The sequence below is a fragment of the Aeromicrobium sp. 636 genome (assembly GCF_024433585.1).
GTDB classification, from domain to species: Bacteria; Actinomycetota; Actinomycetes; order Propionibacteriales; family Nocardioidaceae; genus Aeromicrobium; species Aeromicrobium senzhongii.
This window is the reverse complement of the sequence record NZ_WNJU01000001.1, coordinates 1187373-1241514: the sequence shown is the minus strand read 5'-3', so window position 1 is coordinate 1241514 and position 54142 is coordinate 1187373. Positions and strand designations below refer to the sequence as shown.

Here is a 54142-nt window from a genome sequence, read left to right as displayed (position 1 = left end):
GCTCTGCCAGTTGTTGGGCGGCAGCTCGCCGTTCTCGCCCTGACCGTCGCGGAAGATGTAGCGGGCGCGCTCGGGGCTGCCCGGTTCGGACGCCAGCGCGGCCTTGAACCACTCGTGCTCGCTGGAGGAGTGGTTGGGCACGAGGTCGACGATGACGCGCAGTCCCAGCTCATGGGCGCGGGCGACGAGCGCGTCGAAGTCGGCCAGCGTGCCGAAGAGCGGATCCACGTCGCGGTAGTCGGCGACGTCGTAGCCCGCGTCGTTCTGCGGGCTGGTGTAGAACGGCGAGAGCCACACGGCGTCGACGCCGAGCTTGGCCAGGTAGTCCAGGTGGGACGTGATGCCCGGCAGGTCGCCGATGCCGTCGCCGTCGGAGTCGGCCCAGGAGCGGGGATAGACCTGATAGATGACGGCGTCGCGCCACCAGTCGTCGTGGGTGGTGTCGTTGCGATCGACCATGGGAACTCCTTGATCAGCGCGCGGGATAGATTGACCTCATGACACAGCGCACGCTTGTTCTCATCAAACCCGATGCTGTGGCTCGCGGCTTGGTGGGGGCGGTGACCACGAGGTACGAGCGCAAGGGTCTGCGCATCGTTGCGATGCAGCTGCGGACGATCGACGGTGCGATGGCCGACGCTCACTACGCGGACCACGTCGAGCAGCCCTGGTACCCGCCGCTGCGCGAGTTCGCGACGTCCGGCCCCCTGGTGGCGTTGGTGCTCGAGGGAGACCACGCGATCGAGGTCGTTCGGGGGATCAACGGCGCCACGGACGGCCGCAAGGCCGCTCCGGGGACCATCCGGGGCGACTTCTCGCTGTCGAACCGCGAGAACCTCGTCCACGCCTCCGACTCCGAGGAGTCCGCCGCGCGCGAGATCGCGCTCTGGTTCCCGGAGGCCTGACGTCGTGGGCGGGCCGATCCTGATCCAGGCCTGCATCAACGGCGCGCTCCCGCCCGCAGCGCACCCGGCTCTGCCGGTCACGCCGGCGCGGATCGCCCAGGACGTCGCGGCGGTCGTCTCGGCCGGTGCCGACGCCGTGCACCTGCACGCGAAGGGTAACGACGGACTCGACACCCTCGACCCGGACACGGTCGACGCGGCCATCACCGCCGTGCGGGTGGCGGTTCCCGCACTTCCCGTCAGCGTCACCACCGGGGCGTGGGCGCTGCCCGACCCGGTGGCCCGCCTCGAGGCGATCTCCGCCTGGAGCGTGCTGCCGGACGTCGCGTCGGTCAACTGGCACGAGCCCGGCTCGGTCGCGATCGTCGAGGCGCTGTTCGAGCGCGCCGTCGGCGTCGAGGCCGGACTGTGGACGATGGACGACGTGCGCGCGTGGGCCGACTCGCCGGTGCGCGACTCGGTCAGCCGGGTGCTGCTCGAGCTGCCGGACCGTCTCGAGCCCGGCCAGGCCGTCGCCCTCGCGGACGAGATGATCGCCCACGTGCGCAAGGTCTCGGTGGACGTGCCGATCCTGTTGCACGGCGAGGGCGCCTCGGCCTGGCCCGCGCTGCGTCACGCGCTGGTCCTGGGTCTCGAGACCCGGATCGGTCTGGAGGACACCCTGCTGCTGCCCGACGGCTCACCGGCGGCCGACAACGCTGCCCTGGTGGGGGCGGCCCGCGAACTGGTCGACCGCCTCGCCTGAGCGGTCGTCAGTCCAGGAACTCGCCGTCGAGCCAGCCGACGCGGCGCTCCAGCCATTGTCGCAACAGGTCGACCTCGTTCTGCCAGCCCTCGCGGGGCTCGACCGCCGGATCGTCGTTGGCGTAGACGTGGCTCGTCGGGTCGTTGTCGAACTCGCTCGCCGTCACCGGCAGACCCGGGCCGTCGACATCGGGTGAGCTGAAGTTGTCGGCGGCATCGTCGGCGATGACGGCGGCGCGGTCGTCGATGAAGTCGCCCATCGTGGCCAGGCTGTCCGAGACCTCGGTCCAGCGGTCGGCGACCCGGGCGGCGAACCACGGATCGGACATCAGGACGTTGAAGTAGTGACCCCGGCGTTGGTTCCACAGCTGAGTGGGGGAGAAGGCCTCGCGCCATCCCGGGTCGTCGCTGATCGAGTACCAGGACCGCTGCAGCCACCAGCCCTTCGGATGCTCGAGACGCCACGAGCCGTTCGCCCGGTTGCCCTGCGAGGCGTCGAAGGCCCACGGGGCGCCCATCGCGACCGTGTCGTCCCCGCGCAGGACCAGGTGGACGTCGTCGTCGAACGGGCTGCCGATGTTCTTGGTCAGCTCGTTCAGGAGGTACCAGTCGACGAAGGAGGCGACGTCGATGCGGTCGCGGTAGCCGTTGGTCGGGAAGTCCCGGGCGTAGAGCAGGTCCTCGACCTGCTGGAACCGCACCGCCGCGTCCGAGGCGTCGCCGGCCTCGTCGTCCGGCAGGTAGAGCTGCAGGCCGCGATCGGTCCGGAAGCGCGGGTGGTCGAGGTCGCGGCTGTCCGCCAGCAGCGCGATGTCGTCGTCCTCGAGCTCGGCGCGTCCGTCCTGCACCGTGGGGCCCTCGCCGAACGAGTACAGGCCGCACGGGGTGCCGTTGACCTCCAGCCAGGCCGGCACGAGCCGCGGGACCCAGTCGAAGCCGAGCCGGCGGGCGATCTCCATCGCGCTGGCGGTGCGCAGCAGCGACCGGTCGGAGAAGTGGTCCAGCAGCACCCAGTCGCGCGAGGCGGGGAGGCCCAGGACGGAGGCGGGCTCAGCCAGCTCGACGGTGTACGGCCGCTTCAGGCCCTGCCACGGGTTGGCCGTCTGCGGGACCGACACCTCCGCGTCGAGCTCCTGCTTCGGGTCGGCGGGTCCTCGGACGGTCATCTCGACCGAGGTCGGGTCTTCGGTGCTCGTGATGAGCTCGCGGCAGGGCGCGGCGGGCTCCTCCGCGAGGTCGTCGACGGGCACCTCGAGCCGGACCGTCGCGACGCCGTCGATCTTCACGGGAGGCTGGCGTTCCGAGGGGGAGGCGGCGCCCGGCTCGGCGTCGCTCTTCGGCGCCGCGTCGACGTTGACCACGATCAGGAGGGCGAGCAGGGCCAGGGCCAGCAGAGCGGCCACGGCCACCCCGATCACGCGTGTCCGGCTCATGGTCGAACCCTACGTCGGGCGATGCGCGCGCACTGTGGGAACGCCGCTCTTCGCGAGACAGCCCGCCGACAAACGGCAACTACGGGTTACCGACCGGTACGGTGTCGAGCGTGAAGCGATGGATGCCGTGGGCCTGGGCCCTGATCGTCGGGGTGCTCTACAGCCTGGTCTCCCTGTTGTCGTGGCGACGGCTGACCGTGAACTCGTGGGACAACGCGATCTTCGAGCAGGCCGTCAAGGCGTACTCGCGGTTCGAGGCGCCGATCGTGCCGGTGAAGGGGCCCGGGTACAACATCCTGGGCGACCACTTCTCGCCGATCGACGCGCTGCTGGCCCCGGCGTACTGGGTCTTCCCGTACGGACAGACCCTGTTGGTCGCCCAAGGGGCGCTGATCGCGCTGTCCGTCGTGCCGATCACCCGCCTGGCCGTGGACCGCCTCGGCGTACGGGTCGGCTGGACGATCGCGCTCATGTACGGCCTGGCCTTCGGGTTCGGCAACGCGGTGGTGGCCGACTTCCATGAGGTCGCGTTCGCGGTGCCGATCCTGGCGATGGCCGGCGTCGCGTTCGTCGAGCAGCGCTGGTCCGCCGTCGTGTGGTGGTCGCTGCCGCTGCTGCTGGTCAAGGAGGACATGGGCGTCACCGTCGCGGCCGTCGGCGTGGCGCTGTGGCTCGCCGGCGAGCGGCGCCGAGGCCTGCTGCTGGCGGTGGGCGGGGCGATCGCCCTCGTGCTCGTGGTCTGGGTGATCATCCCGGCCTTCAACACCGGCGGCGGTTACGACTACACCAGCAACCTCGGCGGGGACGTGGGGATGTGGGAGACCCTGACCACCCAGGCCGACCGCAAGCTGCTCACGCTGCTGCTGACCTTCGGCGTCACGGGCTTCGCGGCCCTGTGGTCGCCGTGGGCCGTCGTCGCGGCGCCCACGTTCCTGTGGCGCTTCCTCGGCGACGTCGAGTACTACTGGGGCACCGAGTGGCACTACTCGATCGTCATCATGCCGATCGTGTTCGTGGCGATGATCGACGCGATCGGCAGGCGACGGTGGCTCGAATGGCCCGGCGTCGTGCTGGGCGCGGCGGTCGGCGGCTACCTGCTGGCCGGCGGCCCGGTCGTGAAACTGCTCGAGCCCGAGACCTGGGACGCCGCGCCGCGCCGCGAGGCCCTGCAGGAGGCGATCGACACGATCCCCGAGGACGCCGTGGTCGAGACCGACATCTCGGTGCTGAAGTACCTCACCGGCAGCCACGACGACGTCTACTGGATCGGCACGATCGGCGACGTGGTGCCGGACTACATCATCTTCGACCGCAACCTGACCCAGACCGATCCGATCCAGCACGGCGCCGAGCACGGCGCGGCCTACGAGGTCGTGTTCGACCGTGACAACTACGTGGTCGCCGAGCGCGTCGACGACTGACGAGAAAGACGCCGCCCGCTCCCCGGAGGGAGCGAGCGGCGTCTCGTGGCGTCTCGTCAGGGGTGCGTCATGCTCATGACGTCGAGTGCCTGGTCGAGGTCGGCCTCGCTGATGTCGCCGCGCTCGACGTAGCCCTCCTCGATGACGACCTGGCGGATCGTCTTGCGCTCCTTGACCGACTTCTTGGCGATCGCGGCCGCGTTCTCGTAGCCGATGTGGCGGTTGAGCGGCGTCACGACGGACGGGCTCGACTCGGCCAGCTCGCGGCAGCGGTCGACGTCGGCGGTGATGCCGTCGATGCAGCGGTCGGCCAGCGTCGTCGAGGCGTTCGCCAGCAGGCGCATCGACTCGAGGATGTTGCGGCCGATGACCGGCAGCATGACGTTGAGCTCGAACGAGCCGGAGGCGCCGGCGAAGGCGATCGCGGCGTCGTTGCCGATGACCTGGGCGCACACCATGAGCGTCGCCTCGGGCAGGACCGGGTTGACCTTGCCGGGCATGATGCTCGAGCCGGGCTGCAGGTCGGGCAGGTGGATCTCGCCCAGGCCCGTGCGGGGGCCCGAGCCCATCCAGCGCAGGTCGTTGTTGATCTTGACCAGGCTGACGGCGATGGTGCGCAGCTGGCCCGACATCTCGACCAGGCCGTCGCGGGCGCCCTGCGCCTCGAAGTGGTCGCGCGCCTCGGTCAGCGGCAGGCCCGTGCGCTCGGCGAGGATCTCGATGACGCGCTGGGGGAAGCCCTTCGGCGTGTTGATGCCCGTGCCGACGGCGGTGCCGCCCAGGGGGACCTCGGCCGTGCGCGGCAGCGACGCCTCGATGCGCTCGATGCCGCGGCGGATCTGCGCCGCGTAGCCGTTGAACTCCTGGCCCAGGGTGACGGGCGTGGCGTCCATGAGGTGCGTGCGGCCGGACTTCACGACGTCGGCGAACTCGGCGCCCTTGGCCTCGAGGCTCTTCGCGAGGTGGTCCAGGGCCGGGATCAGCGTGTTGAGGGCCGAGTCCGTGGCAGCGACGTGGATCGAGGTCGGGAACACGTCGTTGCTGGACTGCGAGGCGTTGACGTGGTCGTTCGGGTGCACCTCGATGCCCGAGTTCCGGGTGGCGAGGGTCGCGATGACCTCGTTCGTGTTCATGTTGCTCGACGTGCCGGAGCCCGTCTGGAACACGTCGATGGGGAAGTGGCCGTCGTGGCCGCCGGCGGCGACCTCGTCAGCGGCGGCGACGATCGCGTCGGCCATGTCCTGGTCGAGGATGCCCAGCTCGGCGTTCGCGGTCGCGCAGGCCGCCTTGATCTGCGCCAGCGCGCGGATCTGGGAGGACTCGATCGGCGTGCCGGAGATCGGGAAGTTCTCGACGGCGCGCTGGGTCTGGGCCCGGTAGAGGGCGTCGGCGGGGACCTTGACCTCGCCCATGGTGTCGCGCTCGATGCGCCATTCCTTGTTGTTCTCGGTCATGCCTCGCACCCTAGTGGGCGCGGCGCGGATCGTCCGTTTCGGGTCGAGGCGCGCGCGTGTGTGAGGGGTCAGCGGGCGCGCTCGGCGTTCGCGACGATCGCGTCGACGAACGTGCCGTACAGCTGCGCGGGGAGGTCGTGGCCCATGCCGGCGATCTCGAGCAGCGCGGCACCGGGGATCGCCGCGGCGGTGGCGCGACCGCCGGAGCGGTGCACCAGCAGGTCCTGGGAGCCGTGGATCACCTGGGTGGGCACCGAGACGGCGCGGAGCCGCTCGGTGCGATCGCTCTGGGTCAGGACCGCCAGCATGTGGCGCGAGACGCCGCTGGCGATCCAACCGCGGTCGTAGGTCTCGAGGGCGCGGGCGTGGGCGACGTCGTCGGGAGTGGGGAAGGCCGGCGACGCCATGACCTTGCCGTTGCGGACCGAGGTCTCGGCGAACTCGGGGCGGGTGCGACCGGCCGGGGCCAGCATCGTGCGGATCACGAGCGGATGGATCCAGCCCGCCGTGCGCCGGCCCGTGGTGGACATGATCGAGGTCAGGGAGCGCACCCGGGAGGGATGCTCCACGGCCATCGTCTGGGCGATCATCCCGCCCATCGAGACCCCCACGACGTGGGCGGCGTCGATGCCCAGGTGGTCCAGGAGGCCGACGGCGTCGTCGGCCAGGTCGTCGATCCCGTACGGCGCCGTGCCGCGGCCGAGGAACGCCTTGACGACGTCGGTGCGCGACACCTGGTGGTGCCGCAGCTTCGTCGAGCGCCCGGTGTCGCGGTTGTCGTAACGGATGACGTGGAACCCGCGTCCGGCCAGCAGCCGGCAGAACTCCTCGGGCCACCACGTCATCGGGCCGCCGAGTCCCATGATCAGCAGGACGGGCTGGTCCTGCGGGTCACCGAAGGTCTGGTGGCACAGGTCCAGGCCGCTGGGCAGGTGCGCGAAGAGCTCGCCGGAGACGGCGATGTCCTCCTCGCGTGCCTGCCCGGCGTCCATCGGATCAGTGCTCGTAGTCGATGGTGGAGAACGCCGCGAGCTTGTGCAGCTGGTGCTCGCTGCGGATCGTGCGGATCGTGCCCGAGCGCGAGCGCATGACGATCGACTCCGTCGTGGCGCTGCCGGCGCCGTATCGGACGCCGCGCATGAGGTTGCCCGTCGTGATGCCGGTGGCCACGAAGAAGCAGTCGTCCCCGGTGACGAGGTCCTCGGTGTGCAGGATCCGGTCGAGGTCGTGGCCGGCGTCGATGGCGCGCTGACGCTCGTCGTCGTCGACGGGCGTGAGGCGGGCCTGGATGACGCCGCCGAGGCATTTCATGGCGACGGCGGTGATGATGCCCTCGGGCGTGCCGCCGATGCCCAGCAGCAGGTCGACGCCGGAGCCGGGGCGGGCCGCGGTGATGCCGCCGGCCACGTCGCCGTCCTGGATGAACTTGATGCGAGCGCCGGTCTGGCGGATCTCCTGGACCAGCGCGTCGTGGCGCGGTCGGTCGAGCACGCACACGGTGACGTCCTCGACGTCCAGGCCCTTGGCCTTGGCGACGATCGAGATGTTCTCGGCGGCGGGCAGCCGGATGTCGACCTTGTCGGCGGCCTCGGGGCCGGTGATGAGCTTCTCCATGTAGTAGACCGCGGACGGGTCGTACATCGAGCCGCGCGGCGAGACCGCCATGACCGAGATCGCGTTGGGCAGGCTCTTGGCCGTCAGCGTCGTTCCGTCGATCGGGTCGACGGCCACGTCGCACTCCGGTCCGGTGCCGTCGCCGACGTTCTCGCCGTTGTAGAGCATCGGGGCGTCGTCCTTCTCGCCCTCGCCGATCACGACGACACCGTTCATCGCGACGGTGTTGATCATCGAGCGCATGGCGTTGACGGCGACGCCGTCCGCACCGTTCTTGTCGCCTCGTCCGACCCAGCGGCCGGCGGCCATGGCGCCGGCTTCGGTCACGCGGACGAGGTCCAGGGCGAGGTTGCGGTCGGGGGCGGCCTCGGCGGGCTTCAGGTGGTCCACGCGGTCATCCTACTGGTAGCGCCGGTTACGCTGGCTGATGCGACCAGACGGTCTCACACCTCACGAAAAGGAGCACGATGAGCGGCTACTCCCGGGGCGTTCCCGCGATGGGCGACGTGCTGCGCTCGGTGCTCGTGCTGGGTGCGGTCGTCGTCGGGCTGTTCCTCTTCGGCCGGTTGCTGACGGTGACGCCCGACAACCCCACCTCCGAGGTCGATTGGCGCACCGCCGCCTCCGGCGTCGAGAGCCGGGCGGGCTTCGTCCCGCTGGTGCCCGCCGAGGTGCCCGACCGGTGGCGGGTGACGCGCGCCGAGCTGATCGACGACCGGTGGCAGCTGAACGTGATCACCGAGAAGGACAAGTACGTCGGCCTGAGCCAGCGCCGCGGGGATGCCAAGGCGCTGAGCGCGCTGGTCGAGGACCGCGCCCCCGGTGCGAAGCCGGCCGGCGACGTGCGGATCGACGGACAGTCCTGGCAGGTGGGCACCGGGCCGAAGGGCGCGGTGACACTGTCCCGGCTCGTCGGCGGTGACGCCGTCGTGGTCACCGGCAACGCCGGTCGGTCCGTGATCGAGGACTACGTGGCGTCGTTGGAGCCCTTCTCGTCCTGAGCCCCGTCCAGCCGGGCGCGCGCGCCGTCGAGCCAGCGCTGGCATGCCTCGGCGAGGGCCTCGCCGCGCTCCCACAGGGCCAGTGACTCCTCGAGCGTGGTGCCGCCGGTCTCGAGTCGCTGCACGATCGTGACCAGCTCGTCGCGGGCCTGCTCGTAGGTCAGCTCGGAAGGGTCCGGCTGGGTCGGCTCACTCATGTGGGTGCTCCTGCAGTTCGGTGACGCGGACGGTGGCCCGTCCGTCGGTCAGGTGGAGGACGAGCTCGTCGCCGGCGGCGAGCGGCTCGATGGAGGTCACGGCATGCCCGGCGGGGTCGAGCGCCACGGCGTATCCCCGGCGCATGGTGGCCAGCGGTGACAGGGCGCGGACGCGGGCCAGGTGATGGCCGATCTCGTCGTGCGCGCGGTCGAGACGGCTGCGCATGGCTCGGCGGGCACGCTCGCGCTGGGCCATGACGAGGTCCTGCTGGGAGTCGACGAACGCCGAGGGTGAGCGCAGGACCGGGCGGCTGCGCAGGGCGGCCAGGCCGGCCAGCTCTCGGTGGACCTGGGCCGCGACGGCCTGGCGGGCCCGTTCGCGGGCGGCGGCGAGTCCGGCCAGCTCGTCGCCGACGTGCGGCACCACGCGCTTGGCCGCGTCGGTGGGGGTGGAGGCGCGCAGGTCCGCGACGAGGTCGAGCAGGGGCACGTCCGGCTCGTGGCCGATCGCACTGACGACCGGCGTGGTGGCGGCGTACACGGCCCGCACGAGGGCCTCGTCGGAGAACGGCAGCAGGTCCTCGAGAGCACCGCCGCCGCGCGCGATGACGATCACGTCCACGTGAGCCGCGGCGTCCAGCTCGCGCAGGGCCGCGATGACCGCGGTGGCGGACTGCGATCCCTGCATCAGGGCGTGGCGCACCTCGAGGGTGGCTCCGGGCCAGCGGTCGCGGACGTTCTGGATCACGTCGCGCTCGGCCGCCGAGCCCTTGCCGGTGACCAGGCCGATCGCGGTCGGCAGGACCGGCAGCGGCCGCTTCCAGCGCGCCTCGAACAGTCCTTCGGCGGCCAGCAGCTGGCGGCGGCGCTCGAGCTGGGCCAGCAGCTCGCCCTCGCCGGTGGGACGGATCTCGAGCAGTTTCAGCGAGAGCCGGCCGTTGGGGGAGTAGAACTCGGGCTTGGCGTGGACGATGACGCGCGTGCCGTCGGTGATGGGGCTGGCACTGGACTCGACCACGGCGCGGAAGGCGATGGCGCTGATGCTCATGGTGGCGGCCAGGTCGCGCAGCGTGAGGTAGTAGGTGTTGCCGCTGAGCTTCGGCTGGACGACCTCGGCCTCGACCCAGACCGCGCCGAGCTTGCCGATCCACCCCTGCAGAGCGAGCGAGATGCTGCGCAGCGGCGCGGGGGAGTCCGCGCTCGTCTCGAGGGCCATGGGGCCCACCCTATGAGTCCGGTGCGACGGTGTGCCCGGGGCTCGGCCCGGTCGGTACGCTGGGGGCCATGTCCACACAGGTCGAACTCGGCATGCCCGCAACCTCGGGCCAGGTCCTCCTGGCCGACCCGCGCGGATACTGCGCGGGAGTCGACCGCGCGGTCATCACCGTGGAGAAGGCGCTCGACCTGTACGGGGCTCCCGTCTACGTGCGCAAGCAGATCGTCCACAACAAGCACGTCGTGAACGATCTGGCCGCCCGAGGCGCGATCTTCGTCGAGGAGCTCGACGAGGTCCCGCCGGGCGCGACCGTCGTCTTCAGTGCCCACGGCGTGTCCCCGGCCGTGCACGCGCAGGCCGCCGAGCGCAGCCTCAAGACGATCGACGCCACCTGCCCGCTGGTCACCAAGGTGCACCACGAGGCGCGCCGCTTCGCCCAGGAGGACTACCGCATCCTGTTGATCGGCCATGCCGGTCACGAGGAGGTCGAGGGCACCGCAGGTGAGGCTCCCGAGCACATCACCTTGGTCGAGCACCCCGACGACGTCGCGGCGCTGGAGTTCCCCGAGGGCACCCGGCTCAGCTGGCTGAGCCAGACCACCCTCAGCGTCGACGAGACGATGGAGACGGTCCGCCGCCTGCGCGAGAAGTTCCCGCAGTTGGAGGATCCGCCCAGCGACGACATCTGCTACGCCACCCAGAACCGTCAGGTCGCCGTCAAGGAGATCGCGAAGGACGCCGATCTGGTGATCGTGGTCGGCTCGGCGAACTCGTCGAACTCGGTCCGGCTGGTCGAGGTCGCCCTCGAGGCCGGCGCCAAGGCGTCGTACCGGATCGACGACATCAGCGAGATCGACGACGCGTGGCTCGAGGGCGTCAGCACCGTGGGCGTGACCTCCGGTGCCTCGGTCCCCGACGACCTCGTCCAGGAGGTGCTGGTCTACCTCGGCGAGCGCGGCATCGGCAACGCCAAGGCGATCCGCACGGCGGACGAGTCGCTCATCTTCGCCCTGCCGCCCGAGCTGCGCCGCGACATCAAGGCCGCTTCACAGGCTTGACCACCAGGCCGGTGCCGCCGCCACGACGCTGCGGCTCGGCCGCGGCCGTCATGAGTCCGCGCCGGTCCACCTCGATGGTGGCCGCCGCGCCGATCTCGGCGGCCGACGTGAACGTGTCGCCCGAGGGCACGAGCGTCTGGCCGAACGGCGCCAGGATGGACTGGTAGCGCTCGATGAAGGCCGGCTCCGCGGGCGTGTTCGCGGCGTTGCGCTGCGAGGCGCGAGGCGCGGCCACCGCCTCGGGCAGCGTCATCCCGAGATCGATCCGGTTGATGAGGATCTGCAGCACCGTCGTGATGATGGTGGCGCCGCCGGGGGAGCCCAGGACGAAGCGGACCTTGCCATTCTCCGTGACGATCGTCGGCGCCATGGACGAGCGGGGGCGCTTGCCCGGCTCGATGCGGTTCGGGTCGGCCGGGTCGTACACCGCGGTGAAGTCGGTCAGCTCGTTGTTGAGCAGGAAGCCGCGTCCCGGCACCGTGATGCCCGAGCCGCCGGTCTGCTCGATCGTGAGCGTGTAGGCCACGGCGTTGCCCCAGCGGTCGACGACCGACAGGTGCGTCGTGGAGACGTTCTCCGTGTCGGGCTTCTCCGCCTTGGCCGCGGTCGCACAGCCGGCGCCGTCGAGCGCGCCGGGCGCGACGGGGCGGATGGACGCCTGCGCCGGGTCGATCGTGCAGTCACGCGAGTTCGCGAACCGCTGGCTCAGCAGGGTCTGGGTCGGGACATCGACGAATGCCGGATCGCCGACGTAGGCATTGCGGTCGGCGAACGCGCGGGCGGACGCCTCGAGGTACAGGTGCAGGCTCTGGCCGAGACGGGCTCCGCCGCCGAGGCGGTGGTTCTCGAGGATGTTGAGCGCCTCGCCCACGGTGGTGCCGCCGGACGAGCCGGGCGCCATGCCGTAGACGTCCAGCCCGCGGTAGCGGACGTGGGTGGGCTTCTGCAGTCGCACCGAGTAGTTCTCGAGGTCCCGCGTGGTCATCGTGCCGGGCGGCACGGGCAGGGTGGTGGCCGGATCCTTCGGGGGGTTCTGGACGGTCTGCGCGATCTCGTCGGCCAGGCGACCGGTGTAGAACGCCTTCGGACCCCTGGCGGCGATCAGGGCGTAGGTGCGGGCGAGGTCGGGATTGCGGAAACGCGATCCCACCTGCGGGGCGTCACCGTTCGGCAGGAAGAGCCGGGAGCTCTCGGGGAACGCCGCGAAGCGCTTGGCGTTGTCGAGGGTCTGGTTGCGGAAGGTCTGGTCCACGGTGAAGCCCTGGGCGGCGAGCGAGATCGCGGGCACCAGGTTGCGGGCCAGGGAGCGCTTGCCGAAGCGACGGGTCGCCTCGTTCCACGTCGCGACGGTGCCCGGGACGCCGACCGAGACGCCGGACGTGACGAGCTCGGGCGTGAACCGGTACGGCTGGCCCGTGGCCGGGTCGATGAACGAGTCGGGCTTGATCCCCGCGGGGGCGGTCTCGCGGCCGTCGATCGTGGTGACCTTGCCGGTGCGGCCGTCGCGGAAGACGAAGTATCCGCCGCCGCCGACTCCGGCGCTGTAGGGCTCGGTGACGCCGAGGGCCGCGGCGGTGGCCACGGCAGCGTCGGCCGCGTTGCCGCCGGCCTTGAGGACCGCGAGCCCGGCACGGCTGGCGTCCGCGTCGACGGAGCTGACCGCGCCTCCGTAGCCGTACGAGGTCGGCGTGGCCTGGGTGACGGGCTTCGGTTTCGCGCCGCGGGCCTCGGCGGGCGACTGCAGGGCCACCGCGCCGGCGGCCAGGGTCAGGGCCGACAGGGCGGCGACGGAACGACGGATCAGCATGGATTTCCCCCCGGAGATCGACGTCCTGTCACGGTAGGGCGCCCTGCGCGGGTCGGCAACCAGGCGGCGGTCCGATGGCGCGAGGGCCGATCTCCGCTAGCGTGCAGGTCGGCCGACGATGGAGGACGTCATGAACGCCCACAAGACCCTGCTGTTCACCACGGTGACGTCCGCAGTACTGGCGGTGGCGATCGTTCTCCTCTACCCGGTGCTGATCGAGCCCGGGGACGACTTCGAGGCCGGCCTGCTGTTCTTCCTGCTGCTCGTCCCGGGTCTCGGTGCCGGGGTGCCGATCATCTTCAGCGCCGTGGTGCACGCCCGGTACGGGCGGACTGACCGCTGGGTGCCGGGGGCGGCATCGGTCGCGGTCGTCGTCGCCGTGCTCGTGCTCTTGGGCAAGGACGGCAGTCCGGGGAACCTGCTGCCCACGGGCGCGATCGTGATCGCGATGTTCGTGGGGGCGTCCCTGCTCGCGAACTGGGCAGGTCGCCGGTTCGTGCCGACCGAGGGCGGGGAGGTCAGCGGCGGACGGTGAGGATCCGGCCCACGATCACGGCGATCGCGATGGCATGACCGATCAACAGCGGGACGCCGTGGGCGATCGTGGCCGAGAGGGTGCGGCCGAAGACGCCCGTTCCCTCGGGCATTCCGCTGATGACGATGGCATCGGGTGCCAGCGTCGCCACGACGAGCAGCGCGCCCACCAGCAGGACCGGCGGCATGATGCCGGCGGTGAACATCCCGCGCTCCTGCACCGCGGTGGCCGCGCTGATCACGACGAGGACGAAGGCGACGGAGAACGCCAGGCCGAGTCGGCCGTCGAGGAGGTCCAACGCGGTGACGGTGGCGAGGCCCAGAACGGAGCACACCACTGCGGCTCGCGGCGTCAGGTCGTACCTGGCGGCCGCGGCCGGGGTCCTGGCCAGGGCGATGACGGCGCCGGCTGCCGGCGAACTCATGGTCATGACGTTAGTTCATCGAGCAGCTCTGGCGCCGTCATGACGCGGGGTGTCGCCTCGATCACACGCGGGTGGAACGGCGGCTCGTCGTCGACCTTCAGATCGTGCAGGCGCCGTGCGCTGACCAAGAGTCGCGACTCGACCGACGCGACGGTGTCGTTGTAGGAGCGAACGGCCCGCTCGAGGGAGGACCCGAGCTTGTCGACGTGACCGGCCACGGTGCCGAGGCGCTCGTAGAGCTCGCGTGCCGCGCGGTGGATCTCGCGGGCGTTCTCGGCGACGGACTCCTGGGTCCACGCCAGGGCGACGGTGCGCAGCAGCGCCACGAGGGTGGTGGGCGATGCGAGGACGACCTGGCGCTCGGCGGCGTGCTCCAGCAGGCCGGCGTCGGCCTCGAGCGCGGCCGAGAGGAACGACTCGCCGGGGACGAACAGGACGACGAACTGCGGGGCCGACTCGAACTGGCGCCAGTAGGACTTCGCGGCCAGCTGGTCGACGTGGCTGCGCAGCTGACGGGCGTGACGGTCGAGGTGGGACTCGCGCGCCTCGGGCTCGTCCGTGGCGGTGGCGTCGAGGAACGCGTCCAGCGGCACCTTCGAGTCGACGACGATGTGACGGTCGCCCACGAGGCGCACGACCATGTCGGGGCGCAGACGACCACCGTCGGTGGCGACCTGGAGGTCGAAGTCGCAGTGCTCGACCATGCCGGCGAGCTCGGCGGTGCGTCGCAGGTGCAGCTCGCCCCAGCGGCCGCGGACCTCGGGTCGGCGCAGCGCCGTGGACAACGACGCGGTCTCGCGGCGCAGCGCCTCGCCGGTGACTCGGACGGACTCGACCTGCTCGCGCAGCTGCGCGTGCCACTCGATCCGGCTGGCCTCGAGGTCGCGCAGGCGCGAGTCGAAGCGGTCGAGGCTCTCGCGCACGGGCTCGACCGCCCGCGCGGTGGCGGCGCTGGCGACGTCCACGTCCTGGGCGGAGGCGGGACGGTCGCGGGCACCCAGGACGTAGCCGAGGACTCCGGCCAGGGCGGCGACGAGCAACAGGGCGAACAGCACGGTCAGGCTGGGGAAGGTGGCCATGCGGCCATGGTGTCGGCGCGCACCGACAGTTCTGGCAGTTGACGGCACCGCACGGTGGACAGGCAGCGGCGCCGAGCGGAACCATCGAGGGACCGGCACGTCCAGGAGGCACCATGGCGAAGATGACACTCCAGCTCAGCACGACCCTGGAGTCCCGCGGGCCCGCGGCCGCGGTGATCCTCACGGACGAGCAGGTGGAGGCCTTCGGCGCCGGCCGGGCGTTCCCGGTGCGGGTCACGATCGGCGACGCGTCCCAGCCGGCCCGGCTGGCCCGGATGGGGGACGAGAACCTCATCGGTCTCAGCAAGGCCAAGCGTGAGGCCCTGGGCGTGCAGATCGGCGAGGAGGTGGACGTGCGGATCGAGCTCGACGAGGCGCCGCGCGAGGCGGAGGTCCCCGATGCCCTGGCTCAGGGGCTCGCGGCCGCGGGGCTGCGCGACGTCTTCGACGCACTGGCCCCCTCGCGTCGCAGGGAGCATGCGCGTGCCGTGGCCGAGGCGAAGAAGGACGACACGCGCGAGCGCCGGGTCCAGAAGGTCCTCGACGCCCTGCGCGGGTCGTGAGCGCTCAGCCCTGCGAGAGGTCGGCGACCTCGTAGTTCCACAGTTCGCTGTGGCTCGAGACCGGTTTCGGTGCCTCGCCGCCGGAGCGTTCGGACTCGGAGCGGTGGCCGTGGCCGAAGGCGGGGGAGTTGAGCCAGGCCTGGAACGACTCCTCGTCGCGCCAGCGGGTGACGACGAGCCACTGCTCGCGGTCGTCGGTGGGCTTGAGCAGCTCGAAGCCCTCGAAGCCGTCCTGGCCGTCGACGGCTCCGGCGCGCTTGGCGAAGCGGTGGGCCAGCTCGTCGCCGGCGTCCTTGGGCACGGTGATGGCGTTGATCTTGATGACAGTCACAGTCCCCAGTGTCCCACTGCGGCACCATCGAGCACGATCACCGCGTCCTCGTCGTCGGCCTGCAGGACCCGCCCGGGCACCGAGGCCACCTGCTCGGTCGAGAGCAGGGTCACGAAGACGCCCTCGGAGCTGAGCCACTCGGTCATCGGCGCGGCGACGGCACGGACCTGGTCGAGTCCGCCGGGCCCGCCGTCGACGGTGTGCCGGGGCTCGTGGGCGCGGAAGTCGGGATGGATGCGCTCGACCCGGTCGGTGGGGACGTGGGGCAGGTAGCCGACCGCCAGGTCCACGCGACCCCGCAGCGTGGTGGGCAGTGCGGTCCACCAGGACCCGTGGTGGGCCCTGAACCCGAAGCGCCGGCCATTGGCCCGGGCGACCACGACCGAGGCGGGGTCGATGTCGACGGCGTGGATCTCGGCGCCGGGCAGGTGGGACGCGAGGGCCGCGGCGAGGGCGCCGCACCCGCATCCGAGGTCGACGACCACGCGCGCGTCGGGCCGGTGGGCGACGGCGGCCGAGGCGAGCACCTCGGCGCGACGACGTGGCACGAAGACCCCGTCCGCGACGGCGACGGCCAGCCCGGCGAACTCGGCGACGCCCACGGCGTGCTCGAGCGGCATGCCTCCGGCGCGGGCCTCGACGGCGCGCTCGATGTCGCCCGGGTGGTGCAGGTGGCGGCGGACGAAGGCCGCCTCGGCCTCCGCGAACACGCATCCGGCAGCACGGAGCCGGGCGACGATCGGGTCGCTGTGCGCGACTCGATCATCGCCCGGCTCGATCATCGTGCCCCCGTCAGGGCAGCAGCCACAGCGAGCTGCAGTTCGAGCGCACCGACTTGCCCGCGAGCCGATCGGCGAGCCAGTCGTGGCTCGGGACCAGGCGGGTGATCATCGGGGTGAGGTGGTTGAGTGCGGTGCCGCCGGTGCCGATCGGCTGGATGACCGGGACGTAGGTGACGTTGACGCCCTGGGCGCACCAGTCCTTGGCCAGTTGCTTGGCCTGGGCGTGGTCGACGATGTCGTCCTTCGTGCCGGTGAGCACCTGGACGGGGATCGACGGCTTGAGCGTGCCGATGCGCTGGGCGTCGACGGGAGCGCGCAGGGCCGGATCGTTCTTGACCGTGTCGTAGAGCGACTTGCCGTTGGTGGTCCACTTCGAGGTCTTCTGGAAGCCGTACGACAGCAGCGTGCTGCCGATGCACTGCGTCTTGACCTTCTCGAGCGCCTCCTTGCCGGCGGGGGTGGCCAGCTCGTCGAGGGCGCCCTGCAGCTCGGGGTGGTACGGCGTGATGCCGTTGATCGCGTAGGCGATGACACCCGTCAGGTCGGTGCCGTCGGCCGACTTGAGCACCTCGACGAGGTTCGCCGGGGGAGCGCCCGCGAAGGCGCCCTTGAGGTTCAGCTCGGGGGCGTAGGTCGGAGCCAGCTCGGCGGCCGATCCGGCGGCGCCGCCGCCCTGGGAGTAGCCGTACAGGCCGACCGGCGACGCGGCGGTGACCGACGTGTTGGGCAGCTTCAGTGCGGCGCGGGCGGCATCGAGCAGGGCGTGGCCCATGTCGAGGCGGTTCGTGTAGGTGTGGACGCGATCGGTGGTGCCCAGGCCGATGTAGTCGGTCAGGACGACGGCCATGCCGCGGTTCAGGAAGTCGTGGATGCTCGGGATCTCGTAGCCGATGCCCAGCTCGTTGCCCTGGACGTTGAGGAACGTCTCGAGGGACTTCGACGGGGCGCACGCGTCGCCCTGGCCCTGGGTGCCGGCGGCGACGGCGACGAGCGGGCGGGGGCCCTTGCCGGTCCACTTCTTCGTCGGCTCGATGTAGGCGCCGGTGACGGCGGCGGGAGCGCCGGCTTCGTCGGTGGAGGTGTAGAGCAGGCGGGTCGCGGTGCCCGGCATGTAGAGGCCCTTGAGGGTGAGCGCGAGCTTCATCGGCTCGCTGCGCACGAGGGTGCCGTTGCCCGCGGGCAGATCGGCCGGCGGGTCGTAGAAGCCCTCGGACGGTGCAGCGGTCGCCGAGGGGGCGCTGGCCAGGCCCAGGGCGAGTGCCGCGGCAGCCGCCACGGCGAAGGTCTTGACGGTACGCAACATGGCGACTCCCAGGATGAGTGTGAGGTGGATCACGCGAAATGTATCACGGAGTTACACCTGTCAGATATGGCCCCAGCGGTCCCTTCGGTTCTCGGCAGTAGGCTGGTTCCTCGTGGCCCTCACCATCGGAATCGTCGGACTTCCCAATGCCGGCAAGTCGACCCTGTTCAACGCCCTGACCAAGAACGACGTGCTCGCCGCGAACTACCCGTTCGCGACGATCGAGCCGAACGTCGGCGTGGTCGGTGTGCCCGATCCGCGACTGGAGAAGCTGGCCGAGATCTTCGGCTCCGAGCGGATCCTGCCCGCCACCGTCGAGTTCGTGGACATCGCCGGCATCGTGCGCGGCGCGTCCGAGGGCGAGGGGATGGGCAACAAGTTCCTGTCCCACATCCGCGACTCCGACGCGATCTGCCAGGTCACCCGCGTGTTCCGCGACGAGGACGTCACGCACGTCGACGGCGAGGTCAACCCGAAGAGCGACATCGAGACGATCTCGATCGAGCTGATCCTGGCCGACCTGCAGACCGTCGAGAAGGCGCTGCCGCGACTGGACAAGGAGTCGCGCAAGGACAAGTCCCTCGTGCCGCAGTTCGAGGAGGCCAAGAAGGCCAAGGAGGCGCTCGAGAACGGCACCGGCGTGCTCAACGCCGGACTCGACCTCGAGGCGCTGCGTGACCTGCACCTGCTGACCGCCAAGCGGTTCCTCTACGTGTTCAACTGCGACACCGAGGAGCTGTCCGACGAGGACCTCAAGGCCAAGATGCGCGAGCTCGTCGCCCCGGCCGAGGCCGTCTTCCTCGACGCCAAGAGCGAGGCCGAGCTGGTCGAGCTCGGCGACGACGAGGAGGCCGAGCAGATGCGGGCCGAGATGCTCGCCGAGCTGGGCATCGACGAGCCCGGCCTGGACCAGCTGGCCCGCGTCGGCTTCTCGACCCTCGGCCTGCAGACCTACCTGACCGCCGGGCCCAAGGAGTCGCGCGCCTGGACGATCAAGAAGGGCGCCACCGCCCCCGAGGCCGCCGGCGTCATCCACACCGACTTCCAGAAGGGCTTCATCAAGGCCGAGATCGTGTCGTTCGACGACCTGGTCGCCGCCGGCTCGATGAACGAGGCCAAGGCCGCCGGCAAGGTCCGCATGGAGGGCAAGGACTACGTCATGGCCGACGGCGACGTGGTGGAGTTCCGCTTCAACGTCTGAATTGGCGCGTTTGCGCAGGTCAGAGGGGGGTCAGGGCTCTCCAGTCCGCACATAGTCCGCAAGAATTTCAGTCACACGTGCGTCTGAGCGCCCAAAGAGGCGGGCTTGTATAGGCGGCCGAAGCATTCGGTTCGGAGGATCGCAGGCGGCGGAAATAGGTGCGGCACACGCGGTGGAGGGCTCGAACTCTTATTCCCTCGTTGGTCACGCGTACTCGACGCTAAGTGGCGATCCGACGAGTACGTCGTACCTCGCGCTTTCGATGTCCAAGTTCGAGGCCGTCATGGGCTGAGCCACGAAGGAAACGTGGTGGGCGTGCAAATCGCGAAGGTGGGCCCAGACGTCGACAACCTCCGCATCCCAGGCTCCTGGGAACTGATGCGTCGGAGGTTCCGCCGATTCGCCCCCCGTGCGGACGTCCGGTTGGAACGGAACTTCGACCTGACCGTGGGCGAGGCGGATAGCTTGAAGCACGCCGGATACACCCGAGTTCAGGAACTTGCCGCGTGGCACGCTGGGATCCATGTTGGACGCTGAGCCGCCGAGACATATGAACCTCCCGTTCGAAAGCCTCCCGATCCACACCGCTTGCGTCGGACTTTCCTCTCCCTCGACGACAGGAAGCACCGCGTGTTTCATCAGCATTGAGCCTTGGATCAACACTGGTGAACGGGTACCCAGTTCCAGGAAGCCACGGAAGTAGGCGTCCTCAACGCGCAATCGAGTTCGTAGAACTTCCAGTTTCTGGACTGTCGTGAGCTCCGCAGGGGGCCCGAGGGTGTTGCCGACCTTCGCGATCGAGGATGAGCCCAATTCGGATGTTGTTGTTGCGGCTCGCGCACCGGCCTCGACAGCCTGCTCATACAGGAGATCGATCTTGCGAACTGCTAGATATTGGTATTGCCGCAGGGGGCGCGACCCCCTTGCGGGCGGCACTTGGGAACCTCTGCGATCGTGAAGGATCTCCCGGTCCGAGCGTTGTGGGCCCAAACCCACTGGCTGATGATCACGGTGTTTGCTCGCGCCTCTCATCCGAACGACCGCCACGACCATTGCGGTTAGGAGTGCCACGAACACCAACCCCGCAGTCGCCACTTCGATTTTGCCCATGGGGAATGTTGGCAGGTCGCGCGCCGAAAGTCTGCGTCCGGTGACAGAGGCACGTCATGTAACTGCACGCAAAGCTCTAGGTGGCGGTCACTTCGCGGCCGCGCGGGTGCCCCCGCATTGACTACATGAGCGGCCAACGAACTCCTCTAGTGGTGGACTGGCATGGTCACTCATCAGGCGTGCACACAACTGCTGGGGCGATCAGGCAGGCAGGCGCCCCGCGTCGAAATTCGCGATGTCGCGAATCGTGTTACGCATAGGCGGCGGAACGACGCTGGTCGGCGAGCTGAGCTCTGCGCGGCGCACCGACATTTTGAGTACTCTCGGGCGGATGACAAGCGAAGAGATCACGGATGTCGTGTACCGAGGCGGCCCTTACAACGGAACGACCGGAGCCAATGATCCGTTGACGGAGTACGAAGACCTGTCGTTCGACACGGACGACGTCCACAGGTACAAGCGATCGACGGACCGTCTTGAACGTGTCGACGGCAAGCTTTCTGCGGTATATGAGTACGTCGGAGAAGTGCACGAATAACGCGGTGCAAGCGGCGGTATGACGCTGGGTTGTACCTGGCTGCGTGGCGCAGCGGACTAAGCCAAGCCGCCACGATGGACGAGTGGTGGCCGGCGAGCCGGGTTCTACTTCACAGACTCACGTCGCCTGCCACACTGCGCGCGTGGACCTCCTCGTGCGTCTCAGCGTGCTAATCGTTCTCCTATTGGGCTTCTCGAGGCTCGTCCAGTGGCTCGACGCTCGTTACGCCATGGATCAAGAGCGACCCGAGAAGTCCGAACTGTTGCGCTGGCGCTCGGCATTTGGTGTTGCCTGTTCGGTATTTCTCATCTGACGCATCGACGGCCACTTGCGGCGGATAGACGTAGCGCGCCAATCGAACGAAGATGTCGGCAGATCGGTACGGTTCCTGAATGAAGTCACGGGACGACGAGCCGACCTTGGGCGACGAGACGCCCGACGACATCACGGCGTACGCCGCCGAGCGTCGACGCCTCCTTCACGACTTCGGCGAACTTCCGCACGCCGGGAGTGGCATCGATTGGCAACGCCAACTCGCCGACGCGATCATGCGCGCCGAACGCGACTCTGCTGACCGCGCCAGAACCAAAGGCGAGCGCCTCGACGCGAAGCGACACCGGCATCTGCTTCGGGTTATCGGTGACGGCCTTGTACACACCCTGTTGCCGAGCCACACCATCCGGTCACTGTCTCGCCACCCCGGCAAACCCGCTCACCTCACATCCCAGGGCGACGACTTCGAGTTCGTATTCGACTCAGCCCGAGCAATCGCCAGTCTCGGAGGCATCCCAATCCTGTCCGACCTCACGACTCTGATTGGAATAGGTGACATCGTCACCGTCCTCCACGACGGTGTCGCGGTCATCGAATGTAAGAACCGCCCTGCACCAGATCATCCGCCCACGGGTCGGCCCGCCCGTCAGCAACAACGTGGCGAAAGCGCAGTGGACTACCTGGCCAACAGCTACATCGAGGAGGACGGTGGTCATCGCATCGCGTACGAGAGCCCTCTTCCCGATCCTGACTTCGAACTTGTTGAACGCTTGCTCCACGAGTGCATCGAGCACCCGCAAGGCACAGCCGTGCATGCCTATGCCGACGATGACTTGTTCATCGCTGCAACCGAGGATGCACCTCCTGATGTGGTGATGGCCGAGATTGCGAAGATCATGGACGCTACTGAACCTGGCACCGGTGAGCTAGCCATGGTTGGCATTTCTTTCCTCGGTGAGCTGGTCGAAGCCGCCACCTACAGACGGCTGTCGCCGTCGAACTATCCGATCGCTCCCCAGCTGCGGTGGAGACTGCTTGAACGCGAACTTCACCTCATTCGTATCGTGAACATGGGAGCTCTTGCTGCCGAGGTCGGTCTCGACGATGGACGCATGCTGACCCTCACTCCACGACGCGGTGAGCACGGATTTGAAGTTGCGATTGAAGGAACCGAAGCCGACCAGTCCGTGTTCACTCATGAGGTAGCTGAACTCTGTGTCTGGACTCCAATATCGGTCGAGTCGCTCCGTGGTTCCCTAATCGAACAAGCCAAACAGGCGCTCACGGATCTGGCCGCTATCGCAGGCGGCGACATGTCAACTGTGAGCGCGTACGGCGACAACATCATCTACAACACTCTGTACAGGCCGCTGACCAGTGCGGCACACGACCAAGCAAAAGTGAATGGCTCGGACGGAGCCGCCGACACAAGCGATGCCGGACCGGGCGAAGTGATACCAGGCAAGAACCACGCATAGCCAGACCTGTCGCAGCGGCCAACCCTGTTCGGGCGCAGAATGTCGCGTGATAGGCGGTGAAAGGACGCGCGTCGCTGGGCCTCCCGATACGCTCTTGCTGCAGATGGGCTATTGAGCCCCTATCGGGCAAAGCGATATGAGTCGTGAACCCAGACACCGGACCGGGTATGAACTGGTCGAGGGTCCATATCGAGGGCTCGCAACATGTCCACCTGCACCAAGATCAGTTACGCCACTCGGACCAAGGCGCTCATTGCTCTGAACGCCATTGGCCGCACCATGAAGCGGAAAGGACGTCAGGGCCCACGGGGTACGTACCTGTGCGCGCCCTGTCGAGCTTGGCATCACACCTCGTCCCCGCGCATTCAGTCACCACCATGGCAAAGGCAATCTGCCATGCCCTGATTGCGGGGGAATGACGCACCCTGGCCGACCGCCTCGGATCTAGCGAAGTTCAGGGAGAAGTGAGGTGAGATCAATTACGTCCACCCGTGCCTGTCTTGTGTACTCGGCAACCGTCATGGCTTCGGACAGCCCTCGCGGAGACCGGATCCGGATCGCTGCCTTCGACAAGGTTCTGGCAGCATTGCGCTTGCTCTCCGTCAGGAAACGGACCGGGAGTGTTCCGACGACGTAGACCTCGCGACGTCGGTCAGTTCTATCGAGCGAAAGACCGACAACGTCTGCGAAGAGACCCCTTTGCCTCATCCCGTCTGAACCCTTCCACGACGAGAGCTTGAACTCCGCCACTCGGTGAGTGGTCTCGAGATCGAACACACGCTCTGGATCGTTCCCGGCGCCGAGGCTAGGTCGCCTGAGGACGTGCTCGTCATCCTCAAGAATCAACGGGATGACGTGGGTGATCACGGCGGCATGAACCAGCGAGTCCAGCATGCCGATCCTTTCTCGCACGATCAGAGAACTATCGATCAACTCGTCGCTGAAACCAGACGCCTCCAGAGTGGCCTGTGCACCCCGCCGGTCCGCGCCCTCCAACCGCGCCTCGAGCCGTGCAAGCAGTTCGGTGAGTGGAGTCGCCGACAGGAACCGATCGAGGCGACGGTAAGCAGCTAGTGATTCGTCCTCACTTGTCGTGGGCCGTGCTTGAGCCCGTTGGAGGCTACGCCCGACGGCGGCCGGAACCTCTTTGGGGAGTCGGCTGGTGCGGAAGCCCAATCTTCGAAAGGCGGCAACCGCAAAGTGGCTCGTGAATGGTTCGTCGACCAGCCCGGTGGACACTCGGAACGCGTGTTTTACCGGCCAGGATTGGCCGTCGATCTCGACCCAATGCGTTCGGACTTCGCCCGGCGGAAGCGAGCGCAAGCGGAACCGTACGGTTTCCGCGTCCAACGAGTATGTGCCGCCGTTGAGTCTGAACTCCATTACGAGAGGTTAGCTTCGGCTTCGCGTCGGTTGCGGACGGACTCGAACGCGGTGGTGTGACGCACTCACCGGGCGCCAAGCGCTCCTTCGCCCGAGTTCGCCTGTCCTCTGTCCATGTGAGTCCTGGCGGTCGGCGACAATGTTCCCGTGGTCGTTCCTAATTCCGAGTTCATGGCTCGGGACGTCGCCAAGACCTGGTTCAAACGTGCTCGCGACGCAGAAAGCAGCGTCCGGATCTACTCCCCCTACCTAGACCAACTCGCCCTTACGGTGCTTAACAAATCGACACTCGAGCCGGCCGCAAAGAGCGTCGTGACCGACCTTTCACCGCAGTCGGGTACCCAGGACTACGTGGCTCAACTTAAGACCCTTCGACGGCTCGTGGCGGGCGGCGTGCTCGTTCGGTCGCTTCCTCGTCTTCATGCCAAGATGCTTCTCACTGACGATCGCTTTGTCACAGTTGGATCGCAGAATTTCACCCGGTACGCAAGGGAGAGCAAGGAGACCACCGTCAAGTCCCACGCAGACTTGTCAGGAACGGGATTCCTCGACCAATTGGAGGCTTGGTATCGCGAGGCGACGCCAGTGACGTTGGAGTTCTTGGACGAGTTGATCGCCGCGGTTATCGAACCAGCCAAACTAGCGGCAGCCGCTCAACTCAAGCTCACCGAAGCATACGAAGTTGTAGGTGCCACGCAGCAACTGCGACTCGCTGAGGAACTGGCGCGTCGTAGCCGCGATCAGGCGCGCCGCATCCCAATAAGTCACGGGCTCGAGCAGGCGCGCCGAGCGACTCGCTACCGGAACGCTGCCGCTAGTGTGTTTGCGCACTTACGGACTCGGGAGAGCACCGCGCGCCGGTATTGGACGCTGGAAGTGAGCGGCGACGGCGACCTAAACAGGTGGGTCCACGTTGACGACGCAGGACGCCGGCACGAACGCCAGCTCGTCCGGGGCGCGATGTACCCGATACTCCTCAACCCGCAGGGTCGCCTTGCATTCGTCACCGTGCCCACGTCCACGATTACGTTCGCGTGGCGTGGACTGTCGTGGGGCCGGCCCTATATGGTCGCCGGGATCCCGCTTCACCTCTCGGTGAATTTCCCGGATGAGGTCACGGATGGGAAGAATCTCCTGGTGCGTCTCTCGCAGAAGGACGGCGAGCGCTACGCGACCATAGCGTTTCGATTCGACGGACTTTCGGCAACTCTGATGGAAACCGAGGTGGGCGGCGATCCCGATCCGTGGGGGAGGACGCACGTCGAAGACAGCGTGGCTGCAATTGTTGTCGACGAACGCGCCCGCAATGCTCTTCTTGCGGAGGTTTTCGAAGAGATTCGCCATCCGACAAACTTCAAGAACGACAGGTACTCCATCGATCGCTTGTTCTCCTTCACTTGGCATGAGATCACGCTCATAGAATTCCTCGGTAGATACGTTCTCCTTGCGAGCGAGTGCTGAAAAGCCGAACGTCGCCCCTAGAGCGGCGCGCAGCTCATACGGCCGAGTTCGGTGGATGACTCCCCTCGAATGAACTCGATGGAGGCCTCACCCGATCGTCAGGACGAGAGATGGACAGGAGTTCCACTTGCTCCTCGTTTGCGCTGTCATACGAGGTTCTCGCGTACTCCTCATCCGGCTGTGGTCCTGAACGAACAGCATCTCAACCACCTGGGCAGCTGTCTGCAGGCTGACAGACCAGTTTGAGAGGACAACATCTCACCCGGGCGCTCTCCGACCCTCGCAGGTTCGTGCGTCCGGATCGCGGTGAAATGGAGCGACCCGGGGCGCCCGCTTTTCCGAAGAAGAGGACGTAGGACGGCCCAAATATCGCGGCGTGGATATCCCATCGCCGATTGAGGCTCGTCTTCAAACGGAAACTGGAAACGGTACCGCACCTCATCCGTCCGCTGAAGCTAGTTCGCGTCTCCTCGGATCCGGAGCCAACTCGCCTTGGTCAGGCTTCGGGATGGCAGGAAGTCGGGGGTCAGAGTCGGGCTCGATGCGGAGAGTCTTGCGTCTAGGCGCGGTTCCGCACTCTGCCGGCCTGAACTGGTGGGTTAGAAGCCGTCGGTCGGACTGTCTGCGAAATCACGCGTGACCGACGGGGTTGCCGGCGCAGGGAGCGAGCGAACGGCTTCTATAAGCTCCAGCATCGATTTTGGGCGTCGGGCCGTATCGCTATGGATACAGAGTCGGACCAAATCGGCTACGGGCCCGCCATCCTTGGCGGCAAGACCCTCACGGCCCACGAAAATGAACCAGAGCAGCCAGCCAACGGCGAACACTTCGTGCTCGGTACGGAAGTCAGCCATCGATTCCAGGGTCGGATCCAGTCGGGTTCCACGCAAGTCCGTGTGTGTCTTTGTGAAGTCTTGGGCTAGATCCTTCAGCAGTCCTAAGTCGGCGATCTTGGCCGAGAATGCGTCCGCGTCGTAGAGCCGAAGGAGTACGTTTTGCGGACTCACGTCGCGGTGAAGAATGTCCTTCTGGTGGAGGTAGTTGAGACCGTAAAGGCATTGAAGGGCCAGCGTTCGACGCACGTGGAACGACAGGCTGCCGTTGTGCTTCTTGATGAAGTCGCGGACATTGGTGTCGCAGTACTCCATCGTGTATTGATTTCGCTCATCGTCGTACCGGTAAACCTCGACGACGTGGGGGAAGCGCAACTGGCTCAACGTTGTGAACTCACGCTTGAAGCGTTCTATATCCCGCTGGCTACTGGTGCGTCTTGCTCTCTTAACGGCGTATCTCTTCCCATATTTTGGATCGACGTAGCTGAACACGAGTGCGTAGGAACCCTCGCCTACTATCTGCAGCTCGAACTTCTCGTCGACAGCTCGGCCCGCGATTGTGGTCTCGTTGCGGGTGACGAACACAGGTGAGTATCGCGACACATCGAGCGGAGTGAAACCGTCAGGAATCGGACTGCCGCCGCTGTGTGATACCCAGTCGTTCAGATAGTCAATCTGTCGTTGATACGAGTCCGTCAACACAACAGGTACGCCGGCGCGCTGAAGCGAGTCCAAGTCTTCTTCGATGGCTTCTAGGAGATCGAGTAGTTCGACACTGTTCGCAGCCCAGAAGTGACGGTTTGTCTTGGCGCATTTGTTGATGGTGCTGAGGTGCTTGTCGAGTGATTCGTGGAGATACGCGAGCAGGTTCCCTTGGGGCACCCCGCGGTACATTTCCTCGTAGCGGAGCGTCGCGGTCTTGCCCTTGTAGCGCTCAGCAAGGTCGCGGAGCCGTCGCTCCGCCTCAGTGCCGGCCATCGGCTACTCGGCATTCGGCCCGGCTTGGTCGGCGAAGTGCGAGCCCAGGTCGGACGGCGAGATTGCGCGCTCCGTTGTAGGCATACGAGTCCACGTACGCGACCTTAGTTCAAGGTCGATGGAGTTAGTGGCAGCCGCGAGCGTTCCTCTCGACCAGGAAGTCGTCGCCGGTTGGAACTAGGAGACGGCCCCTTCTGGGCGATATGCAGCGCGAGCCCAGCGCTCAGATTGCACCGCCGCCTCCGCTCGTCAGAGAGTCGCTGACGACTTGGTCGCTGCCCAGGGCAACCGTCATGATCGACTCCGCAGCGGCCCTGGTCCGGTCCTCGGCGGTTGGCCATAGGTGGGCGTAGGTGTTCAGGGTCGTCGTCGCTTTGGCGTGGCCCAAGGAACGCTGAACGGTCACGACGTCGCAGCCGGAGGCGATGAGGCCCGAAGCGTAGAAGTGGCGCAGGTCGTGGAGTTTGATCCCCGAGAGTTGGGCATCGCGGAGGGTGAGGCGCCACCAGTAGCCGACGGTGTTCTGGTGGGGTGGGTCGCTGCCCTCGCCCGCGAACAGCCAGCGCTCGTCGCCGGTTGTGCCGTGCGTGCGAACGTGCTCGGCGAGGATGTCGATCACCTCCGTTGATCCGTTGGACCTGCCGGGTGACCTTGAGGGTCTTGCGGAGGAAGTCGATGTCGCCGAGTTGAACACCAGCGGCCTCGCCGAGCCGGAGGCCCGCGAAGGCACAGAGCGCGACGAACGGCTGGAACGCCTCGTCTGCGACTGCGACGAGTTGACCGACCTCCTCCGGCGTCGGGATCGACATGGCCGCGTCAGCGCGTCGGCCTCGGGGGAGTCGGACACCGTCGGTCGGATCTGAGCCGATGACGCGGTCCTTGACCGCGGCGCGGAACACCGAGCGGACGTTGACGTAGCGGGTCTTGATGGTCCCGGGTGCGAGCCCGGCCGCGTCCATCGACTTGATCCAGATCTCGATCTCCGAGTGGCGAATCTGTTTCATTGGCTTGCTCGCGAACGGGACTGAGCGCGCTGCCAACGACATCGCGAGTACGGTCCCGGGGGCCCAGATCTGCCGAGCTGACCACTCGCCGAAGAACGCCGCGAACGTCACGCGGCCTGGGCGCGGTCAGTTTAGGTTCCGCTGATGACGGCAGCAGTGACACTGTCGAGCCATAGTTCCGCCCTGAGGCCAGTTCTCGCTGCCTTGAGATCATCCGTGATATCGACGAAGGGAGGTGCTCGCCATGGCGTCCATCATTGTCAGAGGGCTCGATGATTCGGTGAAGCAGCGGCTCGCCGCGCAGGCCGAGGAGCACGGCCGGTCGATGGAGGCCGAGGTGCGTGACATCCTCACGCGGGCGGCGTCGCGGCCCCATGTCGGGCTCGCACTCCTGGAGGCCGCTCGTGCCGTCGGGGGCGTGGAGGATCTTGCGATTCCTGAGCGCTCCGACGCGGCTCGCGGGGTGGACTTCGGGTGATCGTGCTCGACACGAACGTCATCTCGGAGATCTTCCGTCCACAGCCTGAGCCGCGCGTGCTCGCGTGGCTCGAGTCGCTCACCGATGACGTCGCCATCACCTCGATCACGCTTGCGGAGCTACTCGCCGAAGTTCGCAGGCTCCCGGAGGGGCGACGCAACACGGATCTCGCGGCAGCGATCCATGCCGCGATCCAGCCGTACCGGGACACGCGTTCACTGCTTGCCTTCGACGCGGATGCTGCTGATGAGTACGCCGAGGTGTTCGTGTTGCGCAAGCGCGCCGGGCTGCCGATCAGCATGGCCGATGCCCAGATTGCCGCGATCTGCCGCGCGAATCGGGCGGTGTGCGCCACCCGGAACGTGAAGGACTTCGACGCCACGGGCGTTGACGTCGCCAGCCCTTGGCGATGAAGACTCGGCCCGAGCGGTTGACTCAGGACGCCCTGCGGTCCGCAAATAGTCCGCAAGAAGCTCATTTCCGGTCGACTTTCACCCTTTTTCCCAACAGTGTTCGATGCCCTTTCCGGGCTGGTATTCCAGTGTTTGCAGCCGATTCGTCAATCGCGTCAAACAAGTGCCGAAAACGCGGATCTTTGTTCAGCTTCGATGTCTGACGCTCTGCCTCCTTGCCCCGAGTGCGGCGAGGACTACACGTATGAGTCGGGCGCTCTGCTGACGTGCCCGATGTGCGCCCATGAGTGGTCGCCGATCGCGGATGAGCCTCAGGAGACCGAGCGGGTCTTCAAGGACTCCGTCGGCAACGTCCTCGAGGACGGCGACACGGTCACCATCGCGAAGGACCTCAAGGTCAAGGGCGCCGGCGGGGGAGTCGTCAAGGTCGGCACGAAGGTGCGCGGCATCCGGCTGATCACCGACGGCGTCGGCGATCACGACATCGACGCCAAGGTTCCGGGCTTCGGACCGATGCAGCTGAAGTCGAGCGTGGTGAAGAAGGTCCTCTGAGGACCACGCTTCGCTCGCGGCGCCCGTCAGGCTTGATGCCCGCAGACCCCTGGGCTGAACGGTGACCCCGTCCTGACAGGCTTCTGTCATGGGTCACGTCGACGTCGCACACCTGGAATACGTCCTGCCGGACGGGCGGTTGCTGCTCGGTGACGTGTCGTTCCGGGTGGGGGAGGGGTCCGTCGTGGCGCTGGTCGGCCCGAACGGCGCCGGCAAGTCGACGCTGCTCAGGCTGATCGACGGCTCCTTGCCGCCCGACGCGGGCACCGTGAACGTCTCCGGTGGTCTGGCCGTGATGCCGCAGTTCGTCGGAACGGTTCGCGACGGGTCGTCGGTGCGTGACCTGCTCGTGAGTGTGGCGCCCGACCGGATCCGCAACGCAGCGCGAGCGGTCGACGCCGCCGAGGCCGCGCTGGCCTCGAACGATGACGAGGCGACTCAGATGGCTTACGCCCAAGCACTCTCGGACTGGGCCGAGGCCGAGGGTTACGACTACGAGAACACCTGGGACATGTGCACGATCGCTGCGCTGGGTGCCTCGTACTACTCCGTCATGGACCGTGAGGCCGTGACGCTGTCGGGCGGTGAGCAGAAGCGGGTCGTGCTGGAGGCGTTGCTGCGCGGACCGGCCGAGGTGCTGCTGCTCGACGAGCCCGACAACTACCTCGACGTCCCCTCCAAGCGTTGGCTGGAGCAGCAGTTGCGCGAGACCCGCAAGACCGTGCTTCTGGTCTCGCACGATCGCGAGTTGCTGTCGGAGGCCGCTGACAAGATCCTCTCGGTCGAGCCGTCGCCGGCCGGAGCGGACGTGTGGGTGCACGGAGGCGGGTTCGCGTCCTTCCACGAGGCCCGCACACAGCGATTCGCGCGGTTCGAGGAGCTGCGCAAGCGCTGGGACGAGCAGCACGCGCGGTTGAAGAAGTTGGTGGTGACCCTGCAGCAGGCTGCCGCCGTCAGCCATGCGATGGCGTCGCGGTACTCCGCGGCGCAGACCCGGCTGAGGAAGTTCGAGGAGATCGGGCCGCCCCCTGAGCCACCGCGCGAGCAGGACATCACGATGCGCCTGAAGGGCGGTCGCACCGGCGTGCGGGCGATCACCATCGAACAGCTGGAGTTGACGGGCCTGATGGCGCCGTTCGACCTCGAGGTGTTCCAGGGTGAGCGGGTGGCCGTGCTCGGCTCGAACGGCTCCGGGAAGTCACACTTCCTGCGCCTGCTGGCGGGTCAGCCGGTCGACCACTCGGGCGCTTGGAAGCTCGGCGCGCGGGTCGTGCCGGGTCACTTCGCGCAGACTCACGCCTACCCCGAGCTCGACGGCCGCACGCTGCTGGACATCCTGTGGGCCGAACATGCACTGCAGCGCGGGCCGGCGATGTCGTCACTGCGACGCTACGAGCTCGAGCAGCAGGCCGAGACCACGTACGAACGGCTCTCGGGCGGGCAGAAGGCGCGGGTGCAGATCCTGCGCCTCGAGCTCGGCGGAGCGACGTCGCTGCTGCTCGACGAGCCCACCGACAACCTCGACCTGGAGTCGGCCGAGGCGCTGCAGGCCGCGCTCGAGTCGTACGAGGGCACCGTCCTGGCCGTGACCCACGACCGTTGGTTCGCCAAGACCTTCGACCGATTCCTGATCTTCGGGGCCGACGGCGTGGTGCGCGAGAGCTCGGAGCCCGTGTGGGACGAGGGACGCGTGCAGCGCGACCGCTGAGACACTGGACTGTCCGGAACCGCTGCCCACGCGCACCCTCACTCCCAGAGGACCACGTATGACCGCAACACTCGTCGCCACCGGACTTGCCGGTGGCCACGCGCACCGGACGCTCTTCGACGACCTCGACCTGACGGTCGCGCCCGGCGACGTCGTCGGCGTGGTGGGTGTCAACGGGGCCGGGAAGTCGACCTTGTTGCGCATCCTGGCCGCAGAGCTGGAGCCGCAGGCCGGCACGCGAGGGTTGATGTCCTGAGCATCGAAGATCGCGGAAACTGGGCAGTGGTGGCGCGGTTTTCAGCTGACCCCGGAATGTGCCGCGCTGGACGCCAGCGATGCCGTCGTCCGCACCGTCGGTGGTGGTGCCGTGGCGGGTCTGCGGTCCGCAAACAGTCCGCAAGAAGTTCGTTTCCTGTCGACTTTCACACCTTGTTCCCAACGGTGTTCGAAGGTCGTTCCCGACTGGCATTTCAGCCGTTTTAGCCGGTGGCCAATCACGTCAAGCACGTGTCGAAAACTTGGATCTTTGTTCCGCTTCATCGTCTGAGCGCAGCCTTGGCGATCCGACGCCATTCCGCGGGCGCGGGGAGCCCGCCGCGTGGTTCGGGCCGCAGCCGGCTGCGAGCCATCGACGACCCGCAGCCGGCCGGCTGCTTCATCGTCCGGTCTTCTTCATGGTGAAGGACCCGTTGCCCTTGTTGACCTTGGTGTAGCCACCGGAGGCGTAGCGGGAACCGGACTTCTGGCTGAGCCGAGTTGCGCTGACTCCTCGGGAGGAGTTGTGGCTCCGTGCGTTGTGTCCCTTGGCCATGTGAATCACCTCCCTTCTGGCTGGTTGCTGCCAGCCGTCAGGCGGCTTCAGCCGGCGTAGGAATGGAGGTCGCTCTCGTCTGAGCGGCGTGACGCACGGTTGTACGGCGGTCGGCGACTGCCGCAAGCTCACGGGAGAGCGACCGTCCGCGGCCGTCGCTGATCGACGTCACGACGTGGACTCGGAGGCCGAGGGCCTTGGCTCGTCGGGCTAGTTCACTGAAGGCATGGTCGCCCGACATGATGACCAGTTCGTCGTACTTCTTGGCCACGTGGTGGAGGTTGATCGCGGCGAGCAGTGCCCGGTCGGCGCCATCAGGTTCGACGGCTCCGACAACCCAGCGGACGTTGGAGCCAGCGATGGACGTGGCGAGCTTCCTCGCGACGTGGCGGTTGGCGCCGACCACGACGTGGTCGGCGGACGTGATGCCGAATCCGGGCTGCGTCAGGGAGCGCCACAGCGCCTTGGCCTCAGCGCGCGTCGACGAGCCGGCGGTGAGGTTCTCGATGTCCATCAGGACGTAACGGCGCGGACCGGTGGGCACGGCGGCCGGCTCGGCGCTCGCCGGCGTAGCGAGCGACACCGTCTGGCCGGGCAGCGTCTCGAGGTGGAATCCGCCGCAGGCCGAGCAGGCGAACGTAGTGACCTTGGAGCGGCCGGCGTGCCCGTTGGCGGCGGTCGCGCCGTGCCGGGCCTGGTGACGGTCCCGGTAGCGATCCAGTCCGGTCTCGCTGCAGCGCGGGAGCTGGTGCCGGTTGATCTTCGTGCTCTTCATGATGGTTCTCTTTCGGTCAGTGCCGCCCCTGTGGCGACGTGACCGACATTCGTCCCAGGCATCGCAGGCATCCAGTTCTCCCATGCCCGGCAATGCCTCGCCTCGGAACTGCGATACTCCCGCCATGCATGACCTGCTTATGACGAGGCCCCTCATCGCTGCGCTTGAGGATGCTGGCGTCGATCCGACGAGTACCGAGACCCCCGTCGCGGTTATTGCCGCGTACCTCGATCTGCTCGCGAAGGAGTACGGCCTGACCGAAAGTCAGGCTCTCGACACCGATCCGATCGGACGCGTGCAGCAACCCGAGCCAGTCATGGCGGTTGTCCGCCACTACCTCGCGCCCGGCTCCGCGGGGCTTGATGACGGCTCAGTTCGCGCCCTGCTATACGACGTCTTCGTCGAACTCGCCGGTGACCCTGAGGCGCGTCGAACGGTGAATAGGAGCAATTCGCTGACAGAGGACAGGTTCCTTCACATGGTGCAGATCTACTGGAACCTCGAAGGGAGCAACGCGCGCCCGAGGTTGCCGATCGAACCGTCCGGCGGACGCGACATCCCGGTCCCGGGATCTGAGCTGGACTTCGCGACCATGAGGTGGACCCCGCGCACCAACCAGAAGGGCACCTATAAGTCGTCGGGTCAATCGTTCCGAAACCAAGGCGCATGCGTGGCCGTGTTGGCCGCGCAGAACCTGGTGGGGGACTCGACTCCAGCGCCAGGAGCCTCACTCGGCGCACTCGTGGTGACGTCGACTTCGAACCCCGAAGCGCCTCTTGAGGTCAAGCTCAAGGACCTCGTCAAGAGCGCTCAAGCCGAGGGACAGCACGACATCGCTGTCCAGACCGCGTCCAGCTATCTGAGCATCATTCAACAACGTGCCGCAGTGAACCCGGTCGAGTACGAACCGGACCTGGCGGAGGCGTACGTGCTGCGGGGCGGGGCTCGACTGGAGCTTCAGATCGACCGCGCGCTCCGCGGACACCGGGCGGACTTCCGCGACCGGGACGACATCGAGGCTGCGATCAGGAGTTACTCAACACTGGTGGATCTCGAGACCGACAACGTCGATCACCGCGTCAACCTGGCCGACGCGTACATGAACTTGAGTTTGTGGCACAAAGCCGCGGATGATGCCGAGTGGGAGTCCACGGCCCGCCAGGCGCTCGCAGTCGCCGAGACGATGCCTGCCGAGCACCCCCAGCGACTCGAGGCCGAACTCAAGGTGCACTCCGCGTTCGCGCGGCTCTCCGAAGGCGAAGACGCCGTCAAGGCGGCCGACCGGATGGAGACGGTTCTCGCGCAGATCGAGGCCACGGATCCGAGCGAGCGCGCTGTCACGCAGGTTGAGATCAGCGCCGCCCACTGCCTGATCCGAGACACTCGCCACGGAGCGGCTGCCGCCGTCGACCGGCGCGCACAGGCCGTCGCCGCGGCTGAGCAGGCGGTAGCGGCGGGCGACGACCAGAGCGTCCTGTTGGGGCCACTGGTCGATCTCGCCACAGCGTTGTTTGGTGCCGAGCGTCGCCCCGAAGCGGCCGCCGCGGCAGAGCGCGCGTTGTCCTTGGCAACTCCCGATTACGTGCGGGCACATCCACAGTTCGCCGTCGAGCACGCCTGGACGATGGCGTGGTTCGGGAAGGATTCTGGCGGCCGCCGAGTCGCGGAGGCGCACGCCGACCTCCTCGACGCCGCCAGCGAAGCCGACCCCGAAAACATGCGCAGGATCGTCACCCTAATGCTCGCGCTCGTCGAGGTTGCGCACCAGCGACTCGATGCCGGCGACGACGCCGAGGACTGGGCGCTGCGCGCGGTCGCCGCCGCACGGCGACTTCGCCCCTCCGAGATCCCCGACGACGTCAAGTCCATGGCTTGGGAGGTTCTCAGGAGGGTCCTCATGGCGCTGTGGAAGCAGAGCGGGGAACAGGCGGAGGCTTCCTTCCGGTGGGCCAAGGAGGTGGAGACGATTGTGCGGTTGCTGAAGGAGATCGACCCCAGCTCGGACGAGCCGATGGGCGAAGGTGCGTAGTGTGACGATGCCGATGAATGACGAGGACTTCAACGCGCAGGGAACGTTCTACTTCCCCGTCGGGTTTCGCAACGAGACCCAATACATCGCCTTCTGGGTCGCCGTTGTGGTCCCGGACAGCGCATTGGCAGCACTCCTCAACGAGCAGGTGCCGCACGAACACGCCAACAACCGAAAGTTGCTGGACATGAAGCGCTCCAGCGCGCGGTCCACCCGCCGTTCGCTTCTCCAGACGCCCGGTGCAGCGCACAGCGAAGAGATCAAACGTGTGCTGCAGGATCTGCAATCCAAGCAGCAGGCGCGGCTTCGCGAACTCGAGATCGAAATCCAAAAACTCGAGCAAGAGTTGGCGAAGCTTGGACCGGGCGACCCGGAGGAGATCCTCTCGCCGGTCCCGGCTCGCCCCGTCGCCCGGGCCACTGGGCTGGTCGCCTATCTCCCGGCTGGACTCGATGGTGCCAGCCGCGACCGGATCCTCGGCCGTGAGTTCGAGCTGGGGGACGGCCGCTGGATGAGCGCCCGAGACATCGTCGACCGTTTCGAGACGCTCGAGCTGAGCTTCCTGCGCGCTCCCAGAGGCTGAGCGCCTGACGGACGTTCGCGCCTGCTCGGGCGATGACGGTCGTGCCGCCTGACGCCGTTTACGTCGGTGTCCCAAGGCGTCGCCGGGCTCGCAGGTTCTGCGGGAAATCGGCGGAGCTTCGCTTCAACGTCTGAATCGGCCCTTGCCGGGACCCGCGCCCGGTGCCGATGATGAGGGATGACGCGATTCGTCGACACGGATGAGTTCCAGGGCGCCACGTTCGTCGCGGCGAGTTTCAAGGGCGCCACGCTGCGCTTCTGCGACGTCAGCGAGGTGACGATCCGCGGCGCCCAGCTCGACGGACTCGACATCGACGGTCACGACCTGTCCTTCGGTCGGCTCATCGTCAACGGCGTCGACGTCGTGCCGCTGGTGGAGGCCGAGCTCAACCGCAGGTTCCCCGGGCGTGAGCTGCAGAACGCTCGAACACCCGAAGGCCTGCGCGACGGGTGGGTCGCCGTGCAGGCGGCCTGGCAGCAGACGCTCGACGACACGCCTCCCGAGCTCATCGAGGCCCACGTCGAGGACGAGTGGTCGCTGGCCCAGACGTTGCGCCACTTGGTACTGGCGACCGATGCCTGGCTGCGCGGCGCGATCCTGCGGATCTCCGAGCCGTTCCACGAGAACGGCCTGGCCTTCACCGGCGCCGAGCAGATGGGATTCGACGTCTCGATCTTCCGTGCCGAGGTGCCGTTCGACGAGGTCCTCGCCGTGCGCGCGGAGCGTCAGCAGATGGTCACCGACTTCCTCGCCACGGTGACGTCGGAGCAGCTCGACGAGGAGCGGAACGACCCGTGGGGAAGCGGCTGGCACCCCACCGTGGGGGACTGCATCCGCGTGATCCTCGAAGAGGAGTGGGCGCACCTGCGGTACGTCCGGCGCGACCTGGCTGCGCTGGGCTGAGGTGCTCATGTCCACGAGCATCAGGTTCTCCGACGGTGATATCATGTGCGATATCAGTCAGAGGAGGTGCTCGCCATGGCGTCCATCGTGGTCAGAGGGCTCGATGATTCGGTGAAGCAGCGGCTCGCCGCGCAGGCCGAGGAGCACGGCCGGTCGATGGAGGCCGAGGTGCGTGACATCCTCACGCGGGCGGCGTCGCGGCCCCATGTCGGGCTCGCACTCCTGGAGGCCGCTCGTGCCGTCGGGGGCGTGGAGGATCTTGCGATTCCTGAGCGCTCCGACGCGGCTCGCGGGGTGGACTTCGGGTGATCGTGCTCGACACGAACGTCATCTCGGAGATCTTCCGTCCACAGCCTGAGCCGCGCGTGCTCGCGTGGCTCGAGTCGCTCACCGATGACGTCGCCATCACCTCGATCACGCTTGCGGAGCTACTCGCCGGAGTTCGCAGGCTCCCGGAGGGGCGACGCAAGACGGATCTCGCGGCGGCGATCCATGCCGCGATCCAGCCGTACCGGGACACGCGTTCGCTGCTGGCCTTCGACGCGGATGCTGCTGATGAGTACGCCGAGGTGTTCGTGTTGCGCGAGCGCGCCGGGCTGCCGATCAGCATGGCCGATGCCCAGATTGCCGCGATCTGCCGCGCGAATCGGGCGGTGTGCGCCACCCGGAACGTGAAGGACTTCGACGCCACCGGCGTGGAGGTCGTCAACCCTTGGGGTGAGTGAAGACTCGGCCCGAGGGTCTGTGGCGATGCCGCACTGGCGCGGGACGAACTGTGGGAGATCGCGACCACCCAGCATGGTTTCGTGATCGGGCAGGGCTACCTGAAGACGGGGTGACGGCTACCTCGTTGGTCGAGTGCTTCGAGGCTCCTTGTCGTGCCGCTCTCGCCAGGCCTGCTGCTTGGCTCGGTTGCCGCACAACTGCATGGAGCACCACTTGCCGGTACGGGCTCGGGAGTGGTCGTAGAAGGCCCAGCGGCAGGCGTCGTTCTTGCAGACCTTGAGGCGCCCCCAGGTGCCGTCGCCGGCGGCTTGAACGACAATCGCGAGAAGGGCGCCGAGTGCTTCGTCGATCCCGTTCGCCCGAGGACGCGCGGTCCACGTCGCGTCCGGGGTGAGCGCGAGACCGAGACCGGCCCGCTCAGCGGCGGCGTTGATCGTCATGACTGCCTCAGGCGGCACCGATGCGTCCGAGTCGTTGGCCGTCAGGGCCTCCCTGAGCGCCTCCCGCAGATCGACGGCATGCCTCAAGTCGTGTTCGTCGGCGTCGATGGCTGTCCGACTGAGCGAGGCCCCGCGTAGCCAACGAGCCAACGCTTCCGGTGTGGACAGCTGCTCGGTCCCCGACTCCAGGTCGCAGGTGTTGACGAACTGACGCACCACCTCGAGGGGGGCGGGTGCTGCTGGACCCGATGCCGATGCCGTCACAGCGCCAGTTTAACCATTGCCGATCGAATCACGGTTACGCTAACCTCTGTCTGTATGACACCAGTTACGTCATCGTCCACGGCTTGGTCCGTTCCGAACTTCCGGCGGCTGTGGACGGCGTCTGCGGCCTCCTCCCTTGGTTCTGAGGTCGCCGAGATCGCCGTGCCCATGCTGGTGATCCTCACGTTGTCGGCGAGCGCGACTGAGGTCGGCTGGCTGCGCGCGGCGCAGTTCTTGCCGTTCCTGCTGGTGACGCTTCCCCTCGGTGTCCTCGTCGACCGGTGGCGGGGCCGGCGTTTGTCGTTGCTGGTCGGCGCCGACACGGGGCGCTTTGTGCTCTTCGCAGCTCTCCCGCTCCTGGTCTGGGCTGGAGTGTCCAACGTCGCCCTGTTCTACCCGCTCGTCTTCGCCATCGGGACCCTCACGGTGCTGTACCAGGTCGCCGACTTCGCTTTCCTGCCCAGCGTGGTCGGGGCTCATCAGTTGGTCGATGCGAACGGCAAGATCGCTGCGACGTCCTCCGCGAGCGAGATCGCCGGCCGAGGTCTGGGCGGGTTGCTCGTGCAGGCCGTCACCGCACCCGCCGCCATCGCACTCACCGCCGTCACCTTCGGTCTCTCGGCACTCAGCCTGCGACGCATCAAGGTTGGCCAACTCGACTCGCCGCCAGAGGAGTCGCTGGAGGAACCACGGCGACCGGCACGACAGGAGATCCTCGAGGGCCTGCGGCACGCCTTCACCAACCGCTTCATCAGAGCCCTGCTCGGTGAGGCAGCCACCTTCAACCTGTTCAACGAGCTGTTCATCATCGGACTGCTGCTGTGGACACTTCGCGATCTCGACCTCGGTGCCTTCGCGACCGGTCTGATCTTCACCGCCGGCGGGTTGGGATCGTTCCTCGGTGCATGGTTCGGCGCCCGTGCGACCGAGCGCTTCGGTTACGGCCGAGTCCTGCTCCTGACCATGGCGGTCGGGAACACCGCACCCCTGGCGGCGGCCCTGGCGGACCGGGCCGCAGTGGGCCCGGTAGCCGTCCTGTGCGCATTGTTCACCCTGGTCGGTCTCGGCTCAGGCATCGCAAACGTGCACGCGGTCAGCCTTCGCCAGACCACCCTTCCCGAGGAGTTGCGCGGCCGGGTCAATGCTGCCTACCGACTGATCTCCTGGGGGGCGATTCCGGTAGGCGCAGCCGTCGGAGGACTGGCCGCCGCGCGTATCGGGGGCCAGGGCACCATGCTGATCGGCGCCGCGGGGATGGCGGTCGCGACGCTGTGGGTCGCGATCTCGCCGGTGCCGCGGTTGCGTCGGATCGAGGAGGCACATCCACCGTCGTCGCGGAGCGGCTCCTGAGCGAGCGACGCGCGCCCAGGCACGATCCCGATCCGAGCGTTTTCGTGCCCAGACTGCCGGCGCCGAGTCACGGGCCGACGCCGACCACGGGCGCCTGGGCCGACGAGAGTTCCGCCTCCGCCCGCTCGACGACGACACGCCGGACGACGGCGGCGATCGCGGTGCCGATCACCTCGGGTGGGCTGTCGCTCGTCCACTCGAGATGGGCCGTGATCCACGCCACCAGGCGGTCTCGTAGATGGTCGACCGCGCCCTTGCCCCGGGCGGTCAGGGTCAGGTTGTCGAGGTCGCCCTCGGCGTAACCGGCGGCGATGAGCTGGTGGAAGTGCGGCTCGAGCACCGCGGTCGGCAGGTCTCGGGACCGCGCGATCTGACCGACGTCGGCGCGGTGACCGGCGGCGGTGAGACCGTAGACCTGGACGATCGCCCAGAGCCCGGCCGCGTCGAGGTCCTCCTCGCCGGACTGCAGGAGGTCCAGCACCCGGTCGCGGTGCCGGCCATAGAGCAGATTCGTGATCCGGCGAGACAGTACTTCCTCGTTGGCCGGCGAGTGTGGGGCGCCGAATCCGTCGCCGAGGTCCTGGGCGGCGTCGGCCACGTTGTCGGCGAGCTTGACCTGCGGCAGCACGAGCGCCAAGGCGAAGGCGACCAACGCGACCGGGGCCGCCCAGAGGAACACCTGGGTCAGCGCCCCGGAGTAGGCGTCGACGATCGGCGCGATCACCCGTTCGGGGAGTGCATGCAGCGCTTCTGGAGTCGCGCGGTCGGCGGCTGTGACGCTGGGTGCCTTGGCGATGGCGTCGGGCAATCGGCTCTGGAGGAAGTTGCCGTAGAGGGTCCCGAAGATGGCCGCACCGAAGGCGCTGCCCATGGTGCGGAAGAAGGTGACGCCGGAGGTGGCGACTCCGAGGTCGCTGTACTGGGCCGAGCCCTGCACGATGATCGTGAGCACCTGCATGCTCATGCCGATGCCGAGGCCCAGGACGAACAGGTACAGCGAGGAGACAGCGAGCGGGGTCGACGGATCCATCCGCGAGAGCAGGAAGAGACCGAGAGCCATCACCAGGCTGCCGACGACCGGGTAGATCTTGTAGCGACCGGTCTTGCTGACGAGGTTGCCGGCAGTGACCGAGGTGATCAGCAGCCCGATCACCAGCGGCAGCATGCGGAATCCGGACTCGGTCGCGGAGATGCCCTCGACGTACTGGAAGAACGTGGGCAGGAACGTCATCGCCCCGAGCATCGTGAAGCCGACGACGAAGCTCAGCGCGCAGCAGACGCTGAAGACCCGGGCGGTGAACAGGCGCGGCGGCAGGATCGGATCCGCCGCCCGCTGCTCGATGAGGACGAAGATGCCGAGGACCGCGACGCCGCCGACGAGGAGGCCGATGATCTGCCACGAGCCCCATGCGTACGTCGTGCCACCGAAGCTGGTCGCCAGGATCAGCATCGAGGCGCCCACCGCGACCGTGGCCATGCCGAGGTAGTCGATGCGCGGCTTGGCTCCGCGGGGCACCCGGGGGATGGTCCAGTGTGCGGCGGCGATCACGATCGCGGCCAGTGGGACGTTGACGTAGAAGCACCACCGCCAGCTGGCGTTGTCGGTCAGCAGGCCGCCGACCAGCGGTCCGATCACGGTGGCGAGCCCGAAGACGGCGCCGAGCGCGCCCTGGAACTTCCCGCGCTCGCGAAGCGGGATGATGTCGGCGATGAGGGCGGTGGCCGTGACGGTGAGACCACCGGCGCCGATTCCCTGCAAGGCCCGGGAGCCGATCAGCCAGAGCATGCCGTCGGCCAGGCCGCACAGCGCCGAGCCCACGATGAAGACGATGACGCTGAGCTGGAAGAGGAGCTTGCGGCCGAACTGGTCACCGAGCTTTCCGGCGAGCACGGTGACCGTGGTCTGGGCGAGCAGGTAGGACGTGACCACCCAGGACACGTGCGTGCCGCCACCGAGGTCGCCGACGATGGTCGGCAACGCTGTGGACACGATCGTCGAGTCGAGCGCGGCGAGCAGCATGCCCATGCCGATCGTCGCGAAGGCCGCGTTCCGCCGCCAGCCCGTGAGTGCCCGTGTCGCAACGGGCGTGGGCGCCGGTGTGGCGGCGGCGGTGGTGGTGGCGGACAAAGGCCCTCCTCTGAGGGGGGACATCATCAGTATCAACACGCCCAGTGCGTTGCGCAACGCGCGTGGGACCGGGCCGTGCCGACTGAGCGACGAGGAACGCTCAGGCGATCAGAGCCGCCAGCATGACCAAGGGCAGCGACACGACGGACGCGACCGACGTGACCAGGGTCAGGGTCTTCAAGGTGCCCTTGGTCGAGAGGCCGAGCAGCGACTTGAACATCCAGAAGAAGTTGCTGTTGACCTGGAGCGCGAACATGGCCCCCGAGGCGATCGCCAGACCGATCACGATCGGCGAGACCGCCAGTGAGTCCAAGATCGGCGCGATGATGCCGGCAGCGGTGATCGCCGCGACCGACACCGAGCCGATCGCCAGGTGCAGCACCGCCGCGATGAACCACGCGAGCAGGATGCTCAGGATCACCGGTGCGCCCTCGTCGGCCTGGAACAGGTCGCCCAGCACGGAATCGAGCCCGGTCGCCTCGATCACGGCGCCGAGCGAACCGCCGACGCCGGTGATCAACAGGATCTCTCCGGTGGTGTGGAACCCGTCGGTCATCGCCTCGCTCGTACGCTCCGCGCCGGCCGACATCCGGGTGAGGACGTAAGCCCCGAGGAGTCCGAGGAAGAGCGCCAGGTTGGCATCGCCGAGGAAGGCGATGAACGTGGTGGACCAACCGCCGAGCTCAGCGAAGGCGCCGAAGGCGATCAGCACCAGCGGCACGAGGATCGGGAGCATCAGCACGAGCAGGGGCAGGCGGCGCACGCCCTCGTCCTTCTCGGTCTCGCGTGCCTGGTCTTCGGCGCGGGACATCGCCTCACCCGCCGACACCCGCTCGCCGGTGGCGGACGCGTCGGCGGCCTCCAGCTCGGCCATCGCCTCGTCCACCTCCTCGTCAGTCTCGGGGTCCCAGAAGCGGACGGCGCTGAACAGGATCCGCATCAGCGTCGTCGAGACGACCGCGGCGACGAGACCGATGACCAGTCCGTACAGGAGCCAGGCGCCGAGCTGGATGTCGAGGAGTCCGGCGATGGAGATCGCGGCGAGGCCGGGAATGACGAAGACGTAGCCGGCGAAGATGCCGCCCCCGAGCGCGGACGCCATGACGGGCAGGCCCGTCCGGCCGATGAACGGGGAGGCGCTGCGCGCCACAGGTGCCGCCAGGACCACCTGCACGTCGACGTAGATCGACGGCATCACCACCGCGAGGAGTGAGGTCAGAGCGTACGGCAACCGCCCGGCGCCGACGCTCTTCACGAGCAGGCCGACCAGTCTTCGGAACGCCCCGCTGGAGTGCAGCAGCGCCCCGATCAGCACTCCGAAGCCGATGAGGAGCCCGACCTCGGCCATGATGCCGCCGAAGCCGACGGTGATGGCCTCGAGCGTTCCGGCGAATCCCACGCCGGCGGCAAGTCCGAGATAGAGCGAGCCGACGACCAGTGAGATCACCGGGTCGACACGCACCTTGATGATGAGCGCGATCACCAGGACGATCGCGATGACAGTGTGGACGGCAACCATGGTGACCCTCGTTCGTCAGCGACGTCCCCTGTCTATCCTGCTCGGATCGACTCCGCCATCCCCGCTGCGTCGTGATGCCCGGATTCTGTAGGTATTGCGGCAGGTTTCTGCGGAGTTAGCCTGAAAAGGACAAGCAGCCTGGCCCGACCGGGCCGAGGCGCAGCGGACGAGCGAGGTCGGCGGCGACTGCAAGGCGGGGGAGTCGCGGCTTTGCCCACAGACAGGGGCCACGACGACATGTGCACGAGCATCAGGTTCTCCGACGGAAGCAACAATCTTTATCTCGCACGCAACCTCGACTGGTCGGTCGGCTACGGCGAGCGGGTGGTGGTGACGCCCACCGGCTACGAGACGAAGTCACCGTTCGGTGCGGTACCGAGCATCCAGCACCCGGTCATCGGCATGGGGATCGTCGAGGAGGACACGCCGCTGTACTTCGACTGCGGCAATGACGCGGGCCTGGCCGTGGCGGGCCTGAACTTCCCGGGCTACGCGGAATACGCCTCGGAGCCGATCGACGGCAAGACGAACGTCGCGGCCTACGAGTTCCCCCTCTGGGTGGCCTCGCAGTTCTCCAGCGTCGACGAGGTCGAGGCCGCGCTCGGTGACGTGGCGATCGTCGACCAGCCCATCAACGACAAGTTCCCGAGTTCGTTGCTGCACTGGATCATCGGTGACGCGTCGCGCGCCATCGTGGTGGAGTACACCAGCGAGGGCATGCACGTCTTCGAGGACGACGTCGACGTCCTGGCGAACCAGCCGGGCTTCGGGTGGCACCACGAGAACCTGCGCAACTACCTCAACGTGGGTCCGGAGTTCCTCGAGGACGTCGTCGTCCGACGCGCGCACCTCGCCGCGTTCGGCTCGGGCTCGCGCATGCGCGGCATCCCGGGTGACTACTACTCGCCGTCGCGGTTCGTGCGCGCCGCGTACGTCAACGCGCACTACCCGGAGAAGTCGAGCGAGGAGGAGAACGTCAGCCGGGCGTTCCACACGCTGCAGCAGGTCGCGATGGTGGACGGTGCTGCGGCCATGGGCTCGGGCGAGTTCGAGAAGACCATCTACACCGGACTCTTCTCGGGACGGACCGGGACGTACTACTGGAACACCTACGACGACCCTGCGATCCAGAGCGTGGCGTTGGCCGACCATGAGCCCGAGGGCAGCAAGCTCACGGTCGTCTGACCAACGCCCCGTTCTTCATCGGCGCGAGCGTCCTCACCGCCGTGATCCTGGTGGCGATGCGCTGACCCGGCCGCCGCCGGTCAACGCTCGGGCGCCCACCCGCACAGGCCTCGGTCGAGCAGGTCGATGAGCCACTCGAAGCTCTCGTCGATCTCGGTCGACCACTGGAAGCCGTGTTCGGCCTGCAACGTGGCGAAGCCGTGGAACGCGCTGCGCAGCGCACGCAGCGCGTGGTCCAGGTCGCCGGGCGCGATCTCGTACCCGTGCAGGATGCAGGTGAAGGAGTCGAGCAACCGCGCTCCGGCGACGCCGATCGGGTCGTCGGGGCCGGTCGGTTCGACGCCGATGCTGGCGGCATACCGCCCCGGGTGGGCCAGGACGTAGGCGCGGAACGCCCGCCCCGCGGCGGCGAGCGCATCGCGGCCCGCGTAACCCTGCGTGGCCACGCCGACCGCGTCGGCGGCCTCGGCGAGCGACAGCGCCGCGATCCGGCGGTTCAGGTCGTCCAGGCCGGCGACGTGCTTGTAGAGGGACGGCGTCCGGACGTCGAGCCGCTCGGCCAGTCGGGCCATGCTCAGTCCGGCGAGCCCGACCTCGTCAGCGAGCTCCGCGCCGGCCTCGGTGACCGCGTCCGGAGTCAGGCCGGCCCTAGGCACGCGCGGACTTCAGGAACGGGAGCATCAGCTCGACGAGCTCCGACGGGAACTGGACATGGGGGTAGTGGCCCGCGCCGGTGATCATCTCCAGTCGGCCGATGCCGGGCGGGAGCGCGGCCACGATGGCCTCACCCTCGGCCTGCGGCGAGGCCCAGTCGGGGTCGAGCGTGCCCTCCACGATGAGCACGGGCGACTGGACGTGGGGGAGCTGCGCCCCCGCGTCGGCCGGCGTGGTCTTGCCCATGCCCTGCAGCGCCTTCATCCGGCCCGGCTCGCGCAGCATCGCATCGATCTGGTCGAGGCGCTCGTGCCAGTCCGCGGGACGCGGGCCGGGGTAGGCCACCTCCAGGTACTTGCGCCACTGACTCCTGCTGCCGAGGAAGGCGGTGCCGAGCAGGTGGAGCATCCCGCGGCGGAAGCGGGTCACCCGCAGGTCCTTCAGGGACATCTGCTGCTTGCGGGTGAACGGCGCCAGCTCCACCACGGCGCTGATCGACGTCGGCGCCTTCGCCGCGGCGATCGTGGCGGCGCCGCCGGAGATGGAGTGGCCCACCAGGACGGCGGGCCCGCCGAGGTGCTCGATGACGGCGATCAGGTCACCGGCGATGTCCGTGCGGCTGTAGGACGGCCACTCGGCGCTGGACTCCCCGGCTCCGCGCAGGTCGACGGCCGCCACCCGGTACCCCGCCTCCACGAGCGCCGGGGTGACGAAGCGGAAGGCCTCCCGGCTGTCCCCGATGCCGTGGGCCAGGACGACCAGGGGTCCCTCCCCGGTCACCTCGTAGGCGATGGTGCCGCCGTCGACGGTCAGGTGTTCGGACATGACGTCCTCCAGTTGGCTAATAGCATTAGCCAACACGCTACGACAGTTAGCCATGGTTGTCGAGGGGCAGTCATGAACTCGTTATCGTGGCCCGATGCACGTGATCGAACGAGGCACCGGAACACCGCTCGTCCTGCTGCACGGGTTCGGGGTGGACCACCGGCTCCTGCTGCCCCTGGACCCGGCGATCGAGGCCGCCGGTGCGTGGCGGCGGCTCTACCTCGACCTGCCCGGCCACGGTCAGAGCCCTGCGGGCGACGTCGCCGGCACGGAGGACGTCGTGGCCGCCGTCGAGGCCGAGATCCTCGACCGGGTGGGTGACGAGCCCTTCGCGATCCTCGGCAACTCGTTCGGCGCCCTGGTCGCCCGGCGGATCGCCCACGACCACCGAGACCGGGTGCTGGGACTGGCGACGATCGCCGGGGTGTTCGTCGCCGAGCACGACCGCCGGACCGTGCCCGACCCGGTGGTGCTGGTGGAGGACCCCGCCGTGGTGGCGGGCCTCGGTGACGACGGTGAGGAGTACGCGGAGCTGGCCGTCGTGCAGACGCCCGAGAACGCGCGGGCGTTCCGTGAGCACGTCCGGCCGGGGACGGCCGCCGCCGACCAGGACGCGATGGAGCGGATCGCCGAGCGGTACGCGCTCGATGCCGTGCCCGAGGAGGCGTCGTCCGAGCCCTTCACCGCGCCGACCCTGATCCTGACCGCCCGGCAGGACCAGGTCGCCGGGTACACGGACGCGTGGGCCCGCGTCGAGCACTACCCCCGGGCCACGTTCGCCGTGCTCGACACCGCCGGGCACAACCTCCACCTCGATCAGCCCTCGCTCACCGGCGCGCTCGTGACGGACTGGCTGGCGCGCGTGGTCCTCGCGCGGGACTGAACGCCCGGCGGGCCTGCCCGTCCGGGCAGGGTGCCGAAGCTGTTGCGGTACTCCTGGCCCGGCTTCGGGTGGGTGAAGCGCAGCGCGCTCCACGTCGTGTCGATCGACAGGCACGTGCTCTCGACCAACCCGGCGTCGTAGCCGATCGCGATCACCCGCGGCAGGGTCAGGTCCGAGCCGAGCCCGCGCCCCTTCGGCCAGGACAGCCAGAGCTTGCCCTGCGGCGCCAGGTGTGCGGCGAGCCGTGGGAACTCCGCACGCATCTGCTCCTGCGTCGTGACGAACAGGTGCAGGTAGTCGACCGGGCCGTCGAGGTGATCGACGACCTCGAGCTCCGGCAGGCCCATCGCCTCGGGGACGCCCGGCGGCGCGTCGACGAAGTGCGCCGTCCAGCCCGGCCGCAGGCCCATCTTCTCGGCGACGCTACGCGTGGCCATCGAGGAGCCCGGGATCGAGATCGAGATCGGCCACCTCGTGGTGCTCGGCGAAGGAGTCCTTCTCGACCAGCAGCTCGTCGTCGCCGGGGTAGAACATGGCGACCTCGGGCCGGTCCCCGGCGAAGCGGCGCACCGCGTCCATCGAGTCCCACAGCGAGATCGTCACGACCTCGACGAGGTTGCCGACCGGCCGATGCAACACGAACACCCCGCGGTTGCCGGGCGTGGAGCGGTACTCGCGCACGCCTGTGGCGCGCTGGTGCTCCAGGTAGGCCTCGGCGTCGTCGGGCCGGACGGCCCCGCGCCAGCGACGGACGATCATGTGCGTTCCCCCCTCGGTGTGCCCACCCTCACGGTACGTCCGTCGGCGGCGCTCGGACAGGCTCGTTGGGCCGAAAGATCTGGGATCGCACCCGTGTCTGATCCGCCCGCGCCGTGGCATGCTCGCGCCATGAGGTCGCGTCACCTGAGCCGAGTCGTCGCCGCGTCGCCGCAGAGCGTCTATGAGTTCGCCGCGGACCCCGCCAACCTGCCGCTCTGGGCGGCGGGCCTCGCGCAGGCGGAGGTGGAGGTCCGCGGCGACGCGCTGGTCGCGCAGTCGCCGATGGGCGAGGTCACGGTGCGGTTCGTGCCGCACAACGACCTCGGCGTCCTCGACCACGACGTCACGCTGCCGTCCGGCACCACGGTCACCAACCCGCTGCGCGTGCTGGCGCACCCCGACGGCGCCGAGGTGCTCTTCACGGTGCGCCAGATCGAGCTGACGGACGAGGAGTTCGAGCGCGACTGCCAGCTGGTGGAGCAGGACCTCGAGACGCTGCGGGGCCTGCTGGAGTAGCGCCCGCGCTCAGTCGTGCAGCAGCCGCTGGGCCTGCTCGCGCGGCTCGCTGAGGTCGTCGCCCGTGAGGCGCTCGACGATCGCGGCCAGCACCTGCACGAGCGCCACGGCGCCGGGATCGGGCACGCCGATGGCCTTGTCGCCGACGTAGCTGCTGCGGCCGCGCTTGCCCACCAGGTCTGCGGTGGCGGCGGCGCCGTCGACGGCACGCTGCACGGCGGCCGCGTCGAGCGGCGTTCCGGCGTCGGCCACCGCAGGCGCCAGCGCGTCGAGGAAGGTCCGGTCGCCCGGCTGCGCCCCGCCGGCGCGCGTGACGCTGGCCATCCCGGCACGCAGGCCCTCGCCGACCGCCGCGGGCAGGTCGCCGTCGCCGGCATCCTCGACGGCCTCGGCCAGGCCGGTCAGCACGAGGCCCAGCAGGGGGCCGCTCGATCCGCCGACGTCGTTGCCGAACGCGTCGGCCATGCTGCGCAGGTCGTCGGCCAGGCTCGCGTCCGGCCCGGCGGCACGGGTCACGGACGAGGCGAAGGCCAGCTCCATGTTGCCGCCGAAATCGCCGTCGCCGGCGCGTCGGTCGAGGTCGTCGTAGTCGGCGCGGGACTGCGTGAAGTGGTCGGCCAGCGCACGCAGCCAGGCCGACGGCTCGGCGGTCGGTGCCGCGTCCTCCTCCGGCCCGGTGCCGCGGTCGACGTCGGGGTCCCAGGGGCGCGGGCTGGGCAGTCCCGGGGTGCTGTGGGACGCGTACCAGTCGTCCATCCAGTCGGGATCGGCCTCGGTCAGCGTGATCGAGAAACCGTCCATGTCCAGCGCGGAGACGAAGGTCCCGGCGACGCCACTGCGCAGCGCGACGCCGCGGGCCTCCAGCGCCAGCTCGACGTCGCCGAGCAGTCCGAGCAGCTCGAGGTTGGGTGCGCCGCCCAGGCCGTTGACCACGGCGATGACCCCGTGCGGCAGGTCTCCGAGGGCGTCGAGCAACTCGTCGACCATCCGCTGGGCGAGGTCGACGTGCACGGGCTCGTCGATCGTCTGCCGAGCGGCCTCGCCGTGGATGCCGACGCCGTACTCGAGGGAGCCGGGCTCGACCTCGAAGCCGCGGGTCCTGCTGTCCGGAGCGGTGTGACCCTGGCGGGCCACGGCGACCGACCGGGACCGGTCGGCGACCCGCGCGCCCAGGTCGGCCAGCTCCGCCAGGGCGAGACCTCGGTCGGCGGCGGCCCCGAGGATCTTCTCGACCACGAGCGTGGCGCCCGTGCCGCGACGCCCGACCTCGTGCCCCTCGGAGCCGAGGTCGTCGTCGACCACCACCTCGGCGACCTCGACCCCGCGGGCGCGAAGGCGCTCGGCCGCGATGGCGAAGTTGATGCGATCGCCCGTGTAGTTCTTGACGATCTGCAGGACGCCGCCGTCGCGCTTCACGCGGTCGCTCGCCTCGAAGATCTGGCGGCTGTGGGGTGAGGTGAAGACCTCACCCGGGCAGGCGGCATCGAGGCCCCCGGCTCCGACGAAGCCACCGTGCAGCGGCTCGTGGCCGGCTCCGCCGCCGCTCACGATCGCGACGCGTCTCGTCTCCGCCGGCTCCAGCGCCCACACGTACACCGGATCCCGGTTCACGCCGACCTGGTGGCCCGCGGTGATGGCGATGCCTCGGAGGGCTCGCGTTGAGGGCGTTGCGGGGGACGGGCTGTTCACGAGTGGATCCTTCGTCTGGGGCTGTCGTGATGGGTGGGGACCCATCCAGTCTGGGGACTGCGACACATCCGGTAAAGCGATGATTCCTGACCAGTGTCGTTCAGGATCTCTGACCGATACGGTCGCGGGTCGGGACAGTGAGGACCGACTCGCTCAGGGGCGGACGGCGCGCGCCTGGGCGGGGTGACCGGGCTCGAGACCGTCGGCGTCCGACACCCGCAGGGGCGTGAACGGCCCGGCGGAGTGGGCCGAGACGACCCGCGTGGTCATGCAGACGTGGTCGCCGCCGTCGTCGAGAGCCGCGATCCGCTCCAGCACGATCCGGTTCGGGGCCGAGCGCAGCAGCGGCACGCCGGTCTCGTCGGTGTCGACGGCCAGGTCGGCGAACTTGTCGGTCTCGGCGCTGCACTGCGTGCCGAAGACCTCGGCCAGCTCGAGGTCGCCGTCGGTCAGGAAGTGGACGGCGAAGTGCTTCGCGCGCAGCGCCATGCGATACGTGTGGTTCGCCTTCGACAGCCACACGCAGTAGTGCTCGGAGTCGATGCTGGACTGCGCGTGGAACCCGACGAGGCAGCCCGCGCGCTCGCCCTCGGCCGCCGTGGTCACGACCACCAGCGGTTGGTCGACCGAGGTCATGAGGGTGTCGAAGGCGCTGTCGTCCGGGGAGGTCACCCACCCAGATTAGGGGGCCGCGGACCGAGGCGCCTGGGCTAGCGTGGGCGCTCGTGAGCGAGAATCTCGTGGCTCGACTGGTGCTGTCCGTGGTGATGCTGGCCACGGCGGCGCTGCTGTGGTGGATGGCTCGTGCGGCGGCCGGCGGCCGGCTCAGGCGCAATGCGATCGCCGGGATCCGCACGGCGTCCACGATGGCCAGCGACGAGGCCTGGCTCGCGGCGCACCGCCGGGCCGAGCGACCGACGCTCGCAGCGGCCGGCGTCGCCTTCCTCGTCGGCCTGGCTCCCGCGCTGCCGGTGGGGGACGACGCCCTGTTCGCGGTCGTGATGGTCGGGTCCGGCGCGATCCTGGCCCTCGTCGTCCACGGCGCCGTCGTCGGCGGGCGGGCGGCCCGCGCGACGTCGACGGACTGACCTCACACGTCCGCGAGGTCGGTGCCCTCCGGAGCCCAGTTCCCGTGGAAGCCGGCCGGTACCCGCCCGGGGAGGTGCACGGTGGCGACGTCCTCGAGCGTGGCCGCGTCGAGCAGTCGCAGCTGGCTGCGCCCCTCGGCCCGGTCGTGGACGTACCCCATCAGCACGCCGTCGTCCTCGGTCGTTCCGTCGGGATGCGGCACGAAGCAGAACTCGCTGGCCTCAAGGCCCGGGCCGAGCCGCCGCGCATCCGTCGTCCCGGCCTCGAGATCGTGCCGCAGCACGGTGTCGCCGGGGACGCCGTCCTCGAAGCCGACCGCCCAGCCGTAGCGGTGCCGCCGACCGGTGAGTCGCTCGTCGTGCCGGGGGAACTCCTGCGAGCGCTGGTCGATCCCGCTCTCGTGGGCGCGGCCGGTCCGCAGGTCGAGGGTGAACCGGGTCAGGACCGCGGGTCCCTCGTTCGGGCCGTTCAGCACGGTCGCGAACATCTTCGGGTGGCGGATCACGTCGACCACCACCGTGTCCCCGTCGTCGTACGCGTTGAGGGTGTGGAACACGAAGCAGGGCGCGATCTCGAACCAGCGGACCGAGGCGCCGTCGCCGTCGCGGGGCATGATCCCGATGCGGGCCGGGTAGTCGGGGTTCCAGCGGTAGGGCAGGGAGGCGTCGTCGCTCCCGCCACGGGCGATGCGCGCGATCACGGGTTCTGGAAGCGGGTTCCGCCCGATGACGCGGTTGAGGATGCCGCGCACGACCGGTCGCACGAGGCGCGGCACGTCGGTGGTGGCCGCGGCGATGTCGAACGTGACGGGCAGGTCGAGGATCACGACGTGGTGCTCGGTCAGGGCGAAGTCGTGCATCATCGGGCTGCCGTGGACCTCGATGTCGACGCTCCGCCGGATGCGGCCGTCGTTCCCGAGCACCGAGTAGGCCACCCGGTTGCCGCGCATCCAGTTGTAGGAGAGGGCATGGAGCTCACCGGTGTCCGGGTCGCGGTGCGGGTGCGCGGCGTAGCCGGGACGGCCGGGCAGGCTCGGCAGCGTGCCGCCGAAGTCACACGGCCCGACCGTCTCCAGCTCGTGGGTCAGCTCGTAGGGCGGCGCGCCCGCCTCCACGAGGGCCAGGGTCCGGCCGTGGTGTTCCAGGACGTTGGTGTTGGCGGCGAAGTCGAGCTCGCCGGGGGTCCCGCGTTGCGGCTCGCCCAGGGCGTCGGCGACGGCGGCGGAGCGCACCCAGCGGTTGCGGTACCACTGGGCCTGCCCGTCTCGCAGCCGCACGCCGTGCACCATGCCCTCGCCGAGGAACCAATGGTGCTGGTCGCCCGGGTCGTCGAGCGGATTCGGGCCGATGCGCAGGTAGCGGCCGTCGAGGTGGTCGGGCAGACGGCCGGTGACGGTGAGGTCGGTGGCGGTGAGCTCCTCGCGCACCGGCGCGAAGTTGTCGCGCAGGTAGCGGTTGCTGGACTCGGTGGTGGGGTCGATGGTCTCGGTCATGACGTCTCTCCTGGTGACGCGCGCCCGAGTCGCATAACACTGTTATCCCGACGATAACGCTGTTATGCCATGCTGTCGAGCATGAGTTCCGTACCGTCCCCGGGGGCGTCCGAAGCGCGGGCGCGCCTGCTGGAGGGGGCCGCCCGAATCCTGGACGAGCAGGGCCCGGCCGCCCTCTCGGCGCGCCGCCTGGCGACCGAGGTCGGCGCGTCCACCATGGCCGTCTACACGCACTTCGGGAGCATGGGCGCCGTCGTGGACGCCGTGGCGACCGAGGGCTTCCGGCGCCTCATCGCTCGGGTGGATGCCGTCGAGCAGACGGACGATCCGGCCGCCGACCTGCTGGCGGCGGCCGCCGCCTACCGCGAGAACGCGCTCGAGAACCGCCACCTCTACGCGGTGATGTTCGGGGCGGTCAGCGTGCGAGGTCTCGGCGGCGCCGGCCCCGACGCCGACGTGGCGTACGCGGCGTTCCGGCAGCTGGTCGCCGTGGTGGAGCGGGCGATGGACGCCGGACCCCTGCGTCGCGGCGACCCGAAGGCGGTGGCGGCGCAGTGGTGGAGTGCGCTCCACGGCTACATGATGCTGGAGCTCGCGGGGATGGACCAGGTGGTGAGGGACCCCGAGCACCACGTGCTGTGGCAGCTCATGGGCAACCTGCTCCGGTCGCTCTCGGACTGAGGCGTCAGGCGCTGCGCGGGGCGTACATGATCACGGCCACGCCGGCGAGGCAGATCGCGGCACCGGCGAGGTCCCAGCGGTCGGGCCTGAAGCCGTCGAGCAGCATGCCCCAGGCCAGCGAGCCGGCGACGAAGACGCCACCGTACGCCGCCAGGATGCGCCCGAAGTTCGCGTCGGGCTGCAGGGTGGCCACGAACCCGTAGAGGCCCAGCGCGACGACGCCCAGACCCATCCACAGCACCCCACGGTGCTCGCGCACGCCCTGCCAGATCAGCCACGCGCCACCGATCTCGGCGACCGCGGCCAACGCGAACAGGGCGATCGAGCGCAGGACGTCCATGGCCCGATTGTGCCGTGCGAAGGTGGTGCCATGACGGACCAGCCCCGTACGGCCGAGGCGCTCATGCGATCGCGGTTCGAGGCGTTCAAGCGCGGTGACCGCGAGTGGTTGCTCCGCACCTGGCACGCCTCGACCCGCCCGGCCGATCTCGACCTGTCGGACAATCCACGCTGGCGTGGTCTGCAGATCCTCGACACCGAGGCGGGCGGCACCGACGACGCCACCGGGGTGGTCGAGTTCCGGGCCACCTACATCGCCGACGGCGAGCTGGGGATCTTGCAGGAGAGGTCGCGGTTCGTCCGTGAGGACGGCCTCTGGTTCTACGTGGACGGAGACGTGCGGTGACACCGCCGCAGGACCACGCGAGCCGGGACCTGCCCCGCGGGATCGGCCGGCCGGCGACACGAGCGCTGGCCGCAGCGGGGATCACGTCCCTGGCCCAGGTCGCCCAGTGCACCGCCGACGAGATCGGCGCGCTGCACGGGGTGGGGCCCCGGGCGGTCCGGGTCCTCGGCGAGGCGTTGGCCGAGCGTGGCCTGGGCTACCGGAGTGCCGATGACGAGTGACTAGGCTCGCGGCATGACTGAGAGCGTCAAGGGCCCGGCCTCCTACTTCCCGGCCATCGAGAAGAAGTACGGCGAGCCGATCGAGCACTGGATGCGCCAACTGGAGTCGGTCGTGACCGCGAAGCACATGGAGCAGGTCGCCGTGCTCAAGAAGCAGTTCGGCATCGGCCACGGTCACGCCAACGCGCTGGTGGCGGTGTTCCGTCAGGAACGGGGCCTCTGAATGGTCCAGCAGCGCATCGCGTTCGCGACCTGTGCCCGGCTCACGGACGGATTCGAGGACGACCACGGGACCGCGAGGCTGGTGGGCGCCGAGTTCGTCGTCTGGAACGACCCGGCCGTCGACTGGTCGGTGTACGACCTCGTCGTCATCCGCTCGGCCTGGGACTACACGATCCAGCGCGAGGCGTTCGTCGCCTGGGTGCGGTCCCTCGGCGACCGGGTGGCCAACTCGGCCGACCTGATCGCCTTCAACTCCGACAAGGCCTACCTCGGCGCGCTCGGCGTCCCCACGGTCCCCACGCGGTACGTCGTGCCGGGCGCGCAGGCTCCCGACCTGCGCGGCGAGGTCGTGGTCAAGCCCACCGTCTCGGCGGGCGGTCGTGACACCGGCCGGTTCGATCCTGAGCACCACGACGCGGCGCGCGAGCTGATCGCG

General features: G+C 68.6%; 62 protein-coding genes (2 of these 62 only partly in view). 32 read left to right on the top strand and 30 right to left on the bottom strand.

Annotated features, from left to right (window positions below):
• A protein-coding gene (locus GL325_RS06195) for a glycoside hydrolase family 13 protein (RefSeq protein WP_187768920.1) crosses the window boundary here: on the bottom strand, positions 1-459 show its start. Its footprint begins 1218 nt before the window's first position; the window shows 459 of its 1677 coding nt (coding positions 1-459); the start codon lies at positions 457-459; the stop codon falls past the left edge of the window.
• Between the two features lie 38 nt (positions 460-497).
• On the opposite strand from GL325_RS06195, the gene ndk reads away from it, so the two are divergent.
• A complete protein-coding gene (gene ndk / locus GL325_RS06190; protein WP_154595630.1) occupies positions 498-905 on the top strand; it encodes a nucleoside-diphosphate kinase in 408 nt (135 codons plus the stop codon).
• A gap of 4 nt (positions 906-909) precedes the next feature.
• A complete protein-coding gene (locus GL325_RS06185; RefSeq protein WP_187768919.1) occupies positions 910-1650 on the top strand; it encodes a 3-keto-5-aminohexanoate cleavage protein in 741 nt (246 codons plus the stop codon).
• A gap of 7 nt (positions 1651-1657) precedes the next feature.
• Here GL325_RS06185 and GL325_RS06180 read toward each other — a convergent pair whose 3' ends face one another.
• Positions 1658-3082: a CotH kinase family protein gene (locus GL325_RS06180; RefSeq protein ID WP_187768918.1), complete on the bottom strand. Its 1425-nt coding sequence runs from the start codon at positions 3080-3082 to the stop codon at positions 1658-1660.
• Positions 3083-3192: 110 nt separating this feature from the next.
• On the opposite strand from GL325_RS06180, the gene GL325_RS06175 reads away from it, so the two are divergent.
• Positions 3193-4503 carry a DUF2079 domain-containing protein gene (locus GL325_RS06175; protein ID WP_187768917.1) on the top strand — a complete coding sequence of 437 codons (1311 nt, stop codon included), beginning with the start codon at positions 3193-3195 and terminating at the stop codon, positions 4501-4503.
• Positions 4504-4559: 56 nt separating this feature from the next.
• Here the strand turns inward: GL325_RS06175 and GL325_RS06170 are convergent, their stop codons facing one another.
• The 3 genes from GL325_RS06170 to glpX all read right to left on the bottom strand — a co-directional run bounded on the left by GL325_RS06170 (position 4560) and on the right by glpX (position 7961).
• On the bottom strand, positions 4560-5957 hold the full coding sequence (locus GL325_RS06170; protein ID WP_187768916.1) for an aspartate ammonia-lyase: 1398 nt from the start codon (positions 5955-5957) through the stop codon (positions 4560-4562).
• Between the two features lie 68 nt (positions 5958-6025).
• Positions 6026-6949 (bottom strand): alpha/beta fold hydrolase, encoded by a 924-nt coding sequence (locus GL325_RS06165; RefSeq protein ID WP_154595626.1) that lies wholly within the window; start codon positions 6947-6949, stop codon positions 6026-6028.
• A gap of 4 nt (positions 6950-6953) precedes the next feature.
• Positions 6954-7961: a class II fructose-bisphosphatase gene (gene glpX, locus GL325_RS06160; protein ID WP_187411768.1), complete on the bottom strand. Its 1008-nt coding sequence runs from the start codon at positions 7959-7961 to the stop codon at positions 6954-6956.
• 77 nt (positions 7962-8038) lie between these two features.
• Here glpX and GL325_RS06155 point away from each other — a divergent pair, with 77 nt between their 5' ends.
• Complete coding sequence (locus GL325_RS06155) at positions 8039-8572, top strand: DUF4245 family protein (protein WP_187768915.1); 534 nt, start codon at positions 8039-8041, stop codon at positions 8570-8572.
• Here GL325_RS06155 and GL325_RS06150 read toward each other — a convergent pair.
• Together GL325_RS06150 and xseA are read right to left on the bottom strand one after the other, a co-directional pair.
• Positions 8539-8769, bottom strand: a complete 231-nt coding sequence (locus GL325_RS06150; protein WP_154595624.1) for an exodeoxyribonuclease VII small subunit — start codon at positions 8767-8769, stop codon at positions 8539-8541. The genes GL325_RS06155 and GL325_RS06150 overlap by 34 nt on opposite strands.
• A complete protein-coding gene (gene xseA, locus GL325_RS06145) occupies positions 8762-9985 on the bottom strand; it encodes an exodeoxyribonuclease VII large subunit (protein ID WP_187768914.1) in 1224 nt (407 codons plus the stop codon). The genes GL325_RS06150 and xseA overlap by 8 nt, the downstream gene beginning before the upstream one ends.
• 68 nt (positions 9986-10053) lie before the next feature.
• Between xseA and GL325_RS06140 the strand changes: the two genes are divergently transcribed.
• Positions 10054-11043 carry a 4-hydroxy-3-methylbut-2-enyl diphosphate reductase gene (locus GL325_RS06140; protein ID WP_154595622.1) on the top strand — a complete coding sequence of 330 codons (990 nt, stop codon included), beginning with the start codon at positions 10054-10056 and terminating at the stop codon, positions 11041-11043.
• Here GL325_RS06140 and ggt read toward each other — a convergent pair.
• Entirely contained in the window at positions 11021-12850 is a 1830-nt protein-coding gene (gene ggt, locus GL325_RS06135; RefSeq protein WP_187768913.1) for a gamma-glutamyltransferase, read from the bottom strand. The two genes, GL325_RS06140 and ggt, sit on opposite strands and share 23 nt — an antisense overlap.
• A 130-nt stretch (positions 12851-12980) precedes the next feature.
• Between ggt and GL325_RS06130 the strand changes: the two genes are divergently transcribed.
• Complete coding sequence (locus GL325_RS06130; protein ID WP_154595620.1) at positions 12981-13385, top strand: hypothetical protein; 405 nt, start codon at positions 12981-12983, stop codon at positions 13383-13385.
• Here GL325_RS06130 and GL325_RS06125 read toward each other — a convergent pair.
• Positions 13369-13809 (bottom strand): DUF6542 domain-containing protein, encoded by a 441-nt coding sequence (locus GL325_RS06125; RefSeq protein WP_187768912.1) that lies wholly within the window; start codon positions 13807-13809, stop codon positions 13369-13371. The genes GL325_RS06130 and GL325_RS06125 overlap by 17 nt on opposite strands.
• 2 nt (positions 13810-13811) lie before the next feature.
• Complete coding sequence (locus GL325_RS06120) at positions 13812-14888, bottom strand: DNA recombination protein RmuC (protein WP_187768911.1); 1077 nt, start codon at positions 14886-14888, stop codon at positions 13812-13814.
• 113 nt (positions 14889-15001) lie between these two features.
• Here GL325_RS06120 and GL325_RS06115 point away from each other — a divergent pair, with 113 nt between their 5' ends.
• On the top strand, positions 15002-15451 hold the full coding sequence (locus tag GL325_RS06115; protein WP_187768910.1) for a YdeI/OmpD-associated family protein: 450 nt from the start codon (positions 15002-15004) through the stop codon (positions 15449-15451).
• 4 nt (positions 15452-15455) lie between these two features.
• Here GL325_RS06115 and GL325_RS06110 read toward each other — a convergent pair whose 3' ends face one another.
• From GL325_RS06110 to GL325_RS06100, 3 genes are read right to left on the bottom strand one after another with little or no spacing between them, the layout of a single operon-like run.
• Entirely contained in the window at positions 15456-15782 is a 327-nt protein-coding gene (locus tag GL325_RS06110; RefSeq protein ID WP_187411769.1) for an antibiotic biosynthesis monooxygenase, read from the bottom strand.
• The gene (locus GL325_RS06105; protein ID WP_187768909.1) at positions 15779-16564 is read right to left on the bottom strand and encodes a methyltransferase; all 786 of its coding nucleotides are present in this window, start codon (positions 16562-16564) and stop codon (positions 15779-15781) included. Before GL325_RS06105 ends, GL325_RS06110 begins: the two co-directional genes overlap by 4 nt.
• Before the next feature lie 10 nt (positions 16565-16574).
• Positions 16575-17867, bottom strand: coding sequence for a lipase family protein (locus GL325_RS06100; protein ID WP_187768908.1), 1293 nt, complete (start codon positions 17865-17867; stop codon positions 16575-16577).
• A gap of 112 nt (positions 17868-17979) precedes the next feature.
• Here GL325_RS06100 and ychF point away from each other — a divergent pair, with 112 nt between their 5' ends.
• Entirely contained in the window at positions 17980-19068 is a 1089-nt protein-coding gene (gene ychF, locus GL325_RS06095) for a redox-regulated ATPase YchF (protein ID WP_187411770.1), read from the top strand.
• Positions 19069-19272: 204 nt separating this feature from the next.
• On the opposite strand, the gene GL325_RS06090 is transcribed toward ychF, so the two are convergent.
• The gene (locus tag GL325_RS06090) at positions 19273-20178 is read right to left on the bottom strand and encodes a hypothetical protein (protein WP_187768907.1); all 906 of its coding nucleotides are present in this window, start codon (positions 20176-20178) and stop codon (positions 19273-19275) included.
• Positions 20179-20858: 680 nt separating this feature from the next.
• Between GL325_RS06090 and GL325_RS06085 the strand changes: the two genes are divergently transcribed.
• Together GL325_RS06085 and GL325_RS06080 are read left to right on the top strand one after the other, a co-directional pair.
• The gene (locus GL325_RS06085; protein WP_187768906.1) at positions 20859-21029 is read left to right on the top strand and encodes a hypothetical protein; all 171 of its coding nucleotides are present in this window, start codon (positions 20859-20861) and stop codon (positions 21027-21029) included.
• 79 nt (positions 21030-21108) lie between these two features.
• Positions 21109-22467 (top strand): hypothetical protein, encoded by a 1359-nt coding sequence (locus tag GL325_RS06080; RefSeq protein WP_187768905.1) that lies wholly within the window; start codon positions 21109-21111, stop codon positions 22465-22467.
• Positions 22468-22911: 444 nt separating this feature from the next.
• Here the strand turns inward: GL325_RS06080 and GL325_RS06075 are convergent, their stop codons facing one another.
• The gene (locus GL325_RS06075) at positions 22912-23850 is read right to left on the bottom strand and encodes a PE-PGRS family protein (protein ID WP_187768904.1); all 939 of its coding nucleotides are present in this window, start codon (positions 23848-23850) and stop codon (positions 22912-22914) included.
• 147 nt (positions 23851-23997) lie between these two features.
• Between GL325_RS06075 and GL325_RS06070 the strand changes: the two genes are divergently transcribed.
• Positions 23998-25311, top strand: coding sequence for a phospholipase D-like domain-containing protein (locus tag GL325_RS06070; protein ID WP_187768903.1), 1314 nt, complete (start codon positions 23998-24000; stop codon positions 25309-25311).
• Between the two features lie 599 nt (positions 25312-25910).
• Here GL325_RS06070 and GL325_RS06065 read toward each other — a convergent pair.
• Together GL325_RS06065 and GL325_RS06060 are read right to left on the bottom strand one after the other, a co-directional pair.
• Positions 25911-27122, bottom strand: coding sequence for a protein kinase family protein (locus tag GL325_RS06065; RefSeq protein ID WP_187768902.1), 1212 nt, complete (start codon positions 27120-27122; stop codon positions 25911-25913).
• A gap of 223 nt (positions 27123-27345) precedes the next feature.
• Complete coding sequence (locus GL325_RS06060; RefSeq protein ID WP_223110973.1) at positions 27346-27741, bottom strand: tyrosine-type recombinase/integrase; 396 nt, start codon at positions 27739-27741, stop codon at positions 27346-27348.
• Between GL325_RS06060 and GL325_RS06055 the strand changes: the two genes are divergently transcribed.
• The 6 genes from GL325_RS06055 (at position 27731) to GL325_RS15630 (ending at position 31533) form a co-directional block, all read left to right on the top strand.
• A complete protein-coding gene (locus GL325_RS06055; RefSeq protein ID WP_223110972.1) occupies positions 27731-27985 on the top strand; it encodes a hypothetical protein in 255 nt (84 codons plus the stop codon). The two genes, GL325_RS06060 and GL325_RS06055, sit on opposite strands and share 11 nt — an antisense overlap.
• Positions 27986-28370: 385 nt before the next feature.
• Entirely contained in the window at positions 28371-28604 is a 234-nt protein-coding gene (locus GL325_RS06050; protein ID WP_154595610.1) for an Arc family DNA-binding protein, read from the top strand.
• Complete coding sequence (locus tag GL325_RS06045; protein WP_187768901.1) at positions 28601-29017, top strand: type II toxin-antitoxin system VapC family toxin; 417 nt, start codon at positions 28601-28603, stop codon at positions 29015-29017. The genes GL325_RS06050 and GL325_RS06045 overlap by 4 nt, the downstream gene beginning before the upstream one ends.
• 195 nt (positions 29018-29212) lie before the next feature.
• A complete protein-coding gene (locus tag GL325_RS06040) occupies positions 29213-29569 on the top strand; it encodes a zinc ribbon domain-containing protein YjdM (RefSeq protein WP_187768900.1) in 357 nt (118 codons plus the stop codon).
• Positions 29570-29657: 88 nt separating this feature from the next.
• Positions 29658-31277, top strand: a complete 1620-nt coding sequence (locus GL325_RS06035) for an ABC-F family ATP-binding cassette domain-containing protein (protein WP_187768899.1) — start codon at positions 29658-29660, stop codon at positions 31275-31277.
• 58 nt (positions 31278-31335) lie between these two features.
• Positions 31336-31533: an ATP-binding cassette domain-containing protein gene (locus tag GL325_RS15630; RefSeq protein ID WP_223110971.1), complete on the top strand. Its 198-nt coding sequence runs from the start codon at positions 31336-31338 to the stop codon at positions 31531-31533.
• A 399-nt stretch (positions 31534-31932) separates the two neighbouring features.
• Here GL325_RS15630 and GL325_RS06025 read toward each other — a convergent pair whose 3' ends face one another.
• Both GL325_RS06025 and GL325_RS06020 read right to left on the bottom strand, forming a co-directional pair.
• Positions 31933-32088, bottom strand: coding sequence for a hypothetical protein (locus GL325_RS06025; RefSeq protein WP_187768898.1), 156 nt, complete (start codon positions 32086-32088; stop codon positions 31933-31935).
• A 37-nt stretch (positions 32089-32125) separates the two neighbouring features.
• Positions 32126-32863, bottom strand: coding sequence for an NYN domain-containing protein (locus GL325_RS06020; RefSeq protein ID WP_187768897.1), 738 nt, complete (start codon positions 32861-32863; stop codon positions 32126-32128).
• Positions 32864-32987: 124 nt separating this feature from the next.
• On the opposite strand from GL325_RS06020, the gene GL325_RS06015 reads away from it, so the two are divergent.
• The 5 genes from GL325_RS06015 (at position 32988) to GL325_RS05995 (ending at position 37103) form a co-directional block, all read left to right on the top strand.
• Positions 32988-34892 carry a hypothetical protein gene (locus tag GL325_RS06015; protein ID WP_187768896.1) on the top strand — a complete coding sequence of 635 codons (1905 nt, stop codon included), beginning with the start codon at positions 32988-32990 and terminating at the stop codon, positions 34890-34892.
• Position 34893: 1 nt separating this feature from the next.
• Positions 34894-35475: a hypothetical protein gene (locus tag GL325_RS06010; protein WP_187768895.1), complete on the top strand. Its 582-nt coding sequence runs from the start codon at positions 34894-34896 to the stop codon at positions 35473-35475.
• A gap of 177 nt (positions 35476-35652) precedes the next feature.
• Positions 35653-36378: a DinB family protein gene (locus tag GL325_RS06005; protein WP_187768894.1), complete on the top strand. Its 726-nt coding sequence runs from the start codon at positions 35653-35655 to the stop codon at positions 36376-36378.
• 75 nt (positions 36379-36453) lie between these two features.
• On the top strand, positions 36454-36687 hold the full coding sequence (locus GL325_RS06000; RefSeq protein ID WP_187768893.1) for an Arc family DNA-binding protein: 234 nt from the start codon (positions 36454-36456) through the stop codon (positions 36685-36687).
• A complete protein-coding gene (locus tag GL325_RS05995) occupies positions 36684-37103 on the top strand; it encodes a type II toxin-antitoxin system VapC family toxin (RefSeq protein ID WP_187768892.1) in 420 nt (139 codons plus the stop codon). Before GL325_RS06000 ends, GL325_RS05995 begins: the two co-directional genes overlap by 4 nt.
• A gap of 117 nt (positions 37104-37220) precedes the next feature.
• On the opposite strand, the gene GL325_RS05990 is transcribed toward GL325_RS05995, so the two are convergent.
• Positions 37221-37808 carry a CGNR zinc finger domain-containing protein gene (locus tag GL325_RS05990; protein ID WP_187768891.1) on the bottom strand — a complete coding sequence of 196 codons (588 nt, stop codon included), beginning with the start codon at positions 37806-37808 and terminating at the stop codon, positions 37221-37223.
• Between the two features lie 54 nt (positions 37809-37862).
• Between GL325_RS05990 and GL325_RS05985 the strand changes: the two genes are divergently transcribed.
• Positions 37863-39158 carry an MFS transporter gene (locus GL325_RS05985; RefSeq protein ID WP_187768890.1) on the top strand — a complete coding sequence of 432 codons (1296 nt, stop codon included), beginning with the start codon at positions 37863-37865 and terminating at the stop codon, positions 39156-39158.
• A 67-nt stretch (positions 39159-39225) separates the two neighbouring features.
• Here the strand turns inward: GL325_RS05985 and GL325_RS05980 are convergent, their stop codons facing one another.
• On the bottom strand, positions 39226-41286 hold the full coding sequence (locus tag GL325_RS05980; RefSeq protein ID WP_255499340.1) for an MDR family MFS transporter: 2061 nt from the start codon (positions 41284-41286) through the stop codon (positions 39226-39228).
• A 100-nt stretch (positions 41287-41386) separates the two neighbouring features.
• Entirely contained in the window at positions 41387-42805 is a 1419-nt protein-coding gene (locus tag GL325_RS05975) for a GntP family permease (protein ID WP_154595606.1), read from the bottom strand.
• 237 nt (positions 42806-43042) lie between these two features.
• On the opposite strand from GL325_RS05975, the gene bsh reads away from it, so the two are divergent.
• Positions 43043-43990 carry a choloylglycine hydrolase gene (gene bsh / locus GL325_RS05970; RefSeq protein WP_187768888.1) on the top strand — a complete coding sequence of 316 codons (948 nt, stop codon included), beginning with the start codon at positions 43043-43045 and terminating at the stop codon, positions 43988-43990.
• 80 nt (positions 43991-44070) lie between these two features.
• Here the strand turns inward: bsh and GL325_RS05965 are convergent, their stop codons facing one another.
• Both GL325_RS05965 and GL325_RS05960 read right to left on the bottom strand, forming a co-directional pair.
• Complete coding sequence (locus GL325_RS05965) at positions 44071-44646, bottom strand: TetR/AcrR family transcriptional regulator (protein ID WP_187768887.1); 576 nt, start codon at positions 44644-44646, stop codon at positions 44071-44073.
• Positions 44639-45469 (bottom strand): alpha/beta fold hydrolase, encoded by an 831-nt coding sequence (locus GL325_RS05960; RefSeq protein WP_187768886.1) that lies wholly within the window; start codon positions 45467-45469, stop codon positions 44639-44641. Before GL325_RS05960 ends, GL325_RS05965 begins: the two co-directional genes overlap by 8 nt.
• A gap of 94 nt (positions 45470-45563) precedes the next feature.
• On the opposite strand from GL325_RS05960, the gene GL325_RS05955 reads away from it, so the two are divergent.
• Positions 45564-46352: an alpha/beta fold hydrolase gene (locus GL325_RS05955; protein WP_187768885.1), complete on the top strand. Its 789-nt coding sequence runs from the start codon at positions 45564-45566 to the stop codon at positions 46350-46352.
• Here the strand turns inward: GL325_RS05955 and GL325_RS05950 are convergent.
• Positions 46286-46789, bottom strand: coding sequence for a hypothetical protein (locus GL325_RS05950; RefSeq protein ID WP_223110970.1), 504 nt, complete (start codon positions 46787-46789; stop codon positions 46286-46288). The genes GL325_RS05955 and GL325_RS05950 overlap by 67 nt on opposite strands.
• Positions 46776-47111: an antibiotic biosynthesis monooxygenase gene (locus tag GL325_RS05945; RefSeq protein WP_187768884.1), complete on the bottom strand. Its 336-nt coding sequence runs from the start codon at positions 47109-47111 to the stop codon at positions 46776-46778. The genes GL325_RS05950 and GL325_RS05945 overlap by 14 nt, the downstream gene beginning before the upstream one ends.
• A gap of 129 nt (positions 47112-47240) precedes the next feature.
• On the opposite strand from GL325_RS05945, the gene GL325_RS05940 reads away from it, so the two are divergent.
• Positions 47241-47627, top strand: coding sequence for an SRPBCC family protein (locus GL325_RS05940; RefSeq protein WP_187768883.1), 387 nt, complete (start codon positions 47241-47243; stop codon positions 47625-47627).
• A 9-nt stretch (positions 47628-47636) separates the two neighbouring features.
• On the opposite strand, the gene GL325_RS05935 is transcribed toward GL325_RS05940, so the two are convergent.
• Both GL325_RS05935 and GL325_RS05930 read right to left on the bottom strand, forming a co-directional pair.
• Positions 47637-49361 carry a dihydroxyacetone kinase subunit DhaK gene (locus tag GL325_RS05935; protein WP_255499339.1) on the bottom strand — a complete coding sequence of 575 codons (1725 nt, stop codon included), beginning with the start codon at positions 49359-49361 and terminating at the stop codon, positions 47637-47639.
• 108 nt (positions 49362-49469) lie between these two features.
• Entirely contained in the window at positions 49470-49988 is a 519-nt protein-coding gene (locus GL325_RS05930; protein WP_223110969.1) for a flavin reductase family protein, read from the bottom strand.
• 53 nt (positions 49989-50041) lie between these two features.
• On the opposite strand from GL325_RS05930, the gene GL325_RS05925 reads away from it, so the two are divergent.
• The gene (locus GL325_RS05925; protein ID WP_187768881.1) at positions 50042-50404 is read left to right on the top strand and encodes an SdpI family protein; all 363 of its coding nucleotides are present in this window, start codon (positions 50042-50044) and stop codon (positions 50402-50404) included.
• Between the two features lie 2 nt (positions 50405-50406).
• Here the strand turns inward: GL325_RS05925 and GL325_RS05920 are convergent, their stop codons facing one another.
• Positions 50407-51897 carry a carotenoid oxygenase family protein gene (locus GL325_RS05920; RefSeq protein ID WP_187768880.1) on the bottom strand — a complete coding sequence of 497 codons (1491 nt, stop codon included), beginning with the start codon at positions 51895-51897 and terminating at the stop codon, positions 50407-50409.
• An 81-nt stretch (positions 51898-51978) separates the two neighbouring features.
• Between GL325_RS05920 and GL325_RS05915 the strand changes: the two genes are divergently transcribed.
• Complete coding sequence (locus GL325_RS05915; RefSeq protein WP_187411777.1) at positions 51979-52578, top strand: TetR/AcrR family transcriptional regulator; 600 nt, start codon at positions 51979-51981, stop codon at positions 52576-52578.
• 4 nt (positions 52579-52582) lie between these two features.
• Here GL325_RS05915 and GL325_RS05910 read toward each other — a convergent pair whose 3' ends face one another.
• A complete protein-coding gene (locus GL325_RS05910; RefSeq protein ID WP_187768879.1) occupies positions 52583-52918 on the bottom strand; it encodes a YnfA family protein in 336 nt (111 codons plus the stop codon).
• A gap of 30 nt (positions 52919-52948) precedes the next feature.
• On the opposite strand from GL325_RS05910, the gene GL325_RS05905 reads away from it, so the two are divergent.
• The 4 genes in view from GL325_RS05905 to GL325_RS05890 are tightly spaced (at most 13 nt apart) and all read left to right on the top strand, a layout consistent with a single transcriptional unit that may run on beyond the window.
• Entirely contained in the window at positions 52949-53263 is a 315-nt protein-coding gene (locus GL325_RS05905) for a YchJ family protein (RefSeq protein ID WP_154595597.1), read from the top strand.
• A complete protein-coding gene (locus GL325_RS05900) occupies positions 53260-53484 on the top strand; it encodes a hypothetical protein (RefSeq protein WP_187768878.1) in 225 nt (74 codons plus the stop codon). Before GL325_RS05905 ends, GL325_RS05900 begins: the two co-directional genes overlap by 4 nt.
• Before the next feature lie 13 nt (positions 53485-53497).
• The gene (locus tag GL325_RS05895; protein WP_187768877.1) at positions 53498-53707 is read left to right on the top strand and encodes a DUF4287 domain-containing protein; all 210 of its coding nucleotides are present in this window, start codon (positions 53498-53500) and stop codon (positions 53705-53707) included.
• Positions 53708-54142, top strand: partial view of a RimK family alpha-L-glutamate ligase gene (locus tag GL325_RS05890; RefSeq protein WP_187768876.1) — the start only. The gene runs 438 nt beyond the window's last position; the window shows 435 of its 873 coding nt (coding positions 1-435); the start codon lies at positions 53708-53710; its stop codon lies off the right edge, out of view.

Excerpts from the sequence above, each read along its gene's own strand:
- ndk (WP_154595630.1), top strand. The coding sequence starts at position 498 with ATGACACAGCGCACGCTTGTTCTCATCAAACCCGATGCTGTGGCTCGC.
- GL325_RS06180 (WP_187768918.1), bottom strand. The coding sequence starts at position 3,082 with ATGAGCCGGACACGCGTGATCGGGGTGGCCGTGGCCGCTCTGCTGGCC.
- GL325_RS06170 (WP_187768916.1), bottom strand. The coding sequence starts at position 5,957 with ATGACCGAGAACAACAAGGAATGGCGCATCGAGCGCGACACCATGGGC.
- GL325_RS06165 (WP_154595626.1), bottom strand. The coding sequence starts at position 6,949 with ATGGACGCCGGGCAGGCACGCGAGGAGGACATCGCCGTCTCCGGCGAG.
- GL325_RS06155 (WP_187768915.1), top strand. The coding sequence starts at position 8,039 with ATGAGCGGCTACTCCCGGGGCGTTCCCGCGATGGGCGACGTGCTGCGC.
- GL325_RS06150 (WP_154595624.1), bottom strand. The coding sequence starts at position 8,769 with ATGAGTGAGCCGACCCAGCCGGACCCTTCCGAGCTGACCTACGAGCAG.
- xseA (WP_187768914.1), bottom strand. The coding sequence starts at position 9,985 with ATGGCCCTCGAGACGAGCGCGGACTCCCCCGCGCCGCTGCGCAGCATC.
- GL325_RS06140 (WP_154595622.1), top strand. The coding sequence starts at position 10,054 with ATGTCCACACAGGTCGAACTCGGCATGCCCGCAACCTCGGGCCAGGTC.
- ggt (WP_187768913.1), bottom strand. The coding sequence starts at position 12,850 with ATGCTGATCCGTCGTTCCGTCGCCGCCCTGTCGGCCCTGACCCTGGCC.
- GL325_RS06130 (WP_154595620.1), top strand. The coding sequence starts at position 12,981 with ATGAACGCCCACAAGACCCTGCTGTTCACCACGGTGACGTCCGCAGTA.
- GL325_RS06125 (WP_187768912.1), bottom strand. The coding sequence starts at position 13,809 with ATGAGTTCGCCGGCAGCCGGCGCCGTCATCGCCCTGGCCAGGACCCCG.
- GL325_RS06120 (WP_187768911.1), bottom strand. The coding sequence starts at position 14,888 with ATGGCCACCTTCCCCAGCCTGACCGTGCTGTTCGCCCTGTTGCTCGTC.
- GL325_RS06115 (WP_187768910.1), top strand. The coding sequence starts at position 15,002 with ATGGCGAAGATGACACTCCAGCTCAGCACGACCCTGGAGTCCCGCGGG.
- GL325_RS06105 (WP_187768909.1), bottom strand. The coding sequence starts at position 16,564 with ATGATCGAGCCGGGCGATGATCGAGTCGCGCACAGCGACCCGATCGTC.
- GL325_RS06100 (WP_187768908.1), bottom strand. The coding sequence starts at position 17,867 with ATGTTGCGTACCGTCAAGACCTTCGCCGTGGCGGCTGCCGCGGCACTC.
- GL325_RS06090 (WP_187768907.1), bottom strand. The coding sequence starts at position 20,178 with ATGGGCAAAATCGAAGTGGCGACTGCGGGGTTGGTGTTCGTGGCACTC.
- GL325_RS06080 (WP_187768905.1), top strand. The coding sequence starts at position 21,109 with ATGAAGTCACGGGACGACGAGCCGACCTTGGGCGACGAGACGCCCGAC.
- GL325_RS06075 (WP_187768904.1), bottom strand. The coding sequence starts at position 23,850 with ATGGAGTTCAGACTCAACGGCGGCACATACTCGTTGGACGCGGAAACC.
- GL325_RS06065 (WP_187768902.1), bottom strand. The coding sequence starts at position 27,122 with ATGGCCGGCACTGAGGCGGAGCGACGGCTCCGCGACCTTGCTGAGCGC.
- GL325_RS06055 (WP_223110972.1), top strand. The coding sequence starts at position 27,731 with ATGTCGATCACCTCCGTTGATCCGTTGGACCTGCCGGGTGACCTTGAG.
- GL325_RS06050 (WP_154595610.1), top strand. The coding sequence starts at position 28,371 with ATGGCGTCCATCATTGTCAGAGGGCTCGATGATTCGGTGAAGCAGCGG.
- GL325_RS06040 (WP_187768900.1), top strand. The coding sequence starts at position 29,213 with ATGTCTGACGCTCTGCCTCCTTGCCCCGAGTGCGGCGAGGACTACACG.
- GL325_RS06035 (WP_187768899.1), top strand. The coding sequence starts at position 29,658 with ATGGGTCACGTCGACGTCGCACACCTGGAATACGTCCTGCCGGACGGG.
- GL325_RS15630 (WP_223110971.1), top strand. The coding sequence starts at position 31,336 with ATGACCGCAACACTCGTCGCCACCGGACTTGCCGGTGGCCACGCGCAC.
- GL325_RS06025 (WP_187768898.1), bottom strand. The coding sequence starts at position 32,088 with ATGGCCAAGGGACACAACGCACGGAGCCACAACTCCTCCCGAGGAGTC.
- GL325_RS06020 (WP_187768897.1), bottom strand. The coding sequence starts at position 32,863 with ATGAAGAGCACGAAGATCAACCGGCACCAGCTCCCGCGCTGCAGCGAG.
- GL325_RS06015 (WP_187768896.1), top strand. The coding sequence starts at position 32,988 with ATGCATGACCTGCTTATGACGAGGCCCCTCATCGCTGCGCTTGAGGAT.
- GL325_RS06005 (WP_187768894.1), top strand. The coding sequence starts at position 35,653 with ATGACGCGATTCGTCGACACGGATGAGTTCCAGGGCGCCACGTTCGTC.
- GL325_RS06000 (WP_187768893.1), top strand. The coding sequence starts at position 36,454 with ATGGCGTCCATCGTGGTCAGAGGGCTCGATGATTCGGTGAAGCAGCGG.
- GL325_RS05985 (WP_187768890.1), top strand. The coding sequence starts at position 37,863 with ATGACACCAGTTACGTCATCGTCCACGGCTTGGTCCGTTCCGAACTTC.
- GL325_RS05975 (WP_154595606.1), bottom strand. The coding sequence starts at position 42,805 with ATGGTTGCCGTCCACACTGTCATCGCGATCGTCCTGGTGATCGCGCTC.
- bsh (WP_187768888.1), top strand. The coding sequence starts at position 43,043 with ATGTGCACGAGCATCAGGTTCTCCGACGGAAGCAACAATCTTTATCTC.
- GL325_RS05960 (WP_187768886.1), bottom strand. The coding sequence starts at position 45,469 with ATGTCCGAACACCTGACCGTCGACGGCGGCACCATCGCCTACGAGGTG.
- GL325_RS05955 (WP_187768885.1), top strand. The coding sequence starts at position 45,564 with ATGCACGTGATCGAACGAGGCACCGGAACACCGCTCGTCCTGCTGCAC.
- GL325_RS05950 (WP_223110970.1), bottom strand. The coding sequence starts at position 46,789 with ATGGCCACGCGTAGCGTCGCCGAGAAGATGGGCCTGCGGCCGGGCTGG.
- GL325_RS05945 (WP_187768884.1), bottom strand. The coding sequence starts at position 47,111 with ATGATCGTCCGTCGCTGGCGCGGGGCCGTCCGGCCCGACGACGCCGAG.
- GL325_RS05940 (WP_187768883.1), top strand. The coding sequence starts at position 47,241 with ATGAGGTCGCGTCACCTGAGCCGAGTCGTCGCCGCGTCGCCGCAGAGC.
- GL325_RS05935 (WP_255499339.1), bottom strand. The coding sequence starts at position 49,361 with ATGGGTCCCCACCCATCACGACAGCCCCAGACGAAGGATCCACTCGTG.
- GL325_RS05920 (WP_187768880.1), bottom strand. The coding sequence starts at position 51,897 with ATGACCGAGACCATCGACCCCACCACCGAGTCCAGCAACCGCTACCTG.
- GL325_RS05915 (WP_187411777.1), top strand. The coding sequence starts at position 51,979 with ATGAGTTCCGTACCGTCCCCGGGGGCGTCCGAAGCGCGGGCGCGCCTG.
- GL325_RS05910 (WP_187768879.1), bottom strand. The coding sequence starts at position 52,918 with ATGGACGTCCTGCGCTCGATCGCCCTGTTCGCGTTGGCCGCGGTCGCC.
- GL325_RS05905 (WP_154595597.1), top strand. The coding sequence starts at position 52,949 with ATGACGGACCAGCCCCGTACGGCCGAGGCGCTCATGCGATCGCGGTTC.
- GL325_RS05895 (WP_187768877.1), top strand. The coding sequence starts at position 53,498 with ATGACTGAGAGCGTCAAGGGCCCGGCCTCCTACTTCCCGGCCATCGAG.